This window comes from Streptomyces sp. B8-7, from assembly GCF_058833805.1.
The window spans coordinates 400731-457762 of sequence record NZ_JBYRRL010000005.1 but is presented as its reverse complement, the minus strand read 5'-3'; the positions used below and the strand labels follow the sequence as shown (position 1 = coordinate 457762).

Annotated in this window: 48 protein-coding genes, 2 tRNA genes, 1 pseudogene and 1 riboswitch (2 of these 52 cut by a window edge); of the genes and pseudogenes, 21 read left to right on the top strand and 30 right to left on the bottom strand. The window is 72.7% G+C overall.

Annotation, left to right across the window (positions count from 1 at the left end; translation table 11 throughout):
- On the top strand, window positions 1-909 hold the 3' portion of the coding sequence (locus AC5K6T_RS26210; protein WP_493212795.1) for an RNA polymerase sigma factor SigF. It extends 246 nt beyond the left edge of the window; the window shows 909 of its 1155 coding nt (coding positions 247-1155); the start codon falls outside the window, past its left edge; it ends in the stop codon at window positions 907-909.
- A 91-nt stretch (window positions 910-1000) separates the two neighbouring features.
- Here the strand turns inward: AC5K6T_RS26210 and AC5K6T_RS26205 are convergent, their stop codons facing one another.
- Window positions 1001-1441 carry a hypothetical protein gene (locus AC5K6T_RS26205; protein ID WP_493212793.1) on the bottom strand — a complete coding sequence of 147 codons (441 nt, stop codon included), beginning with the start codon at window positions 1439-1441 and terminating at the stop codon, window positions 1001-1003.
- 117 nt (window positions 1442-1558) lie between these two features.
- Here AC5K6T_RS26205 and AC5K6T_RS26200 point away from each other — a divergent pair, with 117 nt between their 5' ends.
- A complete protein-coding gene (locus AC5K6T_RS26200) occupies window positions 1559-2527 on the top strand; it encodes a diacylglycerol/lipid kinase family protein (RefSeq protein ID WP_493212791.1) in 969 nt (322 codons plus the stop codon).
- A gap of 318 nt (window positions 2528-2845) precedes the next feature.
- Window positions 2846-3103 carry a WhiB family transcriptional regulator gene (locus tag AC5K6T_RS26195; RefSeq protein ID WP_003992873.1) on the top strand — a complete coding sequence of 86 codons (258 nt, stop codon included), beginning with the start codon at window positions 2846-2848 and terminating at the stop codon, window positions 3101-3103.
- 194 nt (window positions 3104-3297) lie between these two features.
- On the opposite strand, the gene AC5K6T_RS26190 is transcribed toward AC5K6T_RS26195, so the two are convergent.
- Window positions 3298-4773: a sensor histidine kinase gene (locus tag AC5K6T_RS26190; protein WP_493212787.1), complete on the bottom strand. Its 1476-nt coding sequence runs from the start codon at window positions 4771-4773 to the stop codon at window positions 3298-3300.
- A gap of 877 nt (window positions 4774-5650) precedes the next feature.
- On the opposite strand from AC5K6T_RS26190, the gene nagB reads away from it, so the two are divergent.
- Window positions 5651-6436, top strand: a complete 786-nt coding sequence (nagB, locus tag AC5K6T_RS26185; protein WP_493212785.1) for a glucosamine-6-phosphate deaminase — start codon at window positions 5651-5653, stop codon at window positions 6434-6436.
- A 486-nt stretch (window positions 6437-6922) separates the two neighbouring features.
- Here nagB and AC5K6T_RS26180 read toward each other — a convergent pair whose 3' ends face one another.
- The 4 genes from AC5K6T_RS26180 to AC5K6T_RS26165 all read right to left on the bottom strand — a co-directional run bounded on the left by AC5K6T_RS26180 (window position 6923) and on the right by AC5K6T_RS26165 (window position 11657).
- The gene (locus AC5K6T_RS26180) at window positions 6923-8422 is read right to left on the bottom strand and encodes a glycoside hydrolase family 3 protein (RefSeq protein WP_493212783.1); all 1500 of its coding nucleotides are present in this window, start codon (window positions 8420-8422) and stop codon (window positions 6923-6925) included.
- A 9-nt stretch (window positions 8423-8431) separates the two neighbouring features.
- Window positions 8432-9301 (bottom strand): carbohydrate ABC transporter permease, encoded by an 870-nt coding sequence (locus tag AC5K6T_RS26175; RefSeq protein WP_493212781.1) that lies wholly within the window; start codon window positions 9299-9301, stop codon window positions 8432-8434.
- Window positions 9298-10281, bottom strand: a complete 984-nt coding sequence (locus tag AC5K6T_RS26170) for a carbohydrate ABC transporter permease (protein ID WP_493212779.1) — start codon at window positions 10279-10281, stop codon at window positions 9298-9300. Before AC5K6T_RS26170 ends, AC5K6T_RS26175 begins: the two co-directional genes overlap by 4 nt.
- A gap of 86 nt (window positions 10282-10367) precedes the next feature.
- The gene (locus AC5K6T_RS26165; protein WP_493212777.1) at window positions 10368-11657 is read right to left on the bottom strand and encodes an extracellular solute-binding protein; all 1290 of its coding nucleotides are present in this window, start codon (window positions 11655-11657) and stop codon (window positions 10368-10370) included.
- Window positions 11658-12079: 422 nt separating this feature from the next.
- Between AC5K6T_RS26165 and AC5K6T_RS26160 the strand changes: the two genes are divergently transcribed.
- The 6 genes from AC5K6T_RS26160 (at window position 12080) to AC5K6T_RS26135 (ending at window position 20470) form a co-directional block, all read left to right on the top strand.
- Complete coding sequence (locus AC5K6T_RS26160) at window positions 12080-12844, top strand: GntR family transcriptional regulator (protein ID WP_493212775.1); 765 nt, start codon at window positions 12080-12082, stop codon at window positions 12842-12844.
- Between the two features lie 311 nt (window positions 12845-13155).
- Complete coding sequence (locus AC5K6T_RS26155) at window positions 13156-13419, top strand: DUF3311 domain-containing protein (protein WP_493212774.1); 264 nt, start codon at window positions 13156-13158, stop codon at window positions 13417-13419.
- Window positions 13419-15014, top strand: coding sequence for a monocarboxylate uptake permease MctP (gene mctP / locus AC5K6T_RS26150; protein WP_493212772.1), 1596 nt, complete (start codon window positions 13419-13421; stop codon window positions 15012-15014). The genes AC5K6T_RS26155 and mctP overlap by 1 nt, the downstream gene beginning before the upstream one ends.
- A 495-nt stretch (window positions 15015-15509) precedes the next feature.
- Window positions 15510-15632, top strand: a riboswitch (cobalamin riboswitch).
- 128 nt (window positions 15633-15760) lie between these two features.
- On the top strand, window positions 15761-18112 hold the full coding sequence (locus tag AC5K6T_RS26145; RefSeq protein ID WP_493212770.1) for a ribonucleoside-diphosphate reductase subunit alpha: 2352 nt from the start codon (window positions 15761-15763) through the stop codon (window positions 18110-18112).
- A gap of 116 nt (window positions 18113-18228) precedes the next feature.
- A complete protein-coding gene (locus AC5K6T_RS26140) occupies window positions 18229-19185 on the top strand; it encodes a ribonucleotide-diphosphate reductase subunit beta (RefSeq protein WP_493213473.1) in 957 nt (318 codons plus the stop codon).
- A gap of 316 nt (window positions 19186-19501) precedes the next feature.
- On the top strand, window positions 19502-20470 hold the full coding sequence (locus AC5K6T_RS26135) for a GlxA family transcriptional regulator (protein WP_493212768.1): 969 nt from the start codon (window positions 19502-19504) through the stop codon (window positions 20468-20470).
- 13 nt (window positions 20471-20483) lie between these two features.
- Here the strand turns inward: AC5K6T_RS26135 and AC5K6T_RS26130 are convergent, their stop codons facing one another.
- From AC5K6T_RS26130 to AC5K6T_RS26085, 10 genes are all read right to left on the bottom strand, one after another.
- Window positions 20484-21857 (bottom strand): bifunctional albaflavenone monooxygenase/terpene synthase, encoded by a 1374-nt coding sequence (locus AC5K6T_RS26130; RefSeq protein ID WP_493212766.1) that lies wholly within the window; start codon window positions 21855-21857, stop codon window positions 20484-20486.
- A complete protein-coding gene (gene cyc1, locus AC5K6T_RS26125; protein ID WP_493212764.1) occupies window positions 21854-22936 on the bottom strand; it encodes an epi-isozizaene synthase in 1083 nt (360 codons plus the stop codon). The genes AC5K6T_RS26130 and cyc1 overlap by 4 nt, the downstream gene beginning before the upstream one ends.
- A 418-nt stretch (window positions 22937-23354) precedes the next feature.
- On the bottom strand, window positions 23355-24005 hold the full coding sequence (gene def / locus AC5K6T_RS26120; RefSeq protein WP_493212763.1) for a peptide deformylase: 651 nt from the start codon (window positions 24003-24005) through the stop codon (window positions 23355-23357).
- Window positions 24006-24162: 157 nt separating this feature from the next.
- Entirely contained in the window at window positions 24163-25167 is a 1005-nt protein-coding gene (locus AC5K6T_RS26115) for a tetratricopeptide repeat protein (RefSeq protein WP_493212761.1), read from the bottom strand.
- 96 nt (window positions 25168-25263) lie between these two features.
- On the bottom strand, window positions 25264-26544 hold the full coding sequence (locus tag AC5K6T_RS26110; protein WP_493212759.1) for an HD-GYP domain-containing protein: 1281 nt from the start codon (window positions 26542-26544) through the stop codon (window positions 25264-25266).
- A complete protein-coding gene (locus tag AC5K6T_RS26105; protein ID WP_493212758.1) occupies window positions 26541-27869 on the bottom strand; it encodes an HD-GYP domain-containing protein in 1329 nt (442 codons plus the stop codon). Before AC5K6T_RS26105 ends, AC5K6T_RS26110 begins: the two co-directional genes overlap by 4 nt.
- Window positions 27870-28114: 245 nt before the next feature.
- The gene (gene rsrA, locus AC5K6T_RS26100) at window positions 28115-28417 is read right to left on the bottom strand and encodes a mycothiol system anti-sigma-R factor (protein WP_493212756.1); all 303 of its coding nucleotides are present in this window, start codon (window positions 28415-28417) and stop codon (window positions 28115-28117) included.
- Complete coding sequence (locus tag AC5K6T_RS26095) at window positions 28414-29109, bottom strand: sigma-70 family RNA polymerase sigma factor (protein ID WP_493212754.1); 696 nt, start codon at window positions 29107-29109, stop codon at window positions 28414-28416. The genes rsrA and AC5K6T_RS26095 overlap by 4 nt, the downstream gene beginning before the upstream one ends.
- A 440-nt stretch (window positions 29110-29549) precedes the next feature.
- Entirely contained in the window at window positions 29550-30209 is a 660-nt protein-coding gene (locus tag AC5K6T_RS26090; protein ID WP_493212752.1) for an alpha/beta hydrolase family protein, read from the bottom strand.
- A gap of 1 nt (window position 30210) precedes the next feature.
- Window positions 30211-31026 carry an SOS response-associated peptidase gene (locus AC5K6T_RS26085; protein WP_493212750.1) on the bottom strand — a complete coding sequence of 272 codons (816 nt, stop codon included), beginning with the start codon at window positions 31024-31026 and terminating at the stop codon, window positions 30211-30213.
- A gap of 50 nt (window positions 31027-31076) precedes the next feature.
- On the opposite strand from AC5K6T_RS26085, the gene AC5K6T_RS26080 reads away from it, so the two are divergent.
- The 4 genes from AC5K6T_RS26080 to AC5K6T_RS26065 all read left to right on the top strand — a co-directional run bounded on the left by AC5K6T_RS26080 (window position 31077) and on the right by AC5K6T_RS26065 (window position 34923).
- A complete protein-coding gene (locus AC5K6T_RS26080) occupies window positions 31077-31790 on the top strand; it encodes a M50 family metallopeptidase (protein ID WP_493212748.1) in 714 nt (237 codons plus the stop codon).
- 151 nt (window positions 31791-31941) lie between these two features.
- A complete protein-coding gene (gene aroA / locus AC5K6T_RS26075; protein WP_493212746.1) occupies window positions 31942-33261 on the top strand; it encodes a 3-phosphoshikimate 1-carboxyvinyltransferase in 1320 nt (439 codons plus the stop codon).
- 17 nt (window positions 33262-33278) lie between these two features.
- The gene (gene rsgA, locus AC5K6T_RS26070; RefSeq protein ID WP_493212744.1) at window positions 33279-34295 is read left to right on the top strand and encodes a ribosome small subunit-dependent GTPase A; all 1017 of its coding nucleotides are present in this window, start codon (window positions 33279-33281) and stop codon (window positions 34293-34295) included.
- A gap of 304 nt (window positions 34296-34599) precedes the next feature.
- Complete coding sequence (locus AC5K6T_RS26065; protein WP_493212743.1) at window positions 34600-34923, top strand: DMT family transporter; 324 nt, start codon at window positions 34600-34602, stop codon at window positions 34921-34923.
- Between the two features lie 343 nt (window positions 34924-35266).
- On the opposite strand, the gene AC5K6T_RS26060 is transcribed toward AC5K6T_RS26065, so the two are convergent.
- Window positions 35267-35881, bottom strand: coding sequence for a TetR/AcrR family transcriptional regulator (locus AC5K6T_RS26060; RefSeq protein ID WP_493212741.1), 615 nt, complete (start codon window positions 35879-35881; stop codon window positions 35267-35269).
- Between the two features lie 155 nt (window positions 35882-36036).
- On the opposite strand from AC5K6T_RS26060, the gene hisN reads away from it, so the two are divergent.
- Entirely contained in the window at window positions 36037-36837 is an 801-nt protein-coding gene (hisN, locus tag AC5K6T_RS26055) for a histidinol-phosphatase (protein ID WP_493212739.1), read from the top strand.
- A gap of 335 nt (window positions 36838-37172) precedes the next feature.
- On the top strand, window positions 37173-37565 hold the full coding sequence (locus tag AC5K6T_RS26050; protein ID WP_493212738.1) for a CBS domain-containing protein: 393 nt from the start codon (window positions 37173-37175) through the stop codon (window positions 37563-37565).
- A 153-nt stretch (window positions 37566-37718) separates the two neighbouring features.
- On the opposite strand, the gene AC5K6T_RS26045 is transcribed toward AC5K6T_RS26050, so the two are convergent.
- Complete coding sequence (locus AC5K6T_RS26045; RefSeq protein WP_493212737.1) at window positions 37719-39170, bottom strand: catalase; 1452 nt, start codon at window positions 39168-39170, stop codon at window positions 37719-37721.
- A gap of 145 nt (window positions 39171-39315) precedes the next feature.
- Between AC5K6T_RS26045 and AC5K6T_RS26040 the strand changes: the two genes are divergently transcribed.
- A complete protein-coding gene (locus AC5K6T_RS26040; protein ID WP_493212735.1) occupies window positions 39316-39732 on the top strand; it encodes a Fur family transcriptional regulator in 417 nt (138 codons plus the stop codon).
- 150 nt (window positions 39733-39882) lie between these two features.
- Here the strand turns inward: AC5K6T_RS26040 and AC5K6T_RS26035 are convergent.
- From AC5K6T_RS26035 to AC5K6T_RS26020, 4 genes are all read right to left on the bottom strand, one after another.
- A tRNA-Met gene (locus AC5K6T_RS26035) sits at window positions 39883-39956 on the bottom strand.
- A 224-nt stretch (window positions 39957-40180) separates the two neighbouring features.
- The gene (locus AC5K6T_RS26030; protein ID WP_493212733.1) at window positions 40181-42007 is read right to left on the bottom strand and encodes a tetratricopeptide repeat protein; all 1827 of its coding nucleotides are present in this window, start codon (window positions 42005-42007) and stop codon (window positions 40181-40183) included.
- A gap of 243 nt (window positions 42008-42250) precedes the next feature.
- Window positions 42251-42324 (bottom strand) — tRNA-Met (locus AC5K6T_RS26025).
- Window positions 42325-42381: 57 nt separating this feature from the next.
- Window positions 42382-45363: a UPF0182 family membrane protein gene (locus tag AC5K6T_RS26020; RefSeq protein WP_493213472.1), complete on the bottom strand. Its 2982-nt coding sequence runs from the start codon at window positions 45361-45363 to the stop codon at window positions 42382-42384.
- Between the two features lie 163 nt (window positions 45364-45526).
- Between AC5K6T_RS26020 and AC5K6T_RS26015 the strand changes: the two genes are divergently transcribed.
- A complete protein-coding gene (locus AC5K6T_RS26015; RefSeq protein ID WP_493212732.1) occupies window positions 45527-46069 on the top strand; it encodes a PPA1309 family protein in 543 nt (180 codons plus the stop codon).
- A 127-nt stretch (window positions 46070-46196) separates the two neighbouring features.
- On the opposite strand, the gene AC5K6T_RS26010 is transcribed toward AC5K6T_RS26015, so the two are convergent.
- The 4 genes from AC5K6T_RS26010 to AC5K6T_RS25995 all read right to left on the bottom strand — a co-directional run bounded on the left by AC5K6T_RS26010 (window position 46197) and on the right by AC5K6T_RS25995 (window position 49390).
- Complete coding sequence (locus AC5K6T_RS26010; RefSeq protein WP_493212731.1) at window positions 46197-47294, bottom strand: YlbL family protein; 1098 nt, start codon at window positions 47292-47294, stop codon at window positions 46197-46199.
- Between the two features lie 48 nt (window positions 47295-47342).
- Window positions 47343-47570, bottom strand: a complete 228-nt coding sequence (locus AC5K6T_RS26005; protein WP_493213512.1) for a hypothetical protein — start codon at window positions 47568-47570, stop codon at window positions 47343-47345.
- Between the two features lie 109 nt (window positions 47571-47679).
- Complete coding sequence (locus tag AC5K6T_RS26000; RefSeq protein WP_493212729.1) at window positions 47680-48141, bottom strand: molybdenum cofactor biosynthesis protein MoaE; 462 nt, start codon at window positions 48139-48141, stop codon at window positions 47680-47682.
- A gap of 136 nt (window positions 48142-48277) precedes the next feature.
- Complete coding sequence (locus tag AC5K6T_RS25995; protein ID WP_493212727.1) at window positions 48278-49390, bottom strand: SDR family oxidoreductase; 1113 nt, start codon at window positions 49388-49390, stop codon at window positions 48278-48280.
- Window positions 49391-49583: 193 nt separating this feature from the next.
- Between AC5K6T_RS25995 and AC5K6T_RS25990 the strand changes: the two genes are divergently transcribed.
- Both AC5K6T_RS25990 and AC5K6T_RS25985 read left to right on the top strand, forming a co-directional pair.
- A complete protein-coding gene (locus AC5K6T_RS25990; protein ID WP_493212725.1) occupies window positions 49584-51104 on the top strand; it encodes a zinc-dependent metalloprotease in 1521 nt (506 codons plus the stop codon).
- Window positions 51101-51622 carry an NUDIX hydrolase gene (locus AC5K6T_RS25985; protein ID WP_493212723.1) on the top strand — a complete coding sequence of 174 codons (522 nt, stop codon included), beginning with the start codon at window positions 51101-51103 and terminating at the stop codon, window positions 51620-51622. The genes AC5K6T_RS25990 and AC5K6T_RS25985 overlap by 4 nt, the downstream gene beginning before the upstream one ends.
- Window positions 51623-51812: 190 nt before the next feature.
- Here AC5K6T_RS25985 and AC5K6T_RS25980 read toward each other — a convergent pair whose 3' ends face one another.
- From AC5K6T_RS25980 to AC5K6T_RS25965, 4 genes are all read right to left on the bottom strand, one after another.
- Complete coding sequence (locus AC5K6T_RS25980; protein WP_493212722.1) at window positions 51813-52568, bottom strand: AIM24 family protein; 756 nt, start codon at window positions 52566-52568, stop codon at window positions 51813-51815.
- A 16-nt stretch (window positions 52569-52584) separates the two neighbouring features.
- Window positions 52585-53265, bottom strand: a complete 681-nt coding sequence (locus tag AC5K6T_RS25975) for an AIM24 family protein (RefSeq protein WP_493212720.1) — start codon at window positions 53263-53265, stop codon at window positions 52585-52587.
- Window positions 53266-53279: 14 nt separating this feature from the next.
- A complete protein-coding gene (locus AC5K6T_RS25970; RefSeq protein ID WP_493212718.1) occupies window positions 53280-54968 on the bottom strand; it encodes a TerD family protein in 1689 nt (562 codons plus the stop codon).
- 213 nt (window positions 54969-55181) lie between these two features.
- The gene (locus AC5K6T_RS25965) at window positions 55182-55778 is read right to left on the bottom strand and encodes a M48 metallopeptidase family protein (protein WP_493212717.1); all 597 of its coding nucleotides are present in this window, start codon (window positions 55776-55778) and stop codon (window positions 55182-55184) included.
- A 257-nt stretch (window positions 55779-56035) separates the two neighbouring features.
- Here AC5K6T_RS25965 and AC5K6T_RS25960 point away from each other — a divergent pair.
- A pseudogene (locus AC5K6T_RS25960) lies at window positions 56036-57032 on the top strand (TOMM precursor leader peptide-binding protein) (its annotated part continues 89 nt past the right edge of the window); the annotation flags it as partial.

Here is a 57032-nt window from a genome sequence, read left to right as displayed (position 1 = left end):
GCGGGCGCGCCGGCGGCGGGACACGACGGGGTCCGCCCGGTCCGGGAGGCGAGGGCTCGGAGAAGGGCGACGGGCGGGACGATGAGTGAGCACGAGCGGTTTGCCGGGGGCGGCGCGCCGGGCGCGGCGAGAGGGCAGGGCACGCACCACGACCCGCAGGACCGCAGCGGGGCGCGGGCGCTGTTCCTGAAGCTGCGCCAGCTGGACGAGGGCGGCCCGGAGTACGCGGAGCTGCGCAACCAGCTGGTCCGCATGCATCTGCCCCTCGTCGAGCACCTGGCACGGCGCTTCCGCAACCGCGGGGAGCCCCTCGACGACCTGACGCAGGTCGCCACCATCGGCCTGATCAAGTCCGTCGACCGGTTCGACCCGGACCGGGGCGTGGAGTTCTCCACGTACGCCACCCCGACGGTGGTCGGCGAGATCAAGCGGCACTTCCGCGACAAGGGCTGGGCGGTCCGCGTTCCGCGCCGGCTGCAGGAGCTGCGGCTGGCGCTGACCACCGCCACGGCCGAGCTGTCCCAGCAGCACGGCCGGTCCCCGACGGTGCACGAGCTGGCCGAGAAGCTGGCGATCTCGGAGGAGGAGGTGCTGGAGGGCCTGGAGTCCGCCAACGCGTACTCCACGCTGTCGCTGGACGTGCCGGACACCGACGACGAGTCCCCCGCGGTGGCGGACACCCTGGGCGCGGAGGACGAGGCGCTGGAGGGCGTCGAGTACCGCGAGTCGCTCAAGCCGCTGCTGGAGGACCTTCCGCCGCGCGAGAAGCGCATCCTGCTGCTGCGGTTCTTCGGCAACATGACCCAGTCCCAGATCGCGCAGGAGGTCGGCATCTCCCAGATGCACGTCTCCCGCCTCCTGGCCCGCACCCTGGCCCAGCTGCGGGAGAGGCTGCTGGTGGAGGAGTAGGCCGGCCCCTCTCCGGCGGGGCCGGGGCCGCACCGGAGAACCCCGTGCGGCACTCCGGGGCCGCCCCCCCGGGGCCGGAGCACCGGAGCCGCTACTTCTCGGCGCGGCCCGGTCCCTGGATGCCCAGGGCGGTGCGTGTCTCGGGGGAGAGCAGCAGGACCAGCGCGGTCACGGCGACGGCGGCGAGGGCGATGCCGCCGGGAATGGCCAGGCTGTCGGCCTGCAGCAGGGTGTAGGCCACCGGCAGGGCCATGATCTGGGTGAAGATGGCGGGCCCGCGGCTCCAGGGGCGGCGGGCGAGCAGCCCGCGCGCGGCGAGCAGCGGCAGCAGCGCGATCACCAGCAGGGTGACGCCTCCGGTGACGGCCTGCCCGCGGTCGTCGGGGTGTCCGGCCAGCCCGAGCACGAGGATCGCCCCGCCGCCGGCGACCAGCGCGGTCCCCTCCAGCGCGGCCAGGACGGCGGCGTACGTCAGGCGCCGGGGGCGGGAGCCGTGGGCGTCCGCCGGGACGGGGGTCTCTTCACTGGTCACCCCAGAAGGGTAGCTCCGTGCTTCCAGGGCGCTCGTGTCGAGGTTCACGCCCATTTGTCTTATCTGATCCACGGATCCGTCTGGGATCGGTACCGCCCAGTAGGTAGTGTGCAACGCATGCGTGCACTTCTCGTGGTCAATCCGGCGGCTACCACTACGAGCGCACGGACGCGCGATGTGCTCATCCACGCGCTGGCCAGCGAGATGAAGCTGGAAGCGGTCACCACGGAGTACCGGGGGCACGCCCGGGACCTGGGCCGGCAGGCCGCCGAGAGCGACGACGTCGACCTGGTGGTGGCGCTCGGCGGCGACGGCACGGTCAACGAGGTCGTCAACGGCCTGCTGCACGCGGGGCCCGATCCGGACCGGCTGCCCGGCCTCGCCGTGGTCCCCGGCGGCTCCACCAACGTCTTCGCGCGCGCCCTGGGGCTGCCCAACGACGCCGTGGAGGCGACCGGCGCCCTGCTCGACGCGCTCCGCGAGGGCACCGAGCGCACCGTCGGCCTCGGCCTGGCCTCGGGCACGCCGGGCACCGAGGACGAGGCGGTGCCGTCCCGGTGGTTCACCTTCAACGCGGGCCTCGGCTTCGACGCGGGCGTGGTCGGCCGGGTCGAGCAGCACCGCGAACGCGGCCGGAGATCGACGCACGCGCTCTACGTCCGGCAGGCGCTGCGCCAGTTCCTGGGCGAGCCGCACCGCAGACACGGCACCATCACGCTGGAGGCACCGGAGCAGGAACCGGTGACCGATCTGGTGCTGTCCGTCATCTGCAATACCGCGCCGTGGACATATCTGGGGAACCGCCCCGTGTACGCGTCGCCGGAGGCGTCGTTCGACACAGGGCTCGACCTGTTCGGTCTCAGCCGTCTGTCGACGGCCGCGGTTGCCCGGTATGCGACCCAGTTGCTCACTTCGTCCCCCGAGCGCGGACCCCATGGCAGGCATGTGGTCTCCCTGCACGATCTGAGCACGTTCACCTTGCATTCGAAGGTCCCTCTGCCCTTGCAGATGGACGGTGACCACCTGGGGCTGCGTACGAGCGTGACGTTCACAGGCGTACGCCGTGCACTGCGTGTGATTGTGTGAGCAGAAGAGGCGAAAGTCCTTTCACTCGAACGTTTAGGCCAGGATCCACCCCATGGAAGTACGGCTGTGACCTAGTCGACACCGAGGAATCAAAAAAAACTTTCCGGAAGGGGTTGTATCCGCCGCTGAGGTTTGCGAGTCTCTACGTGGCGATCGGGACAGCCCGCAACACCGGCTACCACAGATCACCAGAACCCCTCTTCACACCAAGGACCACGTCGGCGAACCTGGCGGTCGGCCCTTCCCTTGTTGAGGGATTCGTGAAAGCGTTCACATTCACAAGCAACCCGCATGTCATACCAAGGAGAGGTAGCAGCCATGGACTGGCGTCACAACGCCGTTTGCCGCGAGGAAGACCCCGAGCTCTTCTTCCCCATCGGCAACACCGGTCCCGCGCTGCTGCAGATCGAGGAAGCCAAGGCCGTCTGCCGTCGCTGCCCGGTGATCGAGCAGTGTCTGCAGTGGGCGCTCGAGTCCGGTCAGGACTCCGGCGTCTGGGGTGGTCTCAGCGAGGACGAGCGCCGCGCGATGAAGCGCCGCGCCGCCCGCAACCGGGCCCGTCAGGCCTCCGCCTGACCTAACCACCCCGCTGACAGCCTGAGCTTGGCGGCGCGTACAGCGAGTACGCCGACCCCGCCCCGAGCACGCAGCGCGCAGTACCCCGATGCGCTTCAGCACAAGCGGCAACGAGCACGAGCCCCGGACCACACGGCCCGGGGCTCTTTGCTGCGCGCGGCCCTCCGTCCGGGACCGCACCGGCGGGCGGGCGTCTACTTGTGCGACCGCACCGGGATGTCCAGCAGCACCTGCGTGCCGCGCTCCGGCGCCGGAACCATGTCGAAGCTGCCGCCCAACTCCCCCTCCACCAGGGTCCGTACGATCTGCAGGCCCAGGTTGCCGGCGGTGCGTGCGTCGAAGCCGGGCGGCAGGCCGACGCCGTCGTCCTGGACCGTGACGAGCAGCCGGGTGTCCTTCGTGGTGCCGCCCCGGACCGCGGACACCTCGACCGTGCCGGTCTCGCCCTCGCGGAAGCCGTGCTCCAGGGCGTTCTGCAGGACCTCGGTCAGCACCATGGACAGCGGGGTGGCGACCTCGGCGTCGAGGATGCCGAAGCGGCCGGTGCGCCGGCCGGTGACCTTGCCGGGTGAGATCTCCGCGACCATCGCCAGCACCCGGTCGGCGATCTCGTCGAACTCCACGCGCTCGTCGAGGTTCTGGGACAGCGTCTCGTGGACGATGGCGATCGAGCCGACCCGGCGCACCGCCTCCTCCAGGGCGGCGCGGCCGCGCTCGGACTCGATACGCCGGGCCTGCAGGCGCAGCAGCGCGGCCACCGTCTGGAGGTTGTTCTTCACGCGGTGGTGGATCTCCCGGATGGTGGCATCCTTGGTGATCAACTCGCGTTCGCGGCGGCGCAGTTCGGTGACGTCCCGGAGCAGCACCAGGGAGCCGATCCGGGTGCCCTTGGGCTTGAGCGGGATGGCCCGGACCTGGATGACGCCGTCGTTGCCCTCGATCTCGAACTCGCGCGGGGCCCAGCCGCTGGCGACCTTGGCCAGCGCCTCGTCCACCGGCCCCCGCGTCGGGGCGAGTTCGGCCGTCGTCCGCCCGAGGTGGTGGCCGACCAGGTCGGAGGCGAGGCCCAGCCGGTGATAGGCGGACAGCGCGTTCGGGGAGGCGTACTGGACGATGCCGTCGGCGTCCACCCGGATCAGGCCGTCGCCGACCCGGGGAGAGGCGTCCATGTCCACCTGCTGGTCGGGGAAGGGGAAGGCGCCGGCCGCGATCATCTGCGCCAGGTCGGAGGCGGACTGGAGATAGGTCAGCTCCAGCCGGCTCGGGGTGCGCACGGTGAGCAGGTTGGTGTTGCGGGCGATGACGCCGAGGACGCGGCCGTCCCGGCGGACCGGGATCGACTCGACCCGGACGGGGACCTCCTCACGCCACTCGGGGTCCCCCTCGCGCACGATGCGGCCCTCGTCCAGGGCCGCGTCCAGCATCGGCCGGCGGCCGCGCGGCACGAGATGGCCGACCATGTCGTCCTGGTAGGAGGTCGGGCCCGTGTTGGGCCGCATCTGCGCGACGGACACGTAGCGGGTGCCGTCGCGGGTGGGGACCCAGAGCACCAGGTCGGCGAAGGACAGGTCGGAGAGCAGCTGCCACTCCGAGACCAGCAGATGCAGCCACTCGAGGTCGGAGTCGTCGAGGGCGGTGTGCTGGCGGACCAGTTCGTTCATGGAGGGCACGCTGGGAGCGTACCCGGCGGCTTGTGCGGCGCGGGAAACCGCGCGACCCCGGAGGCGGGCCGTACGGACCTGTGGGCGGCGGGGAGGCGGGCGGGACGGGGCGGCTTGCGGCACGGGCCCGGAGGCGGCCCTCGCACCCTGTCCGGGAGGGGCCGGCGTGACGGCCCCTGGAGCACCCGCGGGCCGCGGCGCCTGGGAGGGACCCTCAACCCTCCCGGCACCGCAGCCCGGAGCAGCAACGGCCGGGGGGTGTGCGGTCCCGTCGGCCGAAGGTGAGGAGCCGGGGCAGTCAGGGCAGAGAGCCGCCGGTTCCTCGTTCCGTCCTCCTGTGCGGGGAGGACGGAGGCTTGTCGTCGTGGAGCGTGCCCCTCCAGCATTGTGGACTAGACCATTGGCCATGTCCATGCGTGGGACCGAGTTGGTTGCGAGTTCGTTGTCAGCCTTGGCAGCCTAACCCGCCCGCGTCGGGTACGGGGCCACACGGGCGGGCCAATTTCGGCGAGCAGCCCCGGTCTCCCCCGGCTCACGCCGTCGTGCGCCCGGCGCAACGCCGCCCCGGGGACGCCGCGCCGGAACCGCGCCGTCGGTACACCCGGAAGGGGCGCGCGAGGCGCGGCGGCCCCTCAGGGGCCCGGAGCACGGAGACCCGGGCGGCCACCCCGGCATCCGGCCTTCACGGGAGCGGCCGGCCCCGGCGGGGGTGCCGGGCGGACGGCCCCGGGGTGCGGGTTCCCGACGCCCGGCCCGCCACGGCGGGGAGGCGGTCCGCGGGGCCCGCGCAAGGCTGCCCGGGAGGCCCCGCTCTGCTAGATTGGTCTAAACCACATCTCCCTTTCCGGATGCCCACGAGTCCCCTCTCCAGAACGGCAGGCCCAGCGTGGAAGTTGTCATCGTTCCGGATGCCCAGGCCGGCGGCGAGCTGATAGCCGAGGCCATGGCCCAGCTGCTGCGTCGCACGCCGGACGCCCTGCTCGGCGTGGCGACCGGCTCCACCCCGCTGCCCGTCTACCAGGCTCTGACGGCCCGGGTCCGCTCCGGCGCCGTGGACGCCTCGCACGCCCGGATCGCCCAGCTCGACGAGTACGTGGGGCTGCCCGCGGAGCACCCCGAGTCCTATCGCTCCGTGCTGCGCCGTGAGGTGCTGGAACCGCTCGGCGTGCCGATGGACGCCTTCATGGGCCCCGACGGCACCGCGCAGGACGTGCAGGCCGCGTGCGAGGCCTACGACCGTGCGCTGGCCGAGGCCGGCGGGGTGGACCTCCAGCTGCTCGGGATCGGCACGGACGGGCACATCGGGTTCAACGAGCCGTGCTCCTCACTGGCCTCCCGTACCAGGATCAAGACCCTCACCGAGCAGACCCGGATCGACAACGCGCGCTTCTTCGACGACGACATCGCACAGGTGCCGCACCACGTGATCACCCAGGGCATCGGGACGATCCTGGAGGCCCGGCACCTGGTCCTGCTGGCCACCGGCGAGGGCAAGGCGGACGCCGTCGCGGCGACCGTCGAGGGGCCCGTCGCGGCCGTCTGCCCGGCCTCCGCGCTCCAGCTGCACCCGCATGCCACCGTGGTGGCCGACGAGGCCGCCGCGTCCAAGCTGAAGCTGGCGGACTACTTCCGGCACACCTACGCCGGCAAGCCGGACTGGCAGGGCATCTAGGCCGTGTTTCGAAAGTAGCGTCGTCTGCCCGAAGGGCAGGTCTGGCGGCGTCTGGTGCGTGCGATCGCAAGGCGGAGGGTCGCCCCGATACTGGATGTATCGGGCGCTGACAACGCGGCGAGCGTGCGTGCCAGACGCCGCCAGGCAGGCGGGACTTTCGAAACACGCCCCAGTGCCGCGGCAGGCGACGTTCGCCCCGCCGCGACGCCCGCCGTGGCGCTAGCCCGCGCTAGCCCCGCCGTCCCCTCCGCTCTGCCCCGCCCCCTCTCCCCCGTCCGCGTCCGCCCTCTTCCCTGTCCGCGTCCGCCGACGCGTCTCTCGCCGCACCTGCCCGGCGCACGGGCGCGGCGGGCGGAGGGCGGCGGCGCGGCGGCCCGGTCCGCGGGGGCCCGGTCCGCGGGGGCCGTGCGGTCCCGCGGTGCACGGCTCGCGCGGAAGGCGCCGGTCCCCTTTCCGGGGAGCCGACGCCTTCTTCGTCGTCGGGTGTCAGGCGCCCGCGACGGCCTCCGCGGCGGCGCGGCCGCAGGCCTGCGCGGCGCCGTGGGTGGCGATGTGCAGGGCGCCGCGCGGGGGCGCCTGGGGCAGGCCCATCTCGACGACGACCGTGTCGGGGCGGGCCGCCAGCAGCGTCTCCAGGGTGGCGGCCATCCACGGGTGGCGGTGCACGTCGCGGACGACCACGACGATCCGGCGCCCGGCCGCGGCGGCCAGGACGGCCGGGCCCGCGTCCGCGGCGCCCTGCTCCTCGCCCGCGAAGGTCCCCGCCTCGGTGCCCGGCAGCAGGGCCGCCAGCTCCCCGGCGACGCCCCACGGCGTCTCGTCGCCCACCGCGATGTTCGCGACCGGCGTGAGGGTGGCGACGTAGGGCGCCTCGCCGACCGGGGTGCAGCCGGGCGCCCGGGTGATCCGCAGGGCGCGGCGGGCGGCGCGCAGCCCGACGTCGGGATCGCCCCGGTCCGCGGCGCCGGCAGGGCCGGCGGCCGTCCAGCGGGCCAGGCGGCGTACCCGCTCGGCGGCGTCGGCCAGCCGCTCCTCGGGCAGCTCGCCGGTGCGTACCGCGGTCACCAGGGCGTCCCGCAGGATGCGGACGGTCTCGTCGTCGTTGAGGCCGCCGCCCACGCAGATGGCGTCGGCGCCGGCGGCGAGGGCGAGGACGCTGCCGCGTTCGATGCCGTACGTGCCGGCGATGGCCTGCATCTCCATGCCGTCGGTGACGATGAGGCCGTCGTAGCCGAGTTCTTTGCGCAGCAGCCCGGTGAGGATGCGGTGGGACAACGTTGCCGGACGCTCCGGGTCCAGCGCGGGGACCAGGATGTGGGCGCTCATCACGGCGCGGGTGCCGGCCTCGATGGCGGCGCGGAACGGGACGAGTTCCCGCTCGGCGAGCATGTCGGCGTCCACGTCGATGCGGGGCAGCGCGTGGTGGGAGTCGACGTTGGTGTCGCCGTGCCCGGGGAAGTGCTTGGTGCAGGCGGCGACGCCCGCCGCCTGCAGGCCCTGGACGTAGGCGGCGGTGTGCCGGGCGACCAGGTCCGGGTCGGTGCCGAAGGAGCGGACGCCGATCACCGGGTTGTCGGGGTCGGAGTTGACGTCGGCGGACGGCGCCCAGTTGAAGTTGATGCCGCAGGCGGCGAGGCGGCGGCCCAGCTCGCGGGCGACCGCGCGGGTCAGGTCGGTGTCGTCCACCGCGCCGAGGGCGTGGTTGCCCGGGAAGGAGGAGCCGGTGCGCACCTCCAGACGGGTGACGTCGCCGCCCTCCTCGTCGATGGCGACGAGGACGTCGTCGCGCTCGGCGCGCAGCTGTGCGGTCAGGGCGGCGAGCTGCTCGGGCGAGGCGACGTTGCGGCCGAACAGGCCGACGGAGGCGAGGCCCTCGCCGAGCCGGCGCAGCAGCCAGTCGGGGGCGCTGGTGCCGGGGAAGCCGGGCTGGAGGACCGTCAGCGCGTCACGGGTGAGCGTGTCGGTTCCGCTGGCGAAAGTCGTCATCGGGGTGCGTCATCCCTTCACGGCGCCGGCGGTCAGACCCGCGGCCATCTTGCGCTGGACGAAGAGGAACAGCACGACGATCGGCACGGCCATCATGGTGGCGCCGGCCATCATCGGGGCGTACTCGGTGCCGTGCTTGGTGGTGAAGTTGCCGAGCCACACGGTGGCGGTCTGGTTCTGCTGGCTGAGCAGCATCAGGGCGTACAGGTACTCGTTCCAGGCCTGGATGAAGCCGTAGACCGAGGTGGCGACCAGGCCGGGGGCGAGCAGCGGGAACACGACGCGGACGAAGGCGCCGGTGCGCGAGCAGCCGTCGACCATGGCGGCCTCTTCCAGCTCCCGGGGGATGTTGACGATGAAACCGCGCAGCGTCCACACCGTGAAGGGCAGGATGAAGGTCAGGTAGGTGATGATCAGGCCGGTCAGCCTGTCGTACTGCCCGAGGTCGTTGAGCAGCAGGAACACCGGGATGATCATGGCGACGAGCGGGACCATCTGCACCGCGAGGATGCCGACGATCACGACCTTGCGGCCGCGGAAGGCGAACCGGGAGATGGCGAGCGCGGCGAGCAGGCCGATCGCGATGCCGATCACGACGACGACCACGGAGACCACGAGGCTGCGGCCGACCGGGCCCCAGAAGTCGGCGATGTGGAGCGCCCGGTCGAAGTTGGACAGGGTCAGGCCGGTGGGCAGCAGACTCGGGTCCGGGTCGATGGCGTCCTTGGCCGGCTTGAACGCCGTGTTGAGCATCCAGTACACGGGGAAGCCGGCGGTGGCGAACACGAACAGGCCGAGGATGTTCCAGCCGGTCCTGGCCCTGCGGCGGCGCGAGCGGCCGGCCTCGGTGCGCCCGCTCCCGGTGGCGAGTGCGCTCATTCGACCTCTCCGATCTTCAGCATCTGACGCATGTAGACGGCGACCACGCCGAGCAGCAGCAGGACGGTGATCAGTGCGATCGCAGAGCCCTGGGCGTAGTCGTTGACCACGAAGGCGCGGTCGTAGGAGTAGGTGTTGAGCACCTGGAACTCCGGCTCCGGGTGGCCGTTGCGCATCACGAAGACCTGGGGGAAGACACCCATGTCCCAGATGACCGACAGGGTCGTGAGCATCACGATGATCGGCTTGAGGATGGGCAGCGTGACGTAGCGGAAGACGCCCCAGGCACCGGCGCCGTCGAGGCGGGCGGCCTCCTCCAGCTCCTTGGGGACCTGGGTGAGGCCGGCGCTGAGCGTGATCACCACGAAGGGGACCGCGCCCCAGATCACCAGCAGCATGATCACCGCGAGGCCCTGGGGGCCGCTGGCGAACCAGTTGTGGCCGATGAGCTCCACGCCGGGGAGCTTGCTGAGGACTGCGTTCAGCACCCCGTAGTCGGCGTCGAAGAGCCACTTGAACACGGTGGTCGCGACGATGACGGGCATGCCCCAGCTGGCCACGAGCGCGATGTTGATCAGTGTCTTCACCCAGCCGGAGACCCGCTGGAGCAGCAGGGCGATCAGCATGCCGATCACCATGGTGAAGACCACCGCGCCGCCGGCGAAGATCACCGTGCGCAGGACGACGGTCCAGAACTCGCTGTCGCCGAGCACCTTGGAGAAGTTCTCGAGGCCCGCCGACTCGGCCGGCTCAAAGCCCCACAGCTGGGGCTGCCCGAACTTCTGGAAGGACAGGGTGACCAGCCGGACCAGTGGATAGCCCATGACCAGGGCCAGGATCAGCAGACAGGGCGCGAGCAGCAGCCATGCGGTGGCGGCCGGGCCGTACGTCCGTTTGGCGCGGGGCCGGGCCGCGGGGGCCGGCGGGGGTGCCTGCCGCGGCGGCGGCACCTTGGCAGGGGTGGTCGTGTCGGCACTCATCGCGCGCTCCTCGGCGGGTCCCTCAGGTCGTACGTCGTACGGAAAGAAGGCGGGGCTCCGCCCCGTGAACGGAGCCCCGCCTCAGGTCACTTGGTGTTGATGACCTTGTCGATCTCGGCGTCCGCCTCCTTGGCGGCGTCCTCGACCGACTTCTTGCCGGTGCCGATGCTCTGCAGCATGTTCTGCAGGACCTGGGCCTTCTCGACCTGGCCCCAGCCGGGGGCCATCGGGACGAACCAGTTGGACTCGGCCGCGGTGGCCGGGACGGCCGTCGCCGGGTCGTCCTTGAGGGTGGCGAGGTCGGTCTTGTTGTTGGGCAGGTTGCCCTTCTCCATCAGACCCTTCTGGCCGGAGGCGCCCGCGAAGGCGTTGATCCACTCGGCGGCGACCTCCTGCGCGTCCGACTTCACCGGGACGGCGAGGTCGGAGCCGCCCAGGAACACCGGGAGGTTGCTGCCGGACGGACCCGGCATCACGAAGTTCTCCAGGTTGTCCTTGAGCTTGCCGGTCTTGTCGTTCTCCGGGGCGGCGGCGGTCGCGCCCTCCCAGGCCGCGCCGAAGATCATGCCGGACTTGCCCTGGCCGTACACGATGTAGCGGTCGGACTCGTCCTTGGTCTTGTCACCGTGCATGTAGGAGTCGACGACGTTCTTGAACTCCTTCAGGCCCTTGACCGACTCGGGCGAGGAGAGGCCGGCCTTCCACTGGCCGCCCTCCTCCTCGGCGATGGAGCCGCCCGCGTCGTAGACGAAGGACATGGCCGCGTACCAGTCGCGGGAGGGCTGGTACCAGGCGCTGAACTTGTCGCCCTGCTTCTTCTGGACCTTGTCCAGGGCGGCGGTCAGCTCCTCGTAGGTGGTCGGCGCGGACTTCACGCCGGCCTCGGCGAAGACGTCCTTGCGGTAGTTGCCGACGCGGCCGCCCGCGTAGTACGGCACACCGTAGGTCTTGCCCTCGTACGTCACCGAGGCCTTCAGGCCGTCCAGCCACGCGTCGGAGTTGTCGAACTTCGACGGGTCGACGGGCGCGAAGGCACCCTTGACCATGTACGAGAGCATCTCCGTGTTGCCCATCTCGACCACGTCCGGAGCCTTGTCCGTGGCGAGTACGGCGTCGAGCTTGGCGTTCTTGTCCGGCCAGCCGTAGTACTCGTGCTTGATCTTGATGCCCGGGTGCTTCTCGGTGACCGCGTCGTCCGCGGCCTTCACCAGCTCGGGCCAGTTGTTCTGGGCGTCGACGGTGAGCCAGACGGTCAGCTCCTTGACGTCGGCCGCCTTCTTGTCGCCGCCGCTGCTCTTGTCGTCGCCGTCCCCGCACGCCGCGACCGAGAACATCATGCCCGCGATACCGATCGCGGCAACCAGCTTGCGCTTCACGCCACCCTCCTCAGGGATGCCACAAACCCCCCTCGTCCCCGCGGTGAGGCGTCAACGCCGTGCGAACCGTCCGTGGGGCCGGGACCTGGACCAATGGTGTAGACCAGTACCGGGAGCTTGGCCCAGACCAATAGGGCTGTCAAGGGTGTTCAAGCGGGCCGCCGGGGTCCGTGATGGGACCGAGATATGCAGGGACCTTTCATTGCGCAAGCGACCAAACGGACGGACCACTGCGACTGGACCACTGCATCTTGACAGAGCTTTGGACTAGACCAACAAGGGTCCCGGGGGTATACAGGGGAGATCACGGAGCGTGCGGAAGGGCCCCGTACAGGGCGCCCGCGCGCGAAGCCGTGCCACGATGTGAGCCGCGGCCGATGGGGTGTCGGCCGAATCGGCACCGGGAGCCGGGAAGGCGGAGCATGAGCACCGACGTCAGCAGTGCGGAGAACGAGGGCGGGGCAAGTGTCCGTACCGCGCGCGTGCCCAAGTACTACCGCCTCAAGAAGCACCTGCTCGACATGACCGAGACCCTGCCGCCCGGCACACCCGTGCCGCCCGAGCGGACACTGGCGGCCGAGTTCGACACCTCCCGCACCACGGTGCGCCAGGCCCTGCAGGAGCTGGTCGTCGAGGGCCGCCTGGAGCGCATCCAGGGCAAGGGCACCTTCGTCGCCAAGCCGAAGGTCTCCCAGGCGCTGCAGCTGACCTCCTACACCGAGGACATGCGCGCCCAGGGCCTGGAGCCGACCTCCCAGCTGCTGGACATCGGCTACATCACCGCCGACGACCGCCTGGCCGACCTGCTCGACATCACCGCCGGCGGGCGCGTCCTGCGCATCGAGCGGCTGCGCATGGCCAACGGCGAGCCGATGGCCATCGAGACCACCCACCTGTCGGCCAAGCGCTTCCCCGCGCTGCGCCGCTCGCTGGTGAAGTACACGTCCCTGTACACGGCGCTCGCCGAGGTCTACGACGTGCACCTCGCCGAGGCCGAGGAGACCATCGAGACCTCCCTGGCCACCCCCCGGGAGGCCGGCCTGCTCGGCACCGACGTGGGCCTGCCGATGCTGATGCTCTCCCGGCACTCCGTCGACCGCGAGGGCAAGCCGGTGGAGTGGGTGCGCTCGGTCTACCGCGGCGACCGCTACAAGTTCGTCGCCCGGCTCAAGCGGCCCGCCGAGTAGCCCCGGACACCGCGGCCCCGGCGCACCGCACGTGCCGGGCCGTGCGGTGCGCCGGGCGCGGCCCGGCACGTGCGGCCCCCACCGCGCAAGCGCGGCCTCGCGGGCCCGCCGGGAGGCCCCGGCGCACCCGCGCCGAGCACCCGCGCCGAGCGGCCGGGACGCGCGGCCCGCCGGGCAGAAGAGGCCTACTCCGCGGCAAAGGTGACAAACCCGCAGCCGACATGCTGACAAGGGGTTACGCGGCCGCGACACCGTGTCCTAGATTGCCTGCGCACTGCACCAGGTGATCTTTGAGGGGACGGAGTCGCCAGATGTCGCAAGCCCCGCAAGTGAGGCGGGAACCGGTGGTGACACCCGTACGGGTCGTCATCGGTCTCTGCCTGTTCGCACCGTTCGCGGCGATGCTGTGGGTCGCCTCCTACACCAGGCTCGAACCGTCGCTCGGCGGCATCCCGTTCTTCTACTGGTACCAGATGGCATGGGTCGTCGTCTCCACCGCGCTGACCGCGCTCGCGTACCGGCTCTGGCGGCGGGAGCAGCGTGCCCGCGCCGCCCGCACGGGAGGTGAGCGCTGATGAAGACCGGTGTCAACGTTGTCGCGCTCACCGTCTTCGTGCTGTTCTTCCTGGCCGTCACGGTCATGGGCTTCCTGGCCGCGCGCTGGCGCAAGGCCGAGAACGAGCACAGCCTCGACGAGTGGGGTCTGGGCGGCCGGTCGTTCGGAACCTGGGTCACCTGGTTCCTGCTCGGTGGCGACCTCTACACCGCGTACACCTTCGTCGCGGTCCCGGCCGCGGTCTACGCGGCGGGCGCGGCCGGCTTCTTCGCCGTGCCGTACACGATCCTCGTCTACCCGCTGATCTTCACCTTCCTGCCCCGTCTGTGGTCGGTCTCCCACCGGCACGGCTATGTGACGACCTCGGACTTCGTGCGCGGCCGGTTCGGCTCCAAGGGCCTGTCACTGGCGGTCGCGGTCACCGGGCTGCTGGCGACGATGCCGTACATCGCGCTCCAGCTCGTCGGCATCCAGGCCGTGCTCGACGTGATGGGCGTGGGCGGCGGCGAGAACACCAGCTGGTTCGTCAAGGACCTGCCGCTGCTGATCGCCTTCGGCGTGCTCGCGGCGTACACCTACTCCTCCGGCCTGCGCGCCCCCGCTCTGATCGCGTTCGTCAAGGACACCCTGATCTATCTGGTCATCGGGGTCGCGATCATCTACATCCCGATCAAGCTGGGCGGCTTCGACGACATCTTCGCCAAGGCGAACGAGAAGTTCACCACGGCCGGCGCGGGCGGGCTGGTCCCGGCCGAGGCGGGCCAGTGGACCTACGCCACGCTGGCGCTGGGCTCGGCGCTGGCGCTGTTCATGTACCCGCACTCCGTCACCGCGACGCTCTCCTCGCGCAGCCGCGAGGTCATCCGCCGCAACACCACGATCCTGCCGCTGTACTCGCTGATGCTGGGCCTGCTCGCCCTGCTGGGCTTCATGGCGATCGCGGCCGGCGTCACGGTGGACAACGGACAGCTGGCCATCCCGCAGCTGTTCGAGAACATGTTCCCGGACTGGTTCGCGGGGGTGGCGTTCGCGGCGATCGGCATCGGCGCGCTGGTGCCCGCGGCCATCATGTCCATCGCCGCGGCGAACCTCTTCACCCGCAACGTGTACAAGGACTTCATCCGCCCGGACGCCACGCCCAAGCAGGAGACCCAGGTCTCCAAGGTGGTGTCGCTGCTGGTGAAGGTCGGCGCCCTGGTGTTCGTGCTGACCATGGACAAGACGGTCGCCATCAACTTCCAGCTGCTCGGCGGCATCTGGATCCTGCAGACCTTCCCGGCCCTGGTCGGCGGCCTGTTCACGCGCTGGTTCCACCGCTGGGCGCTGCTGGGCGGCTGGGCGGCCGGCATGGTCTACGGCACGGTCGCCGCGTACGGCGTGGCCTCCCCCACGCAGAAGCACTTCGGCGGCTCGGCCGAGGAGATCCCGGGCATCGGTGAGATCGGCTACATCGGCCTCACGGCCTTCGTCCTCAACGCCGTGGTGACGGTGGTCCTGACCGTCGTCCTGAAGGCGGCGAAGGCCCCGGAGGGCGTCGACGAGACGCGGCCGGAGGACTACACCGCGGACGCGGGCGACCCGGGCGTACGCACCGAACTCCCCGTGACCCGCTGACCCCCGCACCCCGCCCCCGGGCACGCGGGGAACCGCACACCCAGGCACCCGGGGAACCACGCCCCAGGGACGCGGGGAACCACGCACCACACCCACACGCCCACACCCCCACACCGCCTCACCCATCCCGCCCCAACCCCCAAGGCGCCCGCGGAACCACGCCCCCAGGGGCGCGGGGAACCGCGCGAGAACCACCGCACACCCGCACCACACCGCGCACCCCGCACCCCGCACCCCACCACCAAGGGGCGCGGGGAACCGCGCGAGAACCACGACACACCCCGCACCACGCCGGCAAGAGACGCGGGGAACCGCGCAGGACCCGCCCCACAGCGCGGTCCCGGCACGGTCCCGCCCGGCCACGGGCACCCGCAGCGGGCCGCCCTCCGCACCCCGGAGGGCGGCCCGCTGCCGTGCCGTTGCACGGAGTTGACGCTCTGAAGTCACACGGCGACACAACATATGGTGGCGTCACCGGAACCCGGCACTAGATGTATGCTCATCCTCGCTGTCGCCGCAGGGGAATCCGGTGCGAATCCGGAACTGTCCCGCAACGGTGTACTTGTGTGTTTCCACACAGCGAGCAGTCCGAAGACCTGCCGACAGCGCGTGCCCGGCCGCCCCGGCCGGACCGCCCTGACGTCCGGGCCTCGTGGAGTGGGCCGGTGGACGCGACGCCCCGTGCGCTCGTGTGCTGCCCCCTGCCCTCCGCCAGGCCCTCCGTGCCGAGCGAGGGAGAGCTCCCAGTGACCATCGCGCCAGCAGACCCGGCCTCAGCCGTCCGGACCGACGAGGACGCCCCCGGAACAGCCTTGCTGCGGACCCTCACCGAGCTGACCGCGGACCTCCCCGACGCCGACCCCGGCCGGGTCGCCGCCGCCGCGCTGCGCGGCCGTTCGGCCCAGGCCGACGAGGCGGAGCTGCGCGAGCTGGCCACCGAGGCCGCCGCCGGGCTCATCTCCGAGGACCCCGCCTACTCCCGGCTGGCCGCCCGGCTGCTGACCCTCTCCATCCGCGCGGAGGCCGCTTCCCAGGGCGTCACCCGCTTCACCGGGTCCGTCGCCGTCGGGCACCGCGAGGGCCTCATCGCCGACCGCACCGCGGAGTTCGCGCGGCTGCACGGCGCCCGGCTGGACGCCCTGGTCGACACCGGCGCCGACGACCGCTTCGGCTACTTCGGCCTGCGCACCCTGCACTCCCGCTACCTGCTCCGGCACCCGATCACCCGGCGGGTCGTCGAGACGCCCCAGCACTTCCTGCTGCGGGTGGCGTGCGGTCTCGCCGAGGACGACACACCCCGCTCGGTCGACGAGGTCGCCGCGCTCTACCGGCTGATGAGCCGTCTGGACTACCTGCCGTCCTCGCCCACCCTGTTCAACTCCGGCACGCGGCACCCGCAGATGTCGTCCTGCTACCTGCTCGACTCCCCCCTCGACGAGCTGGACTCCATCTACGACCGCTACCACCAGGTCGCCCGCCTCTCCAAGCACGCCGGCGGCATCGGGCTGTCGTACTCCCGGATCCGCAGCCGCGGTTCGCTGATCCGCGGGACCAACGGGCACTCCAACGGCATCGTGCCGTTCCTGAAGACCCTGGACGCCTCGGTCGCCGCCGTGAACCAGGGCGGCCGCCGCAAGGGTGCCGCCGCGGTCTACCTGGAGACCTGGCACTCCGACATCGAGGAGTTCCTGGAGCTGCGCGACAACACGGGCGAGGACGCCCGCCGTACGCACAACCTGAACCTCGCGCACTGGATCCCCGACGAGTTCATGCGGCGGGTGAACGCCGACCAGGACTGGTCGCTGTTCTCCCCCGCCGACGTGCCCGAACTGGTCGACCTGTGGGGCGAGGAGTTCGACGCCGCCTACCGGCGCGCCGAGGCGGCCGGCCTGGCCCGCAGGACGATCCCGGCCCGCGAGCTGTACGGCCGGATGATGCGCACCCTGGCGCAGACCGGCAACGGCTGGATGACCTTCAAGGACGCCGCCAACCGCACCGCGAACCAGACGGCCGAGCCCGGCCACACGGTCCACTCCTCCAACCTCTGCACGGAGATCCTGGAGGTCACCGACGACGGCGAGACCGCGGTCTGCAACCTGGGCTCGGTGAACCTCGGCGCGTTCGTCCGGGACGGCGGCATCGACTGGGAGCGCCTCGACAGCACCGTCCGCACGGCCGTCACCTTCCTCGACCGGGTCGTCGACATCAACTTCTACCCGACCGAGCAGGCGGGCCGTTCCAACGCCCGCTGGCGCCCGGTGGGCCTCGGCGCGATGGGCCTGCAGGACGTGTTCTTCAAGCTGCGCCTGCCGTTCGACTCGCCCGAGGCGCGCGCGCTGTCCACCCGGATCGCCGAGCGCATCATGCTCGCCGCCTACGAGGCCTCCGCGGACCTCGCCGAGCGCAACGGGGCGCTGCCCGCCTGGGAGAAGACCCGGACCGCCCGCGGGGTGCTGCACCCCGACCACTACGACGCGGAGTTCACCTGGCCGGAGCGCTGGGCGGCGCTGCGCGAGCGGATCGCCCGGGTCGGTATGCGCAACTCGCTGCTGCTGGCGATCGCGCCCACCGCGACCATCGCCTCCATCGCGGGCGTGTACGAGTGCATCGAGCCGCAGGTGTCGAACCTGTTCAAGCGCGAGACGCTGTCCGGCGAGTTCCTCCAGGTCAACTCCTACCTGGTGCAGGATCTGAAGGACCTCGGCGTGTGGGACGCCCGCACCCGCGAGGCGCTGCGGGAGGCCAGCGGCTCGGTGCAGGGCTTCGCGTGGATCCCCGAGGACGTGCGGGCGCTGTACCGCACGGCGTGGGAGATCCCGCAGCGCGGCCTGATCGACATGGCGGCGGCCCGCACCCCGTTCCTGGACCAGGCCCAGTCCCTGAACCTGTTCCTGGAGACGCCGACGATCGGCAAGCTCTCCTCGATGTACGCGTACGCCTGGAAGTCCGGGCTGAAGACGACGTACTACCTGCGCTCGCGCCCCGCGACGAGGATCGCGCGCGCCGCGCAGGCCACCGTCCCCGTCCAGCAGGCGGCCCCGGCCGAGGACGTCGCCTGCTCCCTTGAGAACCCCGAGTCCTGCGAGGCCTGCCAGTGATGTCCACCGACCCGACCCCCCACCAGCCGTCCGCCGCGACGGCAGCCGGAAGCGAGGCCGGCGGCGCGCGGGCCCCCCGCCTGCTGGACCCGGGCTTCGAGCTGACGCTGCGCCCGATGCGCTACCCGGACTTCTACGAGCGCTACCGGGACGCCATCAAGAACACCTGGACCGTCGAGGAGGTGGACCTGCACTCGGACGTCGCGGACCTGGCGAAGCTGACGCCCGAGGAGCAGCACCTCATCGGCCGGCTGGTGGCCTTCTTCGCCACGGGTGACTCGATCGTGGCGAACAACCTGGTGCTCACGCTGTACAAGCACATCAACTCCCCCGAGGCGCGCCTGTACCTGTCCAGGCAGCTGTTCGAGGAGGCGGTGCACGTCCAGTTCTATCTGACGCTGCTGGACACCTACCTGCCCGACCCGGAGGACCGTGCGGCCGCCTTCGCCGCGGTGGAGAACATCCCCTCCATCCGGGAGAAGGCCGGGTTCTGCTTCAAGTGGATCAACGAGGTCGAGAAGCTCGACCGGCTGGAGTCCCGGGCCGACCGGCGCCGCTTCCTGCTGAACCTCATCTGCTTCGCGGCGTGCATCGAGGGCCTGTTCTTCTACGGCGCCTTCGCGTACGTCTACTGGTTCCGCAGCCGGGGCCTGCTGCACGGTCTGGCGACCGGCACCAACTGGGTGTTCCGCGACGAGACCATGCACATGAGCTTCGCGTTCGAGGTGGTGGACACCGTCCGCAAGGAAGAGCCGGAGCTGTTCGACGACGCGCTGCAGCAGCAGGTCACCGACATGCTGAAGGAGGCGGTCGCGGCCGAGCTCCAGTTCGCCCGCGACCTGTGCGGCGACGGACTGCCCGGGATGAACACCGAGTCCATGCGGCAGTACCTGGAGTGCGTCGCCGACCAGCGGCTGACCCGGCTGGGCTTCGCGCCGGTCTACGGTTCGGAGAACCCGTTCTCCTTCATGGAGCTCCAGGGAGTTCAGGAGCTGACCAACTTCTTCGAGAGGCGTGCCTCGGCGTACCAGGTGGCGGTGGAGGGCACTGTCGACCTGGACGAGGACTTCTGACCCTCGGCCTGCTTGATCAGACGGTCGATCCGGCGCTCGTGGGCTGCTCCCACGAGCGCCGGACCTGCGACGACGAGGAAGAGGACGACGACTGCGAGGTATGCGACGAGTGCGTTCATGCCTTCAGTCTCCAGCGCGGCGACCCTCCCTCCCAGTGGCAGGACTGCCGCACACCCTCGAATTACTGCCAGCCTTGGGGCACACTGGCGGCATGCTGCCGCGCCGCCCCGGAGGACCCTCCCCCGGATCCCGGTCCCACGGGGTCGTCCCCTGCGGGACGGGTGCGGCCGGGCGCGGCGGGCTGACGAGGTGAGTCGTGCTGAGCAACGTGGCCGTCGTCCTGCTCGACGGCGTGCATCCCTTCGAACTGGGCGTGGTCTGCGAGGTGTTCGGCCTCGACCGCAGCGACCAGGGGCTCCCGGTGTACGACTTCGCGGTCGTCTCCGCCGAGGGCCCCTCGCTGACCACGCACGTCCCCGGGTTCACCGTCTCCACGCCCCACGGCCTGGACCGGCTCGACGAGGCCGACCTGGTGGTGGTGCCCGCCGGGAACGACTACCTGGCCCGCACCTGGCCGCCCGCGCTGCTCGACGCCCTGGTGCGGGCGGTGGAGCGGGGCTCCCGGGTGCTCAGTGTGTGCTCCGGGGTGTTCGTGCTGGGCGCCGCGGGACTGCTGGACGGGCGGCGCTGTGCGGCGCACTGGCTGCACGTGGCCGAGCTCGCCCAGCGCCACCCGCTGGCGGTGGTCGAACCCGATGTGCTGTACGTCGACGAGGACCCGGTGTTCACCTCGGCCGGCACGGCCGCCGGCATCGACGCCTGTCTGCACATCGTGCGCAAGGAGGCCGGCACCGAGGTCGCCAACACCATCGCCCGCCGGATGGTCGTGCCCCCGCACCGCGACGGGGGCCAGGCGCAGTACGTGGAGCGCCCGCTGCCCGCCGCACCGTGCGACACCGTCGGCGAGGTGCTCGCCTGGATGGACCGCAACCTCCACGAGGAGGTCACCGTCGAGCAGCTCGCCGCCCACGCCCACATGTCTCCGCGCACCTTCGCCCGCCGCTTCCAGCAGGAGACCGGGACGACCCCCTACCGGTGGATCCTGCGCCAGCGGGTGCTGCAGGCCCAGCGGCTGCTGGAGGCGACGGACGAGACGGTCGACGCCATCGCCGGACGCACCGGGTTCGGCACCGCGGCCGCCCTGCGCCACCAGTTCGTGCGGGCGCTGGGAACCACGCCGAACGCCTACCGGCGCACCTTCCGCGGTCCCGGGGCGGCCGCCTGAGCGGCGGCCGGGCTCAGCGCGGCACGGCACGCACCAGCAGCCGTCCGGGACGAAGGGTGATGCCGACCCGGGTGGCGTCGTCGGATCCGGCCACCTGCTCCAGCCGGAACCGCGCGGCCAGGGCCGCGGTGACCAGGGTCAGCTGGGCCATCGAGAAGTGGTCGCTCGGGCACTTCCGATTGCCCACACTGAACGGGCTCATCGCGTATTTCGGCACGTCCTGAGCGCGTTCCGGAAGCCAGCGGTCGGGGTCGAACTCCAGGTTCCGGGCGTACGAACGGGGGTCGCGCTGGATGGCGTACGGGCTGTAGACGATGTCGGCCCCGGCCGGAATGCGATACCCGCCGAGTTCGGTGGCGGTGACCGCGCGGCGGGTCAATATCCACACCGCGGGCCGCAATCGCATCGCCTCCACGACCACATTGTTGGTGTGGCCGAGCCTGCGGACGTCCTCGAATGCCACGGGCCGCCCGCCACCGGTCACGGATTCAACCTCCGCACACACACGGTCCGCGTGCTCGGGGTGTTCGGCGAGTACGTGCAGCAGCCACATGATCGTGGAGGCCACGGTTTCACTGCCGGGGGTGAGTATGGCGACGACCTGGTCGTGGATCTCCTGTTCCCCGATGGGGTCGCCATTGTCGTCCTTCGCCTCCAGCAATGCCGTCAGCAAATCGTCCGGCCTTTGCCCGGACGCCCGCCGCTCGGCGACGATCTCGTCGACGAGGAGATGCAGATCGGCCAGGGCGCGGTTGAAGGCCCGGTTCCCGGGCAGCGGCAGCCGGTACAGCGGCCCGAGCGGCACCACCATCCGCCGGTACATGCCCCGGAAGACGACGGCGAGCGCGGCGCTGAGCCGCTCGGCGCGCTCGTCCATGAACTCGCCGCGCAGCAGGCAGCGGGCCGCGATGCGCACCGCCACCCGGAAGGACTCCGCGGTGCAGTCGACGGTCCCGCCGGTCCAAAAGCGTTCGACGAGTGCGTGCGCCTCCTCCTCCATGACCGGGCCGTAGCCGGGGATCGCGTCCAGCCGGAACGCGGGCTGGACGGTGCGCCGCTGGCGCCGGTGGCGGGAGCCGTTGGCGGTGGCCACGCCCTCCTTGCCGAGCAGGCCCTCCAGGGACTCCCAGAGCGGGCCGTCGATCTTGAAGTCGGGGCTGAGAGCGAGCGCCCCGGTCAGTTCCGGGGTGGTGACGGCGTACACCGTCTTGGGGCCGAGCCGGAGCCGGACGACATCGCCGTGCTCCCGCAGCCGGGACATGAAGCTCAGTGGGTCGCGGGCCAGTTTCCAGCCGTGGCCGAGCAGCGGGACGCGGCCCTGGGCCAGGGGCGGCTCACGCAGTGCGGGTGCGTCGGTCCGCTCGGGACGGACGGACTCTGCGGTCATTTCTCACCTGCCGACTCGTTGTTGACGTACGGGGGTGTGGCGCGGTCGTCCCAGCTGTCGACCCGGTAGCGGCCGGACTCGTGGTGGAACCAGTACACGGAACTGAACCAGTTCCGCATGTTCCCCACGCAGGCGCGCACGGCAGCGCTCAGCTCCTTTCCCCGGAGGGTTCCGTCGGACAGGACGTCGGCGAACCGCAGCGCTTCCTGTTCGACCACGAGGAATTCGCCGACGCAGTCCTCCACGCGCCGCCGCAGATCCGCGACAGCTTCCTCCAGCGTCATTCCCTCATGGGCTATGAGACTGATTCCGAGATTGTGGACCTCGTCCCCGGCTATCTCCTTGGGGAGCGAGCACAGGTCGTTGTACCAGGCGGCGAACTCCTGGCTGAGCAGGGCGGCCCGGCGGAATGCCGGGTGTTTCCGTACGGCGTCCTGGAGTTCCACCTGCGCGCTCGGTTCCAGGAGGTCGGTCCAGATCCAGTGCGCGAACGTGAGCCGGCGCAGCGCCAGGTATTCCTCGACCGTGGGGACGACTCCCGCGGTGCGGTTGTGGAATTCCCGGTCGTACGCCTCGATCACCGCGTGGAAGTGCCGTGCGAAGCGGGCGTTCCACTGGGTCGAGAGGAAGGAGTAGAGCCGCCGTACACCGTCGGCGAAGCCCGCGACCAGGGGATCGGGGTGGAGCAGGTGCGCCGCCGGTGAGTCCAGCGCACGGTGCAGCAGCCGGCGCAGCCGCTCCCAGCGGGCGGCCCGGCCGTGGACGATGTCACGGTCGTGCCGGTCGTCCCAGACGAAGAACCATGCGCTGAAGTCCGCTATCGCCTGCATGACCTCCTCGGGGGCGCCGATGTAGTACCCGGCCATCAGGTCCGTGTAGCAAAGACCGTCGGCATATTCGGCGACCTTGTCGGCGGGCATGAGCCGTTTTTCCAGCAGCCAGGTCCGTGTGTTCTCCTGGAGCCGGGGCCAATAGGGGTGCAGCTGCCGGGGAAACGCCGTCTCGATCACCGGCAGAGAGAGTGACGGTGGGACCGCGACCGTGGTGGTCGATGTGGTGCCGTGTGGGAATGAGGACACGAACAAACCCCTCTCAGCCGACCCTGTACGCACGCCCTCCGGCCGTGCCGGGCGTGCGCCGTTGCGTATCCCCGCACTCCCCATTCAGCACCACAACTGACCGCTCTGGGAACGGATTTGCTCCATTCACTACCCCGGCATGCCGTGAAGCACCCCTTGTGTGACTGTTGTGGAGCGTCGGCGGATGCTATGAGATCGAACGGGTGGCGGAGGGCAGAACGGGCGCCCGTCGGAGAGCGGCCCGGAGGGACCCGCCACGGGTCGCCGGACGACCTCCGCCCGAGGCACACCGACCAGGGCGGGACCCGCCTCAGGCGCACCGGGCCCGAACGGCCCCGCCGGGCGCGCGCACGAGCGGCGCCCGTCCCGGGAGTCCGGCTCCGGGACGGGCGCCGCTCGTCAACGGCGCGGGATGCGCTCAGTCGTTCGCCACGACGGGGTAGCGGGGCTCGTTCTCGGCCATCTGCCGCAGCGCGTCCTTGCGGTCGCGCTTGGACAGCCGGTCGATGTACAGGTAGCCGAACAGGTGGTCCGTCTCGTGCTGGAGGCAGCGGGAGAAGTAGCCCGTGCCGCGCACCTTGATCGGGTTGCCGTACTCGTCCTGCCCGGTCACCTCGGCGTAGTCGGGGCGGGCCAGCGGCATGTACGCCGTCGGCACCGACAGGCAGCCCTCGTTGCTGTCGTCCAGCCGGCGCCGGTCGGCGGGCAGCTCGACCAGCCGCGGGTTGCAGACCACGCCGACGTGGCGCGCGCCCTCGTCGTCCGGGCAGTCGTACACGAAGACCTTGCGGTCCACACCGATCTGGTTGGCGGCCAGCCCCACGCCCTCCGCGGTGCGCTGGCTGGCGAACATGTCCGCGATCAGCTGCCGCAGTTCGTCGTCGAACTCGGTGACGTCCCGGCACTCCTTGTGCAGCACCGGGTTGCCGACCACGGTGATCGGCCGCGAGGTCCCGGCCGCACGCCAGGCGCTCTCCCGCTGCTCGGCGTCCTCGGTGTCGACGACGAAGCCGTCGTCGTCGACGGGGAGCACGCCCGCGTGCTGCTGATCGGTGTCCTGCTGGGCCATGACCGACGTATGCCTTCCTGAAAGCCGGGGACCCGGGACCAGGGCCCGGGGATCCGGGGAAACCGGGGAACCTGGGACTCGGAGAACCGGGCAACCGGGGAACCGGGGAACCGGAGAGAAATCGACGGGTACAGCCTAAAGGTGCCGCGGGAGACGGTCAGCAGACCTCTTCGAGGTCCCGCCAGTCCCTGGTGTCGGGGCTGTCCGCCACCCAGCCGTCCAGCAGGCCCCGCACCAGCGAGGCCGGGGCGGCCACCCCGCACTCCCGCTCGGGCACCCACAGCTGCCCGTCCGTCCGGTGCCCCAGCGGCCCCGGATGCCCCGGCTCGCTGTGGTCGTGCGGGTCGAGGTGCTCGCCGTCGCCCTCGTCGGCCGGCATCCGCGACTCCGAGCACATCCGGCACAGCAGCCGCACCGAGGACGACCAGTCCTCCGCGGCGAACCCGGCGTCGGCGGCGAGCTGCTCCAGGGCGTCCCGGTCCGCCTCGGCCGCCGCCTCCAGCAGCACCACCCAGGTCGGCACCGGGGAGGGCGCCCACAGCTCGATCTCGTCGAAGACGGGGTAGGCGGGTCCGGCGGACGTGGTCCGCTCTCCGTGCGGCACTCCGTCGTGCAGCACGACCTCGCCCCAGCGGCGCCCCGAGGACGGCAGCGGGATGGACAGCACCTCGATCCGGGCCGGGTCCAGCCTGCGCCCCCACACGACCTCGGCCTCGCCCTCCGGCGACAGCCGCACCGCGGCGCTGCCCAGGTCCATGCCCACGGGCTCCCCGGCGGCCGCGCCCGAGGAGGCCCTCGGCGGCGCGGTGCCCCCGGGTACGTGCAGCCCGTACGCCTGCCAGGCGCGGCGGGCCAGCGGCCAGTCCTGCAGGGCGGTCGCGGCGATGCCCACGTTCCACCAGTCGGGTGCCCCGGTGTCCCGGTCGAGCAGCGCGACCGCACGCAGCCCCGCCGTGCGGGCCTGCTCCCAGTCGTGCCGGAACTTGTGCAGCAGGGCCAGGTTGAACCAGGACTCCGACAGCCACGGCTCCAGGTCGGCGGCGCGTGTGAGCAGTGCTCCCGCGTCCTCGTAGCGGCCGTCGCCGATCAGGGTGAACGCTCGGTCCGTGGCCTGCCGCCAGGAGGCGGAGGGCCGGTGCCGTCCCTTGCCGAAGATCCTCACTATTCCCGCCTGCCAGTTCCGTGGTGTGGGCTGGCCAGTGCCCCCGGACACTCTCTCTCCTTCGCATCCAACCACGTGGGGACGGAAGGGCGCTCATTACCCATGGGTTACCCAGCCGCGGGCAGGGTCAGACACCCCGCGGCGGCTGCCGGAGCCGGGCCGGGACAGCACCCGGGCCAGTGCCTCCACGGCCTCCGGCGCGTACTCCCCGGCCGTGCCCAGCCGCAGCTCCTCCAGGGCCCTCAGCGGCCCGTCCGGTCCGGCGTCCCGCACCTTCTCCTCGTAGGCGTTCACCACGCGCACCACGCGGGCGGCGGGCGGCTGCTCCCGGTAGGGGTCGGCCTGGCGTTCGACGACCACGGCGACCGCGGCGGCCGCCCCCGTCCGCCGTACGACGGCCCCGCCGAGCAGGGCGATCCGCCGCTGCTCGGCGGCGGGGAGGCGGGAGGTGGCGCCGGCCTCGACCGGGTCGACCAGGCTGAGCTGCCCGATGTCGTGCATCAGGGCGGCGTGCTCCAGCACGGTCAGCTCCGGCCCGGACAGTCCCAGGTCGCGGCCCACGGCGAGGCTGAGCTCGGCGACCCGCAGGGCGTGCCCGGCCGGGGTGTACCCGGCGATCTCGGTGGCGCGGGCCAGGCAGGCGACGGTCTGCCGGTACGTCGCGCGGACGGCGGCGTACCGGCGCAGCGACAGCTGGGTGAGCAGCAGCGGCACGCTGAACACGGGCAGCGCCCACAGGCCGACGACGGCCACGGCGAGCGCGGTCACCACGCCGGTGGCGACCACCGCGGAGCCGATGCCGGGCACGGCCCGCAGCTCGTCGCGGAGCAGCGGGCCGAACGGCCGGCGGGTGCGGCAGTGGGCGAGTACGGCGGCGAGCAGCCCGTCGCACAGCGCGGTCAGCGCGAGCAGCCCGACCAGCAGCCCGGCGTACGCCGGACCGCTCCAGCTCTCGAACACGCCCTGGTGGGACAGGGGCTGGAAGCAGGCCGCGGCGAAGGCGGCGGTGAGCACCCGCCGGGCGAGGTGGTCGGCGGTGGACCCGTCGCCGCGGGCGGTGTGCGGGATGCTGCCGAGCAGGGCGGCGGTCAGCACGACGGTGACGACCTGGGGGACGCCGTGCCCGGTGGGCTGTCCGGCGTCGGCGCCCAGCAGCGCGTAGGCCAGTGATCCGGCGGCGCCCAGCGGTGCGGCCTCCCGGACCTGCGCCCCGGTCCACCGGGCGAGTTCGCCGAGCGCGATCAGCACGCCGAAGGCGAGGGCGGCGGGCCGGCCGTCGAGCCCGGTGCCGGCGGTGGCGGCGAGGCAGCCGGCGGCCAGCACGGCGGCGCCGCCGTGCACCGGGAGCAGCGGGAGCGGGGGGCGGCGGCCGCTCACCGGTGCGCCCCGGTGCGGCCGTCGGCCGGGGGGCGGGGCGGGGGCGGGCCGGGTTCGTCCGCCGTGACCGCCGGGTGCCAGCCGTCCCGGCGCAGCGCCCGCACCAGGGCGGCGACCATCCGGGGGTCGAACTGGCTGCCGGCGCACCGCTGGAGCTCCGCCAGGGCCGCCTCGACGGACCGGGCACGCCGGTAGGAGCGCGTGGAGGTCATCGCGTCGAAGGCGTCGGCGACGGCGACGACCCGGGCGGGTTCGGGGATCTGGCCGCCGGCCAGCCCGTAGGGGTAGCCGCTGCCGTCGAGGCGTTCGTGGTGGTGCAGCACGGCGGCCCGCGCCTCCCCGAGGAAGGAGATGCCCCGTACGATCTCGTGGCCGTACTCGGGGTGCAGTTCGATCACCCGCCGCTCCTGGGGGGTGAGCGGTCCGTCCTTGCGGAGCAGCCGGGTGGGCACGCCGAGCTTGCCGACGTCGTGCAGGATGCCGGCGAACCGGAGCAGCTCCACGCGCCGGCCGTCCATGCCCAGTTCGCGCGCGATCAGCAGGGACGCCTGGCCGACGCGTTCGCTGTGGCCGCGGGTGTAGCGGTCCTTGAGGTCGACGGCCTGCACGAGGGCGCGGACGGTGGCCTGGTGGGCGGCGTGCTCGCGGTGGTACTGGGCGAACGCCCACCAGGACACGCACATCGGCAGCAGCACCAGCAGCGCGGTGACCGGCCCGTAGGGGCTGCGCCACAGCACGGCCATCATCAGTCCGGCCAGGCCGTGCACCGCGAGGGGGGCCAGGGAGCGCAGGAACGGGCCGTGCCAGGCCCGCAGCAGCGGAACGCTCCCCCACCGGTGCGGCGGTGCTTCCCCGGCCAGGGCGCGGATGCCGCCGTCCAGCACGGTGAGCACCAGGCCGAAGACGAGCACCGCGGCCCCGGCGGGCGGCAGCGCGTGCGGGAGGTCGGCGCCGGCCACGGCGTCCCGGCCGCCGAGCGCCCAGAAGGTGCGGGCGGCGGCCCACACGGCGAGGGCGAGCTGGGCGGCCCGCCAGACGCGGCGCAGCGCCGCGGGCCGCCGGCCGGCGGGGGCGAGCAGTGCTCCCGGTACGGCGGCGAGCGCGGCGGCGGGCGGCGGCAGCAGGAACGCCGCGGCGAGCAGGACGGGGTAGAAGGTGCCGGCGGCCCGGCGGCGGGCGAGACGGCCGGCTGCCGCGTGCAGCCCTGCGAGGAGGGCCACCGCCCACCAGGGGGCCCGCACGGCGGGCAGCGGGAGAAGGCAGCACAGGACGGCGAGGGCGGCGCCGGCGACGTACCCGCGTGCCCGCCCGGGCGTCGCCTCCATGCGTCCCTCCCCGGGGCGTGACCCTGTCTGTCCAGGCTCCGGAGCCTAGGACGGGGAGGGCGGGCCGGGGCCGGGAGCCGCTCCCGTTGGCACGTTCGGGTGACGGCCGGCGTGTGCGGGAGGCCCGGCGCGCCCGTGCGGCGGGCGCGAGCGGAGGGAGCGCCGAGGGAGCGGAGGGAGCGCCGAGGGAGCGGAGGGAGCGCCGAGGGAGCGCCGAGGGAGCGCCGAGGGACGCGGCGGAAGCCTCAGGACTCCTGCGGGGCGGCCGTGACGTCGTGCTCGGGGACGGACTGCCCGGAGCGGATCAGGTCGAGCCGTCCCATCACCTTGGCGCGCAGGTCGGTGGGCACGTCGTCATGGCCGCAGCACCGCTTGACCAGCTTCTTGACGGCCTCTTCGAGGCCGTACTTCTCCAGGCACGGCGAGCATTCCCGGAAGTGCTGCTTGAACTTGTCGCGGTCGACGTCCGGCATCTCGCTGTCGAGGAACTCGTACAGGTGGTCGAGGACCTCACTGCAGTCCGTCTCGTGCGGCTCTCCGCAGCTCATGAGCCCGAGCCTTTCGCTTCGTCCGACTCTCCGGCGCCCGCCGGTACCAGCCCGCGCTCACGGGCGTAGTCCTCCAGCATGCCGCGCAGTTGACGGCGGCCCCGGTGCAGCCGGGACATCACCGTACCGATGGGTGTCCCCATGATGTCCGCGATCTCCTTGTACGCAAAGCCCTCGACGTCCGCGAGGTAGACGGCGATACGGAACTCCTCGGGGATCGCCTGCAGCGCCTCCTTGACGTCCGAGTCGGGCAGGTGGTCCAGTGCCTGCGACTCGGCGGAGCGCAGCCCCGTCGACATGTGCGACTCGGCACGCGCGAGCTGCCAGTCCTCGATCTCCTCGGCCGCGCTGCGCTGCGGCTCGCGCTGCTTCTTGCGGTACGAGTTGATGAAGGTGTTGGTGAGGATGCGGTACAGCCACGCCTTGAGGTTGGTGCCCTCGCGGAACTGGTGGAAGGACGCGTACGCCTTGGCGTAGGTCTCCTGCACCAGGTCCTCGGCGTCGGCCGGGTTGCGCGTCATGCGCAGCGCGGCCGAGTACATCTGGTCGAGGAACGCGAGCGCGTCCCGCTCGAAGCGCGCGCTGCGCGCGTCGGCCGACTCCGTGCCGGTGTCCGCGCCCATGCCCTGGCCCTCGGGCAGCTCCGCCTGGCCGTTGTCGGTCCCTGCGTCGGTCCCAGTGACCGGACCCACCTCCTCAAGATCCCGGGCGGAACCGAGTCCGGTCCCACTCGAATCGGAGGATAGAGCACGACCGGTGTCCGCCGCCGCCCGGACAGGCGCGGTCGCGGCCGTGTGCAGCACCGTCCACTCCAGGTCAGCGCGGCCGCCGCGGCCCGGGTCCGACTCTGCCGGGCGCGGCCCGTCCACGGACTGGTGGCGGGAGACGGGCGGGCAATAGGTCGAACCCATGCGTCGGTCTTCCTCTCCTACGACAGTGACGGGTGCGCCGTGTCCCGGCGCCCCTGTCCGGCTCAACAGAGGCACACCGCCGTGCATTCCCGGCGCGGTCCGGGCCGGGACCCGCCCCCACCCGGCGGCCGGCCGCGCCGGGGCGACCGCACCCGCCCCACCCGGCGGCCCTCCGCGCTCCGGGGCGCGCAGCGCTCGGCGACCCGCCGCACCCGCCCGGCTCAGCGGCCGGCCGCGCCCAGTGACCGGGTCCACCCCGTGACGGCCCCGGTGACCGCGGCGAGGGCGTCCGCCTGGGTGACCGGCGCACGCCGGGGCACGGCGAGCCCGTGGTCCGCGTACGCGACCTCGACGAGTTCGTAGGGGCCCGCGGGGAACTCGTCCGGCCGGCCGAAGGGGTCCCTGCCGCCCTGGACGACGAGCGTGGGCACGCCCGCGCCGAGGAGTTCCTCCGCGCGGGACTTCTCGGGCCGGCCGGGCGGGTGCAGCGGGAAGCTCAGCGCGAGCACGGCGGCCGCGCCGAGTTCCGTCGCCGTGCGGCAGGCGACGCGGGCTCCGGCGGACCGGCCGCCGGCGACGACGGGCGGGCCGGGCCGGGTCAGCGCGGGCCAGACGCCCCGCCAGCCCGCGTCCAGGGTCCGCGGGGCGGGGGCGACCTTCCGGCCGGCCACCCGCCAGGGCTGCTCGACGAGGGCGACGCTCACCCCGTGCGCGGGCAGGGTGTGGGCCAGTGCCCGCAGATCGCGGGCCTCGATCCCGCCGCCCGCGCCGTGGCCGAGGGCGAGGATCAGACGGGCCCGCTCGGCGCGGTGCCAGGTGATGCGGGCGTCCCCCGCGCCGGTGCCGACGGTCTCGGTGGTCGTGTCCGAATCGGTGCTCACGTCAGAAGAGTGTGCCCTCTTCGGGTCCCTCCAGCTCCTTCAGCAGCTCCGGGCCGTTGTTGCGGACGCTGCTGACGGCGGTGGTCACCGGATAGGCGCGCAGCAGCCCGGCCGGCGGCGGCGCGAGCAGCTCACGCAGCGCACCGGGATCGGTGCGGGCGGGGTCCAGCCAGGCGTCCCAGCGGTCCGGGGTGAGCATCAGCGGCATGCGCGGGTGGATGTCGGCGAGCGCGTGCGGGCCGTCGGCGGGGGCGACGGCCAGCGGGTCCGTCTCGGCCTCGGTGGTGATCACCGAGCAGGTCACCCACCAGGCCTGGGGGTGCTCGTCGGGCAGGGTACGGTCGCGCCAGAACTCGTAGAGCCCGGCCATGGCGAACACCGAGCCGTCCGCCGGGAGCACGAAGTACGGCTGCTTGCGGGGGCGCTTCCTCCTCCCCTCGACCTCCAGGTCGCGCTCCTCCTTGCCGGTGACCCACTCGTAGTAGCCGTCGGCGGGCAGGATGCAGCGCCGGGCGGCGAAGGCGCGGCGATAGGCGGGCTTCTCGTGCACCGTCTCGGCCCGCGCATTGATCATCCGGGCCCCGCCCTCGGGCGTCCGGGCCCAGGACGGCACGAGTCCCCACCTCAGTCTGCGCAGCTGGCGAACCGGGCGGGGGTCGGCGGCGTCCTTCAGGGGGCGGTCCAGAACGGCGTAGACCTCCTTGGTCGGCGCCACGTTGTAGTCGGGCTCCAGGGTCTCCCCGGGCTCCCACTTCTCGATCCCGAAGACTCCCGCGAGATCCTCGGGCCCACGACTGGCCGCGTACCGTCCGCACATACGTGCCACACTGCCAGACTCCGCGCGAGGACAGGGAGCGACCCGGGAACATGGACAGCAGCACAGCGACCTCCGTGTGGCACGAACTCGTCGGCACGCAGTCCGACCCGGACCTGTGGGTGGTGATCGCGACGCTCGCCGCCGCGGTCGCGGTGGTCGTGCCGTCCGGCGTGTGGCGCGTCGCCCGCAACGCGATCACCATCGCCCACGAGGGCGGCCACGGCCTGGTCGCCCTGCTCACCGGGCGCACCCTGACCGGGATACGCCTGCACTCCGACACCAGCGGCCTCACCGTCAGCCGCGGCAAGCCGTACGGCCTCGGCATGATCCTCACCGCGGCCGCCGGCTACACCGCGCCCGCGCTGCTCGGCCTCGGCGGAGCGGCGCTGCTGGCCGGCGGCCGGATCACCCTGCTGCTGTGGCTGGCGACAGCGCTGCTGCTGGCGATGCTGGTGATGATCCGGAACGCGTACGGGGTGCTCACCGTGTTCGTGACCGGCGGCACGTTCCTGCTGGTGTCCTGGCTCGCCGGGCCCCAGGTGCAGGCGGCGTTCGCCTACGCGGTGGTGTGGTTCCTGCTGCTGGGCGGCGTACGGCCCGGCTTCGAGCTCCAGGCCAAGCGCCGCCGGGGCGGCGCGGGCGACTCCGACGCGGACCAGCTGGCCCGCCTGACGAACGCCCCGGCCTGGCTGTGGCTGTTCCTCTTCCACGCGGTGTCGCTGTGCTCGCTGATAGGCGGCGGGCGGTGGCTGCTGGGGCTGTGACCGGCCGGAAAGGGTGACGGGCGCGGCACCCGGTCGCGACGGCCGCGCCGGGAGCCCGTTCCCGCACCCGGCGCGCGGCCGGGGCGGCACCGCACCCGAACGACGGCCCACCGGCGAATCCGCGGCCCTCCGTCCTTATAAAGTGGGTCCCATGGCCCCGAACCCCGCCGCACCCACCGCCCTCTGGCCCGCCCCCCACGCGAGCGGAGCCGTCGACGCGACGGTCCACGTGCCGGGGTCCAAGTCGGTCACCAACCGCGCCCTCGTCCTCGCTGCCCTCGCCAGCGAGCCCGGCTGGCTGCGCCGCCCGCTGCGCTCCCGCGACACCCTGCTGATGGCGGGCGCCCTGCGCGCCCTGGGTGTCGGCATCGAGGAGGGGGTCGGCCCGGCCGGCACCGGCGAGTTCTGGCAGGTCATCCCTGCCGCGCTGCACGGCCCGGCCACCGTCGACGTCGGCAACGCCGGCACCGTCATGCGGTTCCTGCCGCCGGTCGCCGCGCTGGCCGACGGACCCATCCGCTTCGACGGCGACCCCCGCTCCCACGAGCGCCCGCTGCACGGCGTCATCGACGCCCTGCGGGTCCTCGGTGCCCGCATCGACGACGACGGGCGCGGCGCGCTGCCGCTCACCGTGCACGGCAGCGGCGCCCTGGACGGCGGCCCCGTGCAGGTCGACGCGTCCTCCTCGTCGCAGTTCGTCAGCGCCCTGCTGCTGTCCGCGCCCCGTTTCAACCAGGGCGTGGAGGTCCGCCACACCGGCGCCACGCTGCCGTCGATGCCGCACATCCGGATGACGGTGGACATGCTCCGCGCGGTCGGCGCGCAGGTGGACACGCCCGAGTCCGGCGGCGAGCGCAACGTCTGGCGGGTCACGCCGGGCGCGCTGCTCGGCCGCGACCTGGTGATCGAGCCGGACCTGTCCAACGCCCAGCCGTTCCTCGCGGCGGCCCTGGTGACCGGCGGCAAGGTGCTGATCCCGGACTGGCCGGCCCGCACCACCCAGCCGGGTGACCGGCTGCGCGAGATCTTCACCGAGATGGGCGGTTCCTGCGAGCTGACCGAGTACGGGCTGGTGTTCACCGGTTCGGGTGCCGTGCACGGCATCGACGTGGACCTCGGCGAGGTCGGCGAGCTGACCCCGGGCATCGCGGCGGTCGCGGCGCTCGCGGACTCCCCCTCCACTCTGCGCGGCGTGGCCCACCTGCGGCTGCACGAGACGGACCGGCTGGCCGCCCTCACCAAGGAGATCAACGATCTCGGCGGCGACGTCGCCGAGACCGCCGACGGCCTGCACATCCGACCCCGCCGACTGCACGCCGGCATCTTCCACACCTACGAGGACCACCGGATGGCGACCGCCGGCGCGATCATCGGCCTGGCGGTGCCGGGCGTGCAGATCGAGAACGTCGCGACCACGGCGAAGACCCTGCCGGACTTCCCCGACCTGTGGACCGGGATGCTCGGGGCGTAGGGACCCGGGGAAGCACCATGCGCCGCTACGGCAAGCACACCGACGAGGACGACATCCGCCAGCGTCCCAACCGCAAGGGCAACCGGCCCCGGACCAGCATCCGGCCCAAGCACGAGGACGCCGCCGAGGGCATGGTCCTCACCGTCGACCGGGGCCGCCTGACCTGCCTGGTCGACGACCACCCGGTGGTCGCCATGAAGGCCCGCGAGCTGGGCCGCAAGGCCGCGGTGGTCGGTGACCGGGTCGCCCTGGTCGGGGACCTGTCCGGCCGCAAGGACACGCTCGCGCGGATCGTGCGCATCGAGGAGCGCGGTTCCGTGCTGCGCCGCACCGCGGACGACGACGACCCCTACGAGCGGGTGGTCGTGGCCAACGCCGACCAGCTCGCCATCGTCACCGCCCTCGCCGACCCCGAGCCGCGCCCCCGGCTGATCGACCGCTGCCTCGTGGCCGCGTACGACGGCGGCCTCAGCCCGCTGCTGGTGATGACCAAGTCCGACCTCGCGCCGCCCGACCAGCTGCTGGAGCTGTACGGTGCGCTCGACATCCCCTACGTCGTGACCAGCCGCGAGGAACTGGAGCGCGGCGACGCGGCCGACCGCGTCCGGGAGCACCTCACCGGCAAGGCCACGGCGTTCGTGGGGCACTCCGGCGTCGGCAAGACGACCCTGGTCAACGCGCTCGTACCGAAGGACCGCCGGCGGGTGACCGGGCACGTGAACGCGGTGACCGGCCGCGGCCGCCACACCACGACCTCCGCCCTGGCGCTGCCCCTGTCCGACGGCGAGGACACCGGCTGGGTGATCGACACTCCCGGTGTCCGGTCCTTCGGGCTGGCGCACATCGACCCGTCCCGGGTCATCCACGCCTTCCCCGACCTGCAGCCGGGCACCGCGGGCTGCCCGCGGGCGTGCAGCCACGACGAACCGGACTGCGCGCTGGACGCCTGGGTGACGGAGGGCCACGCCGACCCGGCACGGCTGTACTCGCTGCGCCGGCTGCTCGCCACCCGGGAACGCAGGGAAGGCGACTGAGCCGGACCGCCTCTCCGGGCGGCCTCTCCGGGCGGCCTCCCCGGGACGGCTCCCGGGTCCGGCTCCGGGGCTCGGCTCCGGGGCTCGGTGTCCCGGTGCGGGCTCCCGGGTCCGGCATCCCGGTCCGGCTTCCGTGCGAGTCCCGCGTTGTTTGCCCCGCCCCAGGTCCGGTAAGGGCATAATCGCAAAAGGCCGAATCCCAAGAGCGAGTAAAGCCCGGGATCGGGCCGCCGGTCCGGCCGGCGTGCCCGGTGGCCGGCCCGGCGAGCGGTCACCGAGCGTGGAGTGACGGGAGGAACAGCACATGGCGTGGCTGCTGGTCATCGTGGCGGGGCTGCTCGAAACCGGCTTCGCCGTCTCCCTGAAGCTCTCCCACGGCTTCACCCGGCTCTGGCCGACCGTCGCCTTCGCCGTCTTCGCGCTCGGCAGCTTCGGTCTGCTCACGCTGTCCCTGCGCAAGCTGGACGTGGGCCCGGCGTACGCGGTGTGGACGGGCATCGGGGCGGCGGGCACGGCGATCTACGGCATGGCCTTCCTGGGCGACGTGGTGTCCACGCTGAAGATCGTGTCGATCAGCCTGGTCGTCGCCGGAGTCATCGGACTTCAGCTCTCCGGCTCCACACACTGAGCCGCGACGGCCGGGCGGCCGCGCCCCCGCGGCCCGCGCCCCGGGGGGCACCCTGCGAGCCGGAGCACGGGCGGGCGGGGCGGACGGCGGGCCGGGGCCGGACCCGACGGTCGACGACCTGTCGCGTGCGCCCGGCACACGCCGCCCGACGGATGCCGCCCGGCGGACGCCGCCCGAATCGCAGCCCGGCCCAACACCGCCCGACATGACACCGCCCGACGCGCACCGACCGAAGACGCGGCCCGCCCGGCCGACGAGGCGCCCGGCCGGCGTGCACGGGCCGGGGCGGGAGCGGAGAACGGCCTGCCTCAGGGCACCGCCGAGCACACCGCTCCCGTGCGGATCACGACGCCGGGCCCGGCCGCAGGGCCTCGCGCATGAGGTCGGCGACGCCGCCCTCGGCGGGCGGCGCGGCGACACAGGACAGGGCGAGCCGGACCGCGACCTCGCAGGAGCGGGTCAGCTCGGCGGTCCGCTGCCCGCCGCCCCGCCCGCCCGGGCCGGACAGCGAGGCGACGGCGCGGTCGCGCACCAGCACCACGAGGTCGCCCGGCGACGGCAGCGGGCCGTCCACACGGCGCTGCGCGGGGGCTCCGGCCGTGGACGGCACGGCCGCCAGCGCAGGCGCCGGAAGCCGCTCGCTCCAGCAGCCGGTGAGCAGGGCCCGCACGAGCACGTTGTCCCGGGCGGTCGCGGTGGTCCACTCGGCGGCCGCGGTCAGCTTCCCGAGCCTGTCCGGGCACGTGGCGAGCACCTGGTCGACACCGGCGAGATAGCCGTCGGCCGCGCGCCGCACCAACGCCCTGGCCAGGCCCTCCTTGCTGCCGAACTCGTTGTAGAGGGTCTGCCGGGACACCCCGGCGACGGCCGCCACGTCCACCATCCGCACGGCGGACCAGGCCCGCAGCGCCAGCGCCGAGAAAGCGGCGTCCAGCAGAGATTCCCGCGCCGTCGGCATCGTCGCCTCCCGGGGTCCCCATGGCTCTGGGCCCAGATTTGACGCGCCCGGGGGCACTGTCAAGGGGTGCGCGGCGGCATGCCGGGGCGCGCCCGGCCGGTCCGCATCCCGGTCGCGGTGGCCCCGCCCCGGCCGGGCCGGATACGGTTCCCTCCATGCCCGACTACCTCGACGATCTCCGCCTCGCCCATGTCCTCGCGGACGCGGCAGACGCGGCGACGATGGACCGATTCAAGGCGCTCGACCTGAAGGTGGAGACCAAGCCGGACATGACGCCGGTCAGCGAGGCGGACAGGGCGGCCGAGGAGCTGATCCGCGGTCAGTTGCAGCGCGCCCGCCCGAGGGACGCGGTGCTCGGCGAGGAGTACGGCATCGAGGGCACCGGACCGCGCCGCTGGGTGGTCGACCCCATCGACGGCACCAAGAACTACGTCCGCGGGGTCCCCGTGTGGGCGACGCTCATCGCGCTGATGGAGGCGGGCGAGGGCGGCTACCACCCGGTCGTCGGGCTCGTCTCCGCGCCCGCGCTCGGCCGCCGGTGGTGGGCGGCGAAGGGCCACGGCGCGTTCACCGGGCGCGGCCTGACCTCGGCCGAGCGCATCCACGTCTCCGGGGTGTCCCGGCTCGCCGACGCCTCCTTCGCCTACTCCTCGCTGTCCGGCTGGGAGGAGCGGGGCGTCCTCGACGGGTTCCTGGACCTCGGCCGCGCGGTGTGGCGTACCCGCGCGTACGGCGACTTCTGGCCGTACATGATGGTCGCCGAGGGGTCGGTCGACCTGTGCGCGGAGCCGGAGCTGTCGCTCTGGGACATGGCGGCCCCCGCGATCGTGGTGACCGAGGCGGGCGGCGCGTTCACCGGCCTGGACGGGCGACCGGGCCCGCACAGCGGCAACGCGGCCGCGTCGAACGGCCTGCTCCACGACGACCTGCTGAGGTACCTCGGCGGCCGCGGCTGAGGCCCGGTCCGGCGCCGCACGGGGGGCGGGACGGCGCGGGGCGGGACGGCGCGGGGCGGGGGGCTCGGTGCAGGGCGGGCGGTGCTCCTCCGGGGCCGGGCCCGGACGCGGAGGCGCCTGGCGGCGTTCCGGGGCAGAGGTACCGCCGTCCGGGCGGTGAAGGGTTGCGCGCGATCACCAGACGGCGTGCGGCGGCATCTCACACGCCCTCAGACGGCCGCGCGCGCCCTCTTGTTGACCTGTTCTTGACCTGCCACTCTGAAGTCCCCCCACTTGTGAACTTGTGAAAGCAAGAACAAAGGGGGGCCGGACCCTCCAGGAGGTGGCTTCAGCCCATGCTCGTCCGTGACGCCATGAGCACGATGGTCCTCACCATCGGCCCCGACCACACCCTTCGCCAGGCCGCCGCCCTCATGTCCGCCCGCCGGGTGGGCGCGGCCGTGGTCCTCGACCCCGACGCCGGCGGCATCGGCATCCTCACCGAACGCGACATCCTCGACTCCGTCGGCCTCGGCCAGAACCTCGACAGCGAACGCGCCCAGGACCACATCACCACCGACGTCGTCTTCGCGGCGCCGTCCTGGACGCTGGAGGAGGCCGCCCGCACCATGGCGCGCGGCGGCTTCCGGCATCTGATCGTGCTCGACGAGGGCGGACCGGCCGGCATCGTCTCGGTCCGCGACATCATCCGCTGCTGGGCACCGGCACGGCAGCAGGTGCCCGTCTGACCGGCACGCCGGCCCCCGCCCCGTGGAGACGGGGGCCGGACCCCGGCGGGGTCCGGCCCGCGGCCGCACACCGGGCCGCCCCCCGGCGGCCCGGAACCCCGGCGGACCGGCGCGGCCCGGCGGCGGCCCGGCGGCGGGCCGGCCCGGCCCGGCTCAGCCGCGCAGGGCCTGGACGGCGGCCTTCAGCCGTCGTCCGAAGTCCTCGTCCGCACGGCGGAAGTTGCCGACCGCCCGCGCGACGATGTCCTCGCGCGAGACGCCGGCCATCGCCCCGGCCAGGTTGGCGACCAGGCGCTCCTTCTCGTCCTCGGCCATCAGCCGGTAGAGGGCGCCCGCCTGCGCGAAGTCGTCGTCCTCGGCGTGCACGGGGGCCGGATGACCGCCGGTGGCCCCGTCGACGGCCACGGGCTGCCACAGCGCACGGCCGGTCTGCTGCGGACCGCCGAAGCTGTTCGGCTCGTAGTTCCTGGCGCCGCCGTGCCGCCCGTCGTACAGGTGGCCGTCGCGGGAGTGGGTGCGCGCCTCGGTGGCGTGCGGACGGTTCACGGGCAGACGGTCGGCGTTGATGCCGACGCGGTAGCGGTGCGCGTCGCCGTACGCGAACAGCCGCCCCTGGAGCATCTTGTCGGGCGAGGGACCGATACCGGGCACGAAGTGGGCGGGGCTGAAGACGCTCTGCTCGACCTCGGCGAAGACGTTCTGCGGGTTGCGGTTCAGCTCCAGGCGGCCGATCTCGACGGGCGGGTAGTCCTCGTGCGGCCACACCTTGGTGAGGTCGAACGGGTTGAAGCGGTACGTCGCCGCGTCCGCCGCCGGCATGATCTGCACCTGCACGGTCCAGCTGGGGAACTCACCGCGCTCGACGGCCTCGCGCAGGTCGCGCTGGTGCGAGTCGGGGTCCCTGCCCGCGAGGACCTCGGCCTGCCCCGCGGTCAGGTTCCGGATGCCCTGGTCGGTCTTGAAGTGGTACTTGACCCAGAAGACCTCACCCCGCTCGTTGTTCCACTGGAAGGTGTGCGACCCGTACCCGTTCATGTGGCGGTACGACGCCGGGATGCCGCGGTCGCCGAACAGCCAGGTCACCTGGTGGGTCGACTCGGGGCTCAGGCTCCAGAAGTCCCAGACGTTGTCGGGCTCCTGGCTGCCCGTGTACGGGTCGCGCTTCTGGGTGTGGATGAAGTCGGGGAACTTCACGGCGTCCTTGATGAAGAACACCGGCGTGTTGTTGCCGACGAGGTCGTAGTTGCCCTCCTCGGTGTAGAACTTCAGCGCGAAGCCGCGCGGGTCGCGGACCGCGTCCGGGGAGCCGAGGTTGCCGGCCACCGTCGAGAACCGCAGGAAGACCTCCGTCTCCTTGCCGGCCTCGGAGAGGAACGCGGCGCGCGTGTACGGCGTGACGTCCGCGGTGACGGTGAACGTGCCGTACGCCCCGGCGCCGCGGGCGTGCACCACCCGCTCGGGGATGCGCTCGCGGTTGAAGTGGGCCAGCTTCTCCAGCAGCAGCTGGTCCTGCACCAGGACCGGCCCGCCCGCGCCGGCCGTCTCGCTGTTCTGGTTGTCGGCCACCGGGGCACCGGCCTCGGTCGTCAGCGGTAGCTGGGTCACGTGTCTCTCCTGCGCTCTGTTCCTGCTTGTCCTGTCCCTTGGCCAAAGCCGTCTCCGATCCTACATTGGACTTAATCCAAATCAAGCTGATCTCTAAATCAACACCGGGTCGGGACCTGGTCCCCTTAGCTGTTAGGCTGGTGCCATGAGCGACCTTCTTGAACGGCTGCGCGGACGCGGATGGCGGATGACCGCGCAGCGTCGCGTCGTGGCCGAGGTCCTGGACGGCGAGCACGTCCATCTGACGGCCGACGAGGTCCACACGCGCGCGGTGGCCAAGCTGCCGGAGATCTCCCGGGCGACCGTCTACAACACGCTGGGCGAGCTGGTCTCCCTCGGCGAGGTGCTGGAGGTCTCGACGGACCGGCGCGCCAAGCGGTACGACCCCAACGCGCACCGCCCCCACCATCACCTGGTGTGTGCCCGGTGCGGCGCCATCCGCGACGTCCGCCCGTCCGGCGATCCGCTCGCCGACCTGCCCGACTCGGAGCGCTTCGGCTTCGCCGTCTCGGACGTCGAGGTCACCTACCGGGGCGTCTGCCCCGACTGCGCGAAGGCCTGAACGAAGAAGACACCGGGGGCAGCCCGGTCGCCGCGGGCCCCGGTCCTTGCAGCGGGGCCCGGGGTCCTTGCAGACGGGCCCGGGGTCGGGGCTCTGCGCGAAACGGCCGAGGGCCGGAATCCTTGCGGATCCCGGCCCTCGGCCGTGCAGTAGCGGGGACAGGATTTGAACCTGCGACCTCTGGGTTATGAGCCCAGCGAGCTACCGAGCTGCTCCACCCCGCGTCGGTGAACCAAACATTACGTCAAGGAAGCGCACAGAAGCAAATCCCCTCTCCCGGCCCCCGTCACCGGCCGCGTGGCCCGCCGTCCGGCCGCCGGATCGCCCGGCTCTCCGCACCTCCGGCCGCGGGCCCCGGCACCCTCGGCCCGGGGCGGCACGGGCGGTCCCGGCGGCAGCCCGCGACGCCGAACGGCACCCCTCGCCCCGGGGAGGGGTGCCGTTCGGCTCAGGCGGACAGTTCCTCCCGCAGTGCGTCGCGCAGGCGTGCCGCCCGCTCTGCGACCTCCGCCGGCCCCAGGCCGGCGGCGCGGTCCGCCCATCCCTGCCCCTCCGCGAGCTCCCCCCGGCGCGCGTACACCAGGGCCAGCCGGAGCGCCGCCCGCCCGTGCCCGGCGTTCGCCGCCCGGGTCCACCACACCGCGGCCTCGGGCTCGCTGCCCTCACGGGCCAGCAGCAGCCCGAGGTTGAACGCGCCGTTGCGCGAACCGGCCTCCGCGGCCTGCCGGTACCACCGCGCCGCCTCCACGACGTCCCCGCGCGCGGCGGCGAGCATGCCGACCCGCACCTGCGCGCGGCGGTGCCCCAGGCTGGCGGCCCGCTCGTACCACTCCTCGCACTCGGTGCGCTCCCGCACCGGCTCGCCCAGCTCGTGCGCGGACACCGGCGGCCGCCGCGCGTCCAGCAGTTGGGCCAGCCGGTAGGCGCCCTCCGGGCTGCCCCCGCCGGCCGCGCACCGCAGATGCCGCTCGGCCTCCTGCTCCTCGCCGTCGCGCAGCCGGGCGATGCCGACCTGGAGCGCCGCCTCGGTGTGCCCGGCGGCCGCGGCCCGCTCGTACCAGCGCAGCGCAGCGGCGGCCTCGCCCCGCCCGGCGTGCAGGATGCCGAGGTTGAAGGCGGCGTCCACGCTGCCGGCCTCGGCGGCCTTGGAGAACCACGGCTCCGCCCCGGTGGGGTCGCTGCCCTGGAGCAACAGCACGGCCAGCGCGTTGGCCGCCTCGCGGTGCCCGGCGTAGGCGGCCCGCCGGTACCACTGCTCGGCCTGCGCCAGCCGCTTCTGCCCGGCGCAGAGCAGTCCCAGGTTGTACGCCCCGTTGACGTCGCCCGCGTCCATCGCGGCGCGGTACCAGCGCTCGGCGGTCTGCGTCTCCCCGCGCTCGGCGTGCAACGCGCCGAGCGCGTTCGCGGCGTTGCCGTCGCCGTCCTGCGCGGCGCGCAGCCACCACACGGCGGCGCTCTCGGTGTCCCCGGCGTCGCGCAGCAGGAAGCCGAGCGCGCAGGCGGCGCGCGGCTCACCGTCCTTGGCGGACGTCAGGTACCAGCGCCCGGCCTCCTTCAGTTCACCGCGCCGCTCCAGGATCGCGCCCAGCCGGAGCGCGGCCCTGCGGTGCCCGCGGGCGGCGGCCTGCCGGTACCACTGCTCGGCCTCCTCCGCGGCACCCGTCGTGACACCGTTGTCAGGGCCGGTCCCGTCCTCGGGCGCGGCCCCGCGGTCGAGCGCCTTGGCCAGCCGGTAGGCCGCCTCCCGGTGCCCGCGCTGCGCGGCGGCCCGCATCCACCGCTCGGCGCCGTCGTCGCCGCGGTGCTCCAGCAGGTCGGCCAGCGCGTACGCGCCCAGGGTGTGGCCCTGTTCGGCGGCCTGGCGCAGCCAGTACTCGGCGGCGGGCTCGTCGCCGCGCTCACGGTGGTGGCGGCCCAGGGCGTGTGCCGCGGGCGCGGACCCGGCGACGGCGGCGACCCGCCACCAGCCGGCGGCCTCGTCCGGGTAGCCGCGCTGATGCAGCAGCACGCCCAGGTTGTTCGCGGCCGCCCGGTCGCCGGCGGCGGTGGCCGCACGCAGGTGGGTCTCGGCTCCGTCGAGGTCGCCGCGGCGCAGCAGCATCGCCCCCAGGACGCTCATCGCCTCGATGTCCCCGTCCGCGGCGGCGGTCCGGTGCCGCGCCTCCTCCGCCGCCTCGCCCGTCTCGTCCCGTTCGGGGCTGGTTTCGCCACCGTCGGGTGGCTGCACAAATCGCCCTGTCTCCAACAGAGTTGCCTTGTCCCCCATAACGTCCATCGTCGCACCACCTGCAACCTGGGTACACCCGGTATACCGCAGCCCGTGAGGTCACTTCAGCGTTTTGTCGACATGCCCACAGAGAGACAAGTCAAACACACCTTCCCCAACTCCCCACGGCGGCGCGACGATCCGCCGCTCCCGGATACAAGTGCTCGCACACGGTGCTCGCACACCACGAAGGCCCGGATCCTCTGGAGGATCCGGGCCTTCGTCGGTCGTACGGCATGCCGTCGACTTCAGTAGCGGGGACAGGATTTGAACCTGCGACCTCTGGGTTATGAGCCCAGCGAGCTACCGAGCTGCTCCACCCCGCGCCGTTGTGTGCACAACCGTATCACGGCGCGGAGCGGGCTCCTGCTGCCCGGTGCCGGTCAGCCGCTCGGGCTGCTGCTCGGACTGCTGCTCGGACTGCCGCTGGGGCTGCTGCTCGGACTGCCGCTGGGGCTGGAGCTGCCGGCTGCGCCACCGCTGCCGCCGCCGGCCGCACCGGTCCCGGACTGCGCCTCCTCGGCCCGCTTCAGGGCCGACTCGAGGTCCTTCTGCGCCTTTCCGTACGCCTCCCAGTCACCCTTCTTCAGGGCTTCCTGGCCCTGCTCGAAGGCCTTCTGGGCGTCGTCCAGCGCCTGCTGCACCGTGGGGTTCTCCGACACCGGCGGCTTGGCGGTGCCGCCGCCGTCGTCGCCCTCGTCCGGGGCCTGGGGCTTCGCCCCCTCCGCTCCGAAGACCTTGTTGAGGGCTTCGTCGAGGGTGTCCTCGAACGCGGTCTGCCCGTCATAGGTGACCAGCACCTTGCGCAGCAGCGGGTACTTCAGTCCGCCGCCCCGGACGTAGACGGGTTCGACGTAGAGCAGCCCGCCGTCCAGCGGCACCGTCAGGAGGTTGCCGTACTCGACCTCGGAGTCGCCGCCGCGCAGCAGCCTGATCGTCTCGGCGATGTCCTGTTCGGAGTTGAACTGGCTCTGCACCTGCTTCGGTCCGCTGACGGTCGTGCTCGTCGGCAGTTTCAGGATTCTGATCCTGCCGTAGCCGTCGGTGCCCGCCTCGGCGTCGACCGCCATGAACGCGCTGAGGTTGTCACGCCCGTTGGGGGTGAACGTCGTCGTCAGCGAGAACGCCTGCTCGGCCTGGTCCGGCATCCTCATGCTGAGGTAGTACGGCGGAACCGCGTTGCCCGACTTGTTGGTCGGGTCGTCGGGCACCTGCCACACCTCGCTGCCGCTGAGGAAGGTGTCGGCGTCGTCGACGTGGTACCGGGCCAGCAGTTCACGCTGGACCTTGAACAGGTCCTGCGGGTACCGCAGATGCGCCATCAGGTCCGAGGAGATCGCCGTCTTCGGCTCGACCGTGTCGGGGAACGCCTTCATCCAGGTCTTCAGGACCGGGTCCCGGGTGTCCCACTGGTAGAGCTTGACGTCGCCGGTGTACGCGTCGACGGTGGCCTTCACCGAGTTGCGGATGTAGTTGACCTGGTTCTGCTGGGCCACCACCGCGCGCGAGTCGTTCGTCGCGGTCAGCGAGTCGGCCGTGGTGTCGCCGAGGGTCGTCCGCGAGGCGTACGGGTAGCCGTTGGTGGTGGTGTAGGCGTCCACGATCCACTGGATCCTGCCGTCCACGACCGCCGGATAGGCGTCGCCGTCGATGGTCAGCCACGGCGCGACCGCCTCGACGCGGTCCTTGGGCGTGCGGTTGTACAGGATGCGTGAGCCGTCGCCGATGGCCCCGGAGTACAGGATCTGCGGCTCGCTGAACGCCGCCGCGTAGGCCGCCCGGTTCAGCGGGCTGGACAGGTCGACCCCGCCTTCGCCCTCGTAGCTGTAGGTCTTCTCACCGCTGTCGTCGGAGTAGTCGATCTCCTTCTGGGGACCGCCGACGATCGAGTACGTCGAGGTCTTCTCGCCGTAGTAGATGCGCTGCTCGTACGTGGGCAGGTCGCCCTTGGACGGCAGGTTGGACTCGGTGAAGACGGGGCGGCCCTCGGAGTCGGCCGTGGTGCCCTTGGCGGCGACCACACCGTAACCGTGGGTGTAGCGGAAGTGGTTGTTGATCCAGTTCTGCTTGTCCACACCGCCGAGGTTCAGCTCGCGCAGACCGATGACCGTGTCCTGGTCGGTGCCCTTGCTGTTGTAGCGGTCCACGTCCAGATTGGTCGGGAACGCGTAGTACTTCCGCATCTGCTGGAGCTGCTGGAACGTCGGGGAGACGATGTTCGGGTCCAGGATGCGGATGCTCGCCGTGGCGTCGGCGTCGTCGCGCAGCTTGGCCTTGTCGGAGGTGGAGGCCTTGCCCGAGTAGTCGGTGACCTGGGCGTCGTCGATGCCGTACGCCTCACGCGTGGCCGCGAGGTTCTTCTCGACGTACGGCGCCTCCTTGGCCTGCTCGTTGGGCTGGACCTGGAACTTCTGGACGATGGCCGGGTACAGACCGCCGATGAGGATCGCGGAGAGCACCATCAGGCCGAAGCCGATGACCGGCAGCTGCCAGGTGCGCCGCCAGAGGGTGGCGAAGAACAGCAGGGCGCAGATCACGGCGATGCAGAACAGGATCGTCTTCGCCGGCAGGTAGGCGTTGGCGTCGACGTACCTGAGGCCCGTCCAGTTGTCCGTGGCCTTGAAGTCGCTGGACTTCACCGCCAGGCCGTACCGGTCCAGCCAGTACGCGACCGCCTTCAGCGCCACGAAGACGCCCAGCAGCACCGACAGATGGCCGGTGGCCGCGGCCGTGGCGCGCGCGCCGGGGCTGGTGACACGCAGCCCGCCGTACAGGTAGTGGGTCAGCGTGGCCGCGATCAGCGACAGGATCGTCGCCGCGAAGCCGAAGCCCAGCAGGAAGCGGTACCAGGGCAGGTCGAACGCGTAGAACGCCACGTCGAGATGGAACTGCGGGTCCTTCTGGCCGAAGGGCACGCCGTTGACCCACATCAGCCAGGTCCGCCACTGGCCGGAGGCGGACGCGCCGGCGATCAGGCCGACCAGGGCCGTGATCGCGAGCAGCAGCCACTTCTTGTAGGGCGCGATGCCCATCCGGTAGCGGTCGAGACTCTGCTGCTCCAGGGACATGGCGCTCAGCGGCGGGCGCAGCCGGTGGGCCAGCCAGATGTTGAAGCCGACCGCGAGGGCCATGAGCAGGCCGAAGACGAAGAACAGCCCGACCTTGGTGAGCAGCGTGGTGGTGAAGACGGACGAGTAGTCGACCGACCGGTACCACAGCCAGTCCGTCCAGAAGCCCGCGAACATGGTGAACGCCATGGCGAGTACGGCAAGGACGCCCAGTGTCATGAGCAGGGTCCGGGCACGCCGGGACGGGCGGCCCACTCTGATCCGCGGCCCCGTCGGGCCTCCGCCGCGGTCCGGCATCTGGAAAGCCAAGGTGCGCCCCTCGAAATCGCTGTCTGTCGGTCAGCCCCCCGGGCCGGGTGGCCGTCGTACGGGCCCCGTGATCGTAGGCCCACACCTATGCAACTTACTCACGCTTTACTCGGTTCCCGATTCAGGTCACGAACCAGGCAGGATTGTGACCATGTCCAACACCCCCATGGCAGCGAGCCCGCTCACCCGGGCCGTACTCGAGATCGACGAGTACGTCTCCGGCCTCGGCTGGGACCGGCCCGCGCGCCTTTTCGCCCTCGTAGACACCGCTCGGCTCCGGGCCCAGGAGCCCGCACTGGCGGCACAGCTCGGCCTGGAGGACGAGCCGGAGACCAGTGGTCTGACCCCGATCGAACAGGATGAGGTCCCCGCGGACAAGGCACTCGACGAGTTCCTCGGCACCATCGCGTGGCCGGACGCGGTGGCCGGCTGCGCGCTCGCCGTGGAGCGGCTGATGCTGCCGCCCTCGGCGGAGGCTCAGGTTCCGGACGGCCTGGGGGAGGCTCGGCTGGCCGCCTGGGTGGCCGAGCACCCCGAGCGGCAGGAGGTCCGCATCACGGTCGCGGTGCTGCGCGACGGATCACGCGAGTCGGCACTGCGGCTGCGGGAGAAGGACACCCCGACCGAGGTGCTGACCGGCCCCGGCCTGGTGCCGGGGCTGGCGGAGGCACTGGCCGCGACCTTCGAGGCCTGACGGACCGGCCCACCCCGCCCGCGCCCGGCGCCGGCGCCCTCGGCCGGGCCTGCGGGCCGGGGGCGCGGGGAGCGGTGCCGCGGTCACGGCCCGGGCGGCTCCGCGGGTGCCGGGGCCGTCTCCCGGGTCAGCCCTTGGTGGTGCACCGGGGAAGGGCGTCGGTGTTCCCGGAGCGGATGTCGTCGAGCGCGCCGAGCGCGTCCCCGATGTCGCCGACCCTGACCAGGGTCAGACCGTCGGGGGTGTCCCTGGCCGCGGACGCGCAGTTCTCGGCGGGCGTCAGGAAGTACTCGGCGCCCTTGTCGCGGGCACCGACCGTCTTCAACTCGATGCCGCCGATCGGGCCGACCTCGCCGGCATCGTCGATGGTGCCGGTGCCCGCCACGAACGCGCCGCCGGTCAGACTGCCCGGGGTGAGCTTGTCGTAGATGCCGAGCGCGAACATCAGCCCGGCGCTCGGGCCGCCCACGTCGGCGAGCTTGATGTCGATGGTGAACGGGAACGTGTGGTCGGTGCCCGCGGAGATGCCGACGACGGCGCGCTTGCCGTCTCCGTCGTCGGCGGCCGCGGTGGTGATCGTGACGTCCTCGGTGGCGGTGGGAGCCCGCCGCTCCTTCTCCGCGGCGGCCTGCTCCGCGGCGGGCACGATCGTGAAGACGACGTCCTCGCCCGGCGCGTGCCGCGTCACCAGGCCGGCGACGTCGGACGGCCGCTTCACCGCCGTGCCGTCGACCGCCTTGATCACGTCACCGGCGTGCAGCACGCCCTCGGCGGGCGAGTCCTTCACCACCGTGGAGACCACCACCCAGGACTGCACGGGGATGCCCAGCTCCTTCAGGGCGGCGACCTTCGCGCTCTCCTGGGACTGGCTGAACTCCTCCGCGTTCTCCTGGGTCGACTCCTCCTCGGTCTTGCCGTCCGGGTAGAGCGTGTCGTGCGGCACGATCTTGTTGTCGTGGGCGAGCCAGCCGTAGACCGCCTCGACGAGGTTCATCCGGTAGTCGGCGCCGGTGACCCGGACGGTGGTCATGTTGAGGTGGCCGTTGGCCGGGTAGGTCTTGCGGCCGGAGATCTGCAGCACCGGCTCGCCGTCGTGCTCACCGAGGGTGTTCACCGTGGGACCCGGGGACATCTCCGAGTACGGCGTCCTGACGAGCACCCCCACGCACAGGAGCACGATCAGCATCAAGGTGGTGGCGAGCATCGTCGCGGTGCGGCGTGGCATGGGTCGACAGTACGTGACATGCCTGTCGGAGCACCGTCAGGGCCGGGCTCAGCCTCCGGTGCGGGACTTCTCCATGGCCGCACGGAAGCGGGCGTACCCGTCCAGCTCCGGGCCGTCGCTGCGGGTCCGGCGGGTCCGGTTGGCCCAGCTGCCCCACAGACCGGCACCGATCGCAGCCCCGAACGGAATCAGCAACCAGGCGAGCGCCGCCATGCCGACCTCCCAACCCCACACGAGCGTCCGCGACAGACTGATCAGCAGATTAACCCTCCGCACGGACAACGCTCGGGGCCGGGGTGGGGTTACGCAACCGGAGGGGCGGCGGACGGGTGCGGGTGCCCGCGCGACCGCGGTGGCGGAGGTGGCGGGAGCGGCGGGAGCGGGCTCAGCAGGCCCCGACCCATTCCTCGGTGCCGTCGGAGAACCTCTGGTGCTTCCAGATCGGCACCTCGTGCTTGAGGTCGTCGATCAGCTTCCGGCACGCCTCGAACGCCTCACCGCGGTGCGGGCACGACACGCCGACGACGACCGCGAGGTCCCCGACCCTCAGGTCCCCCACCCGGTGCACGGCGGCCAGCGCCCGCACCGGGAACCGGGCGGCGACCTGCTCCGCGATCCGCCGCATCTCCGCCTCCGCGGACGGATGGCAGGAGTAGCCGAGCGCGTCGACGTCGACGCCCCCGTCGTGGTCGCGCACGGTCCCCACGAACAGGGCCGTCCCGCCGGCGGCGTCGTCACCCACCGCCGCGAACACCTCGTCCACCGACAGCGGGCTCTCCCGGATGCCGATCAGCTTGATCGGGTCCTGTGCGGCCTGCTCGCCGGGGTGATCGCTCCTGGGTGCCATGCGCCCATCGTGCCGCACGGAGGCGACACGGCGGAATAGCGTCATCGCCCGGCAGGGGCGCGTGCGCCCTTGGAGGTACCTACGGGAGCGGGGCGCAGCGCCCGGCCCGCCGGTGCCCGCCGGGCCGCAAGGCGCCTCAGATCCGCCGGCGCGCCTTGCGGGCCCGCCGTACGACGGCCGCCGCACCGAGCAGGGCCACCGTCGCGCCCGCGGCGCCGGCGGCGGTGGCGTCCTTGCGGCCGAGCCGCCGCCCCGCCACCGTGTGCCGCCCGGAGACCTCCTCCAGGAGTTCCGCGAGCACCTCCTCGTTGGTCCACCGCGGCCGCCACCCGGCGTCGTGCAGCCGGCTGCCGCTCACCACCCAGGGGTACATCGTGTAGGCCAGGTCCCCGGCCGGCGAGGGCGTCAGCCCGATCCGGTGCAGCCGGGCCGCCGCGCCCAGCGCGACCGCCGACGGCAGCTCCATCCGGCGGATCCCGCTGAGCTCCTCGACCTCCTCCTGCTCCAGCCACCCGTCACAGCCGACGACGAGTTCCCCGTCGGCCTTCTCCAGTACCGCGTACTCCAGGGCACTGCACAGGTCCTCGACATGGCAGAACTGCCAGGCGGGCCGCGACCCGGCCACGACCAGCAGCCGAGGCGATTCGAAGTACCTGGTCAGGGCGGTGTCGGTGCCGCCGACGAGGATCGCGGGGCGGACCACGGTGACATTCAGCCCGGGGTGCGCGCGAGGAGCCCGGCGGGCCAGCCGCTCGATCTCCAGCAGGTCGCCCACGCCCGTGGCCTCCGCCGTGGCCCGCAGCTCGGCGTCCTCGGACAGCGGCAGCTCGTTGTCGGGCAGCGCTCCGTAGACCATGGAGGACGTGCACAGCACGACCCGGTGCACGCCCGCCGCGGCGGCCGCGGTGAGCACGGTCTGGGTACCGCGCACGTTGTACGCCGTCCGGGCGGCGGGATCGGTCTCCAGGTCGAGATCGAGCGCGAGGTGCACCACCGCGTCGGCGCCCCGCAGCTTCTCGGCGATCGCGGGATCGCGTACGTCCAGGATGTGCCACTGCGCGTCCGCGCACGGTCCGCGCCGTTCGTCGATGGCGACGACCTGCCTGATCTCGTCCGACGCGGCGAGCCGCTCGGTGAGCAGCGCGCCCACGCCGGACGCGGCGCCGGTGACCGCGACGACGGGGGCGCGGGCGGCGGGAGGGGTTGAGGGGTTTCGCGCTGCGCGAACCTGCGGGTCTGGGGAACTCACCGGGTGTCTCCAGCGGTTGTCTTCAATACGAGCGCGAGTGACGCGTACGTACCAGGTGGCATCCATCCTGCCGCAGGCCTTCTGTCGGCGAAGCACCGAGGCCCCAACGGCTCGCGGTGTCTACGCTGGGTGGTGTTGTCGGGCAGTCGTGCCGTCGGGAAAGAACCGGCGGCCCTAGCAGCCGAGGATTCCCGTGAGTGACACCCCATTCGGATTCGGCCTTCCGCCGGAGGAGCCGGACGACGGCGACGAGGGCAAGAAGAAGGACCAGGAGAGCGGTGGTGGGCAGGGACCGGCCAACCCGTTCGGTTTCCGGCTGCCCGGAGCCGGGGGCATGGGCGGCGCGGACAATCCGCTCGCGGCCATGTTCGGTTCCCTGAACCCCACCGACCTGGGAGCCGCGTTCCAGCAGCTGGGCCAGATGCTCTCCTTCGAGGGCGGCCCGGTGAACTGGGACATGGCCAAGCAGATCGCGCGCCAGACGGTCGCCCAGGGGACCGCGGACGGCGTGAAGGACTCCAGTGTCGGCCCGGCCGAGCGGACCGCGGTCGAGGAGGCCGTCCGGCTGGCCGACCTGTGGCTGGACGACTCCACCTCGCTGCCCTCCGGCGCGGGCACCGCCGTGGCGTGGAGCCGGGCCGAGTGGGTGGAGGCCACCCTGCCCGCCTGGAAGGAACTCGTCGACCCGGTCGCCGAGCGGGTCGGCGGCGCCATGGGCGACATCCTGCCGGAGGAGATGCAGGCCATGGCCGGCCCGCTGATCGGCATGATGCGCTCGATGGGCGGCGCCATGTTCGGCACGCAGATCGGACAGGCCGTGGGGGTGCTGGCGGGCGAGGTCGTCGGCTCCACCGACGTCGGCCTGCCGCTGGGCCCGGCCGGAAAGGCCGCCCTGCTGCCGGTGAACATCGAGACGTTCGGCAGGGACCTCGGCGTGCCCAAGGAGGAGGTGCGGCTGTACCTCGCCCTGCGTGAGGCCGCCCACCAGCGTCTCTTCGCGCATGTGCCGTGGCTGCGGTCGCACCTGTTCGGCGCCGTCGAGGGGTACGCCCGCGGCATCAAGGTCGACACGGCCAAGCTGGAGGACGTCGTCGGGCAGTTCGACCCGCAGAACCCGGAAGAACTCCAGCAGGCCCTCCAGCAAGGCATGTTCCAGCCGGAGGACACCCCGGAGCAGAAGGCGGCCCTGGCCCGCCTGGAGACGGCCCTGGCGCTCGTCGAGGGCTGGGTGGACGCGGTGGTCCACACGGCGGCCAAGCCGCGCCTGTCGTCCGCGGACGCGCTGCGCGAGACCCTGCGCCGTCGTCGCGCCTCCGGCGGACCGGCCGAGCAGACCTTCGCCACGCTGATCGGCCTGGAACTGCGGCCGCGCCGGCTGCGCGACGCCTCCCGCCTGTGGGCGTCCCTCACGGACGCGCGCGGGGTGGACGGCCGCGACGCGCTGTGGTCGCATCCGGACATGCTGCCCACCGCCTCCGACCTGGACGACCCGGACGGCTTCGTGCACCGCGAGCACCTGGACTTCTCCGAGCTGGACAAGATGCTCGGCGAGGCCGCGGACCGTCCGGACCGGCCCGACCTGCGCAAGAAGGACGCCGACGGCAGGGACGACGGCTCGGGCGACGGCAAGGGCACGGCCGGGCACGACGGCGGCAAGGGCGACGGCAAGGGCACGGACCGGCACGACGACGGCAAGGGCGACGACGCGGAGTGAGCCTGTACGACGACGCACTGCGCGTCCTCAAGGACCACGGGGACCAGCCCTCGCTGCGTCAGGCCTACCTGGACCACCTCGCGGCGCACCCGGACGGCATGCAGAAGTCCTGCGGGGCCGGGCACCTCACGGCGAGCGCGCTGGTCATCGACCCCGTCGGTGAGCGGGTGCTGCTGACCCTGCACCGGAAGCTGGGCAGATGGCTGCAGATGGGCGGGCACTGCGAGCCGCAGGACGCCACCGTCGCGGACGCCGCCCTGCGCGAGGCGACCGAGGAGTCGGGCGTCACGGGCCTGGTCCTGCTGCCCGGCGGCCCGGTGCGGCTGGACCGGCACGCCATCCCGCCGCCCTGCCACTGGCACTACGACGTCCAGTACGCCGCGCTCTCGCCCGCGTCAGCGGCCGAGAGGATCAGCGACGAGTCCCTCGACCTGCGCTGGTTCGGCTACGCCGAGGTGGCGGACGTCGCCGACGCCTCGGTGGTCCGCCTGCTGGAGGCGACCCGGGCACGGCTCTGACGGGCCGGGCCGGGCCCGGCCTCGACGGGACGGGTGCGGCGGTGACCGGGCTGCCCCGCGTGCGGCCCCGCCCGGACGCCGGGCACCGTCGGACGGTGCCGGCGAGAGGCGGCCGCCGGACGGCGGACGGCCGCCCCTGACGCGTGCGACCGGAGGCGGGCGCCGTCAGCCCCGCCCGGGACCGGCGCCGTCAGCTCCAGACGTTGCCCTGGTTCTGGCCTCGGACCCCCTGCTGACCGAAGCCGTACTGCGCCGCCAGGCCTCCGCCGATCTGCGCGTTCTGCGGCGGAAGCAGCTCGCTGGGCTGGACCAGGGCGTAGCCGGTGCCCATGAAGCTGAGCTCCCAGCCCTCGCCGGTGCTGCCCCGCCGCCGCCACACCCCCGAGGAGTGCGTCTGGGCCTGCATCTGCACCCGCAGCGCGGTGGACCAGGCGACGATCGCGTCGGCGTCGCAGTTGACGTAGCGGTCCGGCGTGACCTGCATCAGCAGCGGCATGCCGGAGGTCATCAGGGCGACCTTGCCCCGGCCGGTGATGTTGAGCTGGTACTTCCCGGAGCCGGAGATGCCGTAGAGGCTGTCGACGGCGATCACCTCGTGGTGCAGGGAGGAGTCCATCGCCAGCACGTAGCTGCTGTCGACGGTCAGCCCCTCCGGGTCCACGTCCATGAGGTGGACGTGCTGCTTGAGGTTGGCGAGATAGACCGTGCCCTGCCCGTGGCAGCGCATCAGGTCCAGGCCCTCACCGGTGTACGCACGCGTGCGTGCCTGGCCGCCGCTCCGGTACTCCGCGTCGAACTCCACCAGGCCCTGGTAGGCGACCATGGTGCCCTTACGGGCGAGAAGGTCGTCGTGTCCGTCCAGGGTGACCCGGAGCATGTGCTTGTTCTGCAGCGCCCAGCGTTCCTGGGTCTGCCGGTCGTTGTGGGCGAAAAGCGGACTCTGCATGGTGTGGTGCTCCCCCTCAGCCCCGGAACCGGAGGCGGTCGGTGCTGTCCTCGCTGGGCTGGACGACGACGATGCCCTGACCGGAGAAGGCCATCTGGTAGGCCTCGCCGCTGCCCCGGCCGATCAGTGACTGGGCCTTGAAGCTGCGCTTGCCCTTCACCTTCAGGTTCGGGGACCAGGCGACGAGCGCGTCCGGGTCGACGTAGGTCTCGTCCTCCCCGCCGCCGCAGTCGACGACGATCGGCTTGCCCTGCGAGGTGAGCGCCACCCAGCCCTGTCCGGAGATCCTGGTGTTCCACAGGCCCTGGCCGGCGAACTTCGCCAGCCCCTTGACGCGCTCCACGCCCCAGGACAGGTGCGCGTCGAAGGCCAGCAGGTTGGTGGCGTTGACGGAGATCCCGTCGCCGTTGAGGTTGATCACGACGACGTCGGCTCCGTAGTCGGCCAGGTAGAGCAGGCCGTCGCCGGAGCACTTCATCAGCGGCGCGCCCTCGCCGGTGACCCAGTCGCGGGCGATCTGGCGTACGGCGGGCGGATTGGGCTCGTACTGCACGAACCCCTCGTAGGCGACCATCGAGCCCACGCGCGCGAGGAGGTCGTTCCCGGTCTGCAGGGCGACCTTCAGCATGTGGTCGCCGTGGTTCTCCATCCGGGCGGTCACCGGGGCGGGGGCGAAGCCCGCGAGCGGCTGGTTCATCTCGGGCCTCTCCCTCAGATCTCGTACGGCTGGACGACGACGAAGGTGCCGGGAGCGCCCCGGAACTGCAGGTTGACGCTCTCGCCGGTGTCGCCGGGGTAGGCGTTGCGGCGCATGCGGACCTGGCTGGAGACGACCACCTGGGACGCCGCCGACCAGGCGACCACGGCGTTGCAGTCGGCGAAGGTGGTCGGGGTGACGGGCAGGACCACGGGCGTGCCGTGCGTCTTGACGACGATGGTGCCGGTGCCGGTGAACTGCATGGTGAACAGCGCCCCGCCGGGGATGCCGTGCCCTTCGATCCGGCGGACCTCGTACTGCAGGCCCTCGTCGAAGGCGAGCACGTTCTCCGCGGAGACGCAGATGCCGTCGCCCTGGAGCTCGATGGGGTGCAGCATGGCGGCGTTCTCGGCGAGGAACACCTGGCCCTGGCCGGTGCACCGCATCAGCTGCATCTCCTGGCCGGTGGCGTTGCCGGTGATGCGGCCGGTGAAGCCCGCACCCTTGTAGCTGAAGTCGACCTTGCCCTGGTAGAGGACCATGCTGCCCTGGCGGGCCAGCACGGGCTGGCCGCCGATGCCGAGGTCGACCCGGACCAGCTTCTTGTTCTGCTGCGTCCAGCGCTGCCCGGTGGGCGTCTCCCGGAACTTCTGGAGTGCCGCCGCCACCCCGGGTGCGGTCGGCGACGCGCCCTGCGGCGCCCCGTGGGGAGCCTGCCCGTGGGCGGGCGGCTGCCGGCCGGGGGGCGGGGCCTGCAGGCCGTAGCCCGGCGGCGGGGGCGGGCTCTGGCCGGGGACCTGCTGACCGCCGTAGGGCTGCGGCGGCTGCCCGTACGGCGTCGGGGGCGGGGGCGGGACGGTGCCGCCCTGCGGGGCCAGGGGGGCCAGGGGGGCGATGACGGTGGGCGCGTTGTGCAGCTGCGGGGCGGGCGCCGGCGGGGGCGTCGCTCCGGGCGGGGGCGTCGGGGCGTACCCCTGCCCTGCGTGCTGCGGCGCGGGGGCGGGTGCGGGGGCCGCCGGGGCGCCGAACGCGGGCGGCGCGGCGGGCTGCGGGGCCGGCACCGCGGGTGCGGGCCCGGCCGGGGCACCGAACGCGGGCGGCGCGGCGGAGGCCGGCGGCGCGAAGCCCGGTGCGGCCTGCGGGGCCGGTGAGGCGGCCGGTGCGGGCTCCTCCTCTTCCAGGACCTCGCCGCCGAAGTTCCGCAGCAGCGCGTCGAGTCCGCCGTCGAAGCCCTGTCCGACGGCCGCGAAGCGCCACACGTCCTTGAGGTAGAAGTCGCCCAGCATCACGGCCCGCTCGGTGGTGAACTCGCCGCCGTCGAAGGAGTAGCGGGCCACCTCCTCGCCGCCCGCGACGATCCGGAGATAGCCGGGCGCGATCTGCGCCATCTGCCCGGCACCGTCGATCGTCGCGGTGAAGGACAGTTTCCGGATGTGCGCCGGGACACGGTCGAGGGTGACCCGGAACGACTCGGTGTCGCCCGCCTGGGCGCCGAGGAGCTGGATGGACTCCTCGGGTGACTTCGGCTGGTTGAAGAAGACGAAGTACCGGTCGTCGGAGAGCCGTTCCTCGGAGTCGAGACCGAAGCAGCTGATGTCGAAGGTCAGTCCCGGGCCGGAGATCTGTACGCCTACGTACAGATCCGTGCCCGCGGTGAGGTCACTGATCCTGGCCTTGTGGCCGCGCTGGAATTCCCTGGCCATGCGTGACGACCGTCCCCCATCCCGAGTGTGAGTGCGTCGCGCCAGGCTAGCGCCAAATCCGGACACCGGCCGAGGTCGGTACAGACCCGGTACACAAGCGGCGCGGGCACGCGGCCGGCGCGGTGCCCCCGCGCGCACCGGGAGGAGCGCCGCGTGCAGGGGGCGCGGCCTCGTGCAGGGGGCGGCCTCGTGCAGGGGGCGGGCTCGTCCGCCTCACTCGTCCCGGTTGCCCGGCAGGTGCGGCAGCCGGCCGGCGGCGGCCACTCCCTCCAGATAGCCGCGGGCCCTCTCCGTGCGCGGATACGCCTCCAGCAGGCGCCAGAAGCGGGGACCGTGGCCGGGCACGAGCAGATGGGCCAGCTCGTGCAGCAGGACGTAGTCGACGACGTACTCCGGCATGCCCTGCAGCCGGTGCGAGAGGCGGATGCTGCCCTCGGCCGGGGTGCAGGAGCCCCACCGGGTGTTCTGGTTGGTGACCCAGCGCACCGAGCTGGGCCGGGCGCGGCCCTCGAAGTACTGCCCCGACAGCCGCTCGGCACGCTCGGCGAGCTCGGCGTCGCCGAGCACCCGGCGGCTCTCCTGGGCGGCGAGTTTGTCGAGCATGACGTCCACCCAGCGTCGCTCCTCCGCCTCGGACATCCGGGCGGGGATGAGCACGACGGTGCGATCGCCCTCGCGGTACGCGGAGACCGTCCGTCGTCGGCGGCTGCTCCTGCGGACCTCGATCGCGCTCGTCCCCGAGCCGCCGGGCGGCTGGCTCGTCGTGCTGCGCTGTGGTGTTCCGGCGCTGTGCAGGGGGTCGGCGGGCACGCCCCGACGTTACCCGCTGCACACGGGGGAAGTCCCGGCTCCGGACCGTTTCCCCGGTGATCGGGTCCCGCCCGCGTGACACATCCGCCGGATTCGTACGACGAGATGACCGTACGGCAACTCTCTGTCACCTGTGGACAACGTCGTCGGCGTCCTCGGCGGGTCCGGCATGGTGGCGTACACCGGCGGAGCGGGGACGGCCCCACGCCTCCGCTCCGCCGGCTCCGCTCGACGACTCTGGGCTACGGGGGCCTGTCATGCATCCGATGGTGAAGCCGGCGCTGCGGCGCGGCTGGCGTGATCTCAACACCGTGCAGTTCGGCATGACGCCGGCGCACGCGATGACCCTGCGGCCGGTGGACACCGCGTCGGGGAGCTTTCTGGACCTGCTCGACGGCACGCGCGGACTCCCGCTGCTGCGGGTGGAGGGCCGCCGCATGGATCTGCCGGAGGGCGGGGTGGACGCCCTGGTCGGGTACCTGGCGCGGGCCGGGCTGCTCGACGACGCCCGGGGCGGTGGCCCGGCCGCGGAGGCGCTGCGGGCCGACGCGACCGTGCTCGGCCGGCTCGGTCCCGATCTGGCCTCGCTGTCACTGACCACGTCCGCGCCCGGTGAGGCGATCGGGATGCTGGCCGCCCGCCGCTCGCTGCGGGTGCGGGTGCTGGGCGCGGGACGGGTGGGCACGCTGCTGGCCTCGCTGCTGTCCGCCGCCGGCGTCGGCGGGGTCGAGGTCCGCGACGTCGGCCGGGTGGCGCCCGGGGACGTCGGGCCCGGCGGCCTGTCCCCGGACGCCGTCGGTGAGAGCCGGCAGGAGGCCGCCCGGCGTGCGGTGGGCGACGCGGCACCCGAGCGGGCACGCCGGGGGCGGCCGCGGCCGCCGCTGGAGGACTCCGGGGGCGGGCTGTCGCTGGTGGTCCTCGCTCCGCGGGACGACGCCGCCGTGCACGCGCCGCTGCCCGCCGCCGCGGAGTCCCTGATGGCCTCGGGCACCCCCCATCTGTACGCGGGGGTGGCGGAGGGGAGCGCAGTGGTCGGTCCGCTGGTGCTGCCGGGCGGCTCCGGCTGCGCGGGGTGTCTGCACCAGGCGCGCACCGACCACGACCCGGCCTGGCCCCGCCTGGTCGCGCAGTGGCACTCGGGGCGGGCCCGCCGGACGCCCGCGGCCTGCGACGTGACCCTGGCCGCGACGGTGGCCGGGCTGGCCGCCGCGCACGCGCTGGCCTTCCTCGACGGCCGGACCCCGTCGAGCACGG

What these genes read in the sequence shown, in the direction of transcription:
- AC5K6T_RS26050 (WP_493212738.1), top strand. Translation starts at nt 37,173, where the DNA reads ATGCTCGTCCGTGACGCCATGAGCACGATGGTCCTCACCATCGGCCCC.
- AC5K6T_RS26000 (WP_493212729.1), bottom strand. Translation starts at nt 48,141, where the DNA reads ATGGCACCCAGGAGCGATCACCCCGGCGAGCAGGCCGCACAGGACCCG.
- AC5K6T_RS26085 (WP_493212750.1), bottom strand. Translation starts at nt 31,026, where the DNA reads ATGTGCGGACGGTACGCGGCCAGTCGTGGGCCCGAGGATCTCGCGGGA.
- AC5K6T_RS26065 (WP_493212743.1), top strand. Translation starts at nt 34,600, where the DNA reads ATGGCGTGGCTGCTGGTCATCGTGGCGGGGCTGCTCGAAACCGGCTTC.
- hisN (WP_493212739.1), top strand. Translation starts at nt 36,037, where the DNA reads ATGCCCGACTACCTCGACGATCTCCGCCTCGCCCATGTCCTCGCGGAC.
- AC5K6T_RS25975 (WP_493212720.1), bottom strand. Translation starts at nt 53,265, where the DNA reads ATGAACCAGCCGCTCGCGGGCTTCGCCCCCGCCCCGGTGACCGCCCGG.
- AC5K6T_RS26040 (WP_493212735.1), top strand. Translation starts at nt 39,316, where the DNA reads ATGAGCGACCTTCTTGAACGGCTGCGCGGACGCGGATGGCGGATGACC.
- AC5K6T_RS26030 (WP_493212733.1), bottom strand. Translation starts at nt 42,007, where the DNA reads ATGGACGTTATGGGGGACAAGGCAACTCTGTTGGAGACAGGGCGATTT.
- AC5K6T_RS25980 (WP_493212722.1), bottom strand. Translation starts at nt 52,568, where the DNA reads ATGCAGAGTCCGCTTTTCGCCCACAACGACCGGCAGACCCAGGAACGC.
- AC5K6T_RS26105 (WP_493212758.1), bottom strand. Translation starts at nt 27,869, where the DNA reads ATGGAGGCGACGCCCGGGCGGGCACGCGGGTACGTCGCCGGCGCCGCC.
- AC5K6T_RS26060 (WP_493212741.1), bottom strand. Translation starts at nt 35,881, where the DNA reads ATGCCGACGGCGCGGGAATCTCTGCTGGACGCCGCTTTCTCGGCGCTG.
- AC5K6T_RS26175 (WP_493212781.1), bottom strand. Translation starts at nt 9,301, where the DNA reads ATGAGCGCACTCGCCACCGGGAGCGGGCGCACCGAGGCCGGCCGCTCG.
- AC5K6T_RS26155 (WP_493212774.1), top strand. Translation starts at nt 13,156, where the DNA reads ATGTCGCAAGCCCCGCAAGTGAGGCGGGAACCGGTGGTGACACCCGTA.
- AC5K6T_RS26200 (WP_493212791.1), top strand. Translation starts at nt 1,559, where the DNA reads ATGCGTGCACTTCTCGTGGTCAATCCGGCGGCTACCACTACGAGCGCA.
- AC5K6T_RS26170 (WP_493212779.1), bottom strand. Translation starts at nt 10,281, where the DNA reads ATGAGTGCCGACACGACCACCCCTGCCAAGGTGCCGCCGCCGCGGCAG.
- AC5K6T_RS26140 (WP_493213473.1), top strand. Translation starts at nt 18,229, where the DNA reads ATGCGCTACCCGGACTTCTACGAGCGCTACCGGGACGCCATCAAGAAC.
- AC5K6T_RS26195 (WP_003992873.1), top strand. Translation starts at nt 2,846, where the DNA reads ATGGACTGGCGTCACAACGCCGTTTGCCGCGAGGAAGACCCCGAGCTC.
- AC5K6T_RS26010 (WP_493212731.1), bottom strand. Translation starts at nt 47,294, where the DNA reads ATGCCACGCCGCACCGCGACGATGCTCGCCACCACCTTGATGCTGATC.
- AC5K6T_RS26015 (WP_493212732.1), top strand. Translation starts at nt 45,527, where the DNA reads ATGTCCAACACCCCCATGGCAGCGAGCCCGCTCACCCGGGCCGTACTC.
- AC5K6T_RS26180 (WP_493212783.1), bottom strand. Translation starts at nt 8,422, where the DNA reads ATGACGACTTTCGCCAGCGGAACCGACACGCTCACCCGTGACGCGCTG.
- AC5K6T_RS26130 (WP_493212766.1), bottom strand. Translation starts at nt 21,857, where the DNA reads ATGACCGCAGAGTCCGTCCGTCCCGAGCGGACCGACGCACCCGCACTG.
- AC5K6T_RS25970 (WP_493212718.1), bottom strand. Translation starts at nt 54,968, where the DNA reads ATGGCCAGGGAATTCCAGCGCGGCCACAAGGCCAGGATCAGTGACCTC.
- rsgA (WP_493212744.1), top strand. Translation starts at nt 33,279, where the DNA reads ATGCGCCGCTACGGCAAGCACACCGACGAGGACGACATCCGCCAGCGT.
- AC5K6T_RS26020 (WP_493213472.1), bottom strand. Translation starts at nt 45,363, where the DNA reads ATGCCGGACCGCGGCGGAGGCCCGACGGGGCCGCGGATCAGAGTGGGC.
- mctP (WP_493212772.1), top strand. Translation starts at nt 13,419, where the DNA reads ATGAAGACCGGTGTCAACGTTGTCGCGCTCACCGTCTTCGTGCTGTTC.
- AC5K6T_RS26160 (WP_493212775.1), top strand. Translation starts at nt 12,080, where the DNA reads ATGAGCACCGACGTCAGCAGTGCGGAGAACGAGGGCGGGGCAAGTGTC.
- rsrA (WP_493212756.1), bottom strand. Translation starts at nt 28,417, where the DNA reads ATGAGCTGCGGAGAGCCGCACGAGACGGACTGCAGTGAGGTCCTCGAC.
- def (WP_493212763.1), bottom strand. Translation starts at nt 24,005, where the DNA reads ATGGCCCAGCAGGACACCGATCAGCAGCACGCGGGCGTGCTCCCCGTC.
- aroA (WP_493212746.1), top strand. Translation starts at nt 31,942, where the DNA reads ATGGCCCCGAACCCCGCCGCACCCACCGCCCTCTGGCCCGCCCCCCAC.
- AC5K6T_RS26080 (WP_493212748.1), top strand. Translation starts at nt 31,077, where the DNA reads ATGGACAGCAGCACAGCGACCTCCGTGTGGCACGAACTCGTCGGCACG.